Source organism: Nocardioides ginsengisoli (assembly GCF_039537225.1).
Taxonomy (GTDB): Bacteria; Actinomycetota; Actinomycetes; order Propionibacteriales; family Nocardioidaceae; genus Nocardioides; species Nocardioides ginsengisoli.
The window spans coordinates 1-56,323 of the sequence record NZ_BAABAC010000031.1 but is presented as its reverse complement, the minus strand read 5'-3'; the positions used below and the strand labels follow the sequence as shown (position 1 = coordinate 56,323).

Genomic DNA, 56,323 nt, shown 5'->3' with positions numbered 1-56,323 from the left:
GGCTGGCACTGGGGCGGCCGCTGGCACGGACCGATCGACTATCAGCACTTCTCGGCGGTGCAGGAATAGCCCCGGCAGCGGGAGGCGGTCAGGCGACCACCCCCGCCCGGGTGCTGACCGGCAGCCGCTCGAACCCGCGCAGCACCCGGGTGCCGCGGCGTTCGGGACGACCGGCGACGTGCAGGTCGGGGAAGCGCTCGTAGAGGGCCCGGAGCGCGACCGCCGTCTCGAGCCGGGCCAGGCTGGCGCCGAGGCAGTAGTGGACGCCTGCGGAGAACGCGATGTGCTGGTCGGCGTTGGCGCGGGTGACGTCGAAGGTCGCCGGCTCGGCGAAGACCTGCGGGTCGCGATTGGCGCCGCCGAGGTAGAGCAGGATCCCGTGGCCCGGCTCGAAGCGCTTGCCGGCGACCTCGGTCGCGCGCAGCGCGATGCGGAGGGTGAGCTGCACCGGCGACTGGTGGCGCAGCACCTCGTCGACGGCGTTGGGCCAGGCGTCGGGGTTGTCGCGCAGCCAGCGGAGCTGGTCGGGGTGGCCGTCGAGCATGGCGACGGCGTTGCCGATCAGGTTGACGGTGGTCTCGAAGCCGGCGGCGAGGACCAGCAGCCCGACCTGGTGCAGCTCGACCGGGGAGAGCCGGTCGGGACCGTCGAGCAGGACCAGCTGGCTGATCAGGTCGTCGCCCGGGTCGGCGGAGATGCGCTCGACATGGCCTCGGAACCAGGTGTGCATCTCGCGCAGCGCCGTCTCGGCCCGCCGGAACTGCCGCCAGGACAGACCCGGGTCGAGGGTCACCGCGGCCTCGTTGCCGAGGGCGAGCAGCCGCCCGCGGTCGGCCTCGGGGACGCCGAGCAGGTCGGCGATGACGGCGACCGGCAGCAGCGAGGCGTAGCGGTCGACCAGGTCGAAGTCGTCGACGCCCGCGAGGTCGTCGAGCAGCGTGGTGGCCACCTCGTCGACCCGGTCGCCCATCCGGCCGACCTTGCGCGCGGTGAACGCGCGGGCGACCTGCTTGCGGTAGCGGGTGTGCAGCGGCGGGTCGACGGCCAGCATGGACGGCGGGTCGACCGGGCCGAGCGTGTCGGGGTCGATCACCTTGTGGTGCAGCCACCGCAGCGGCCCGGGCAGCTCGCCCTGACCGCCCGCGGTGCCGAAGGCGTCGCTGCGCAGCACCTCGTTGCACACCGCGTGGTCGACGCTGGCGGAGATCAGGCCGTTGGCCGAGATCGGGCCGCGACCGCGCAGCTCCTCGTAGGCCGGGAACGGGTCGAGGCGCAGGGCCGGGTCCATCACCATCCGGCTGATCAGGTCGCCCTTGCGCGCGCCGCGCTGGATCATCGTGCGCTGCAGCCCGTGGGCCAGCGCCCACGCGGTGAAGGAGCGAGGGAGGTCGACGGCACGAGCCAGATCAGGCGACCGCATGCGTCGTACCCAACTCGTCGCGGCCGCCCTTGTCCAGCGCCTCGTCGTCGAGCACCCGCAGCACCCCGCGCGCACGCTCGGCCAAGCGGCGGCGCTGCTCCTCGAGGACCCGCTCGGGCAGGTGCGTGTCGAGCTGGGCGCTGACGGCGAGCCGCCAGCGGTAGCGCAGCGCGGCCCTCAGGCCCTCGCGGTCGCCGAAGATCGCGGCGAGCTCGTCGTCCCACGGCAGCACGGGGTCGGCGGCGGCCCACAGCTGCTCCTCCACCGCGCGGAGGGCCTGCCAGCGGCGGTGCGTCTCGGTCCAGGTCATGCGTCGAACCTACGAGGCCGGGGCGGTCGCGGACATCGGCCGACGGCAGGCACTTGCCGACCGTCGGCCTCCTCCCAGGGGAGGAGACGCGGCACCTTCCCCGGCGGGATGACCTACGCCGCACCCGTCCCTACGCTGGGGGCCATGTTGCGCTGGCTCCGTGCGCAGATCGAGGACAACCTCGACGCACGCCACATCCTCTGCCCCTGGTGGGTGCCCGTGGTGTGCACCACCGGGCAGGTGGTGTCGGTGCTCGGCGCGCTGTGGTTCCGCGACGCGCTCTGGCCGCTCGATCCGCTGGCGCTGTGCCTGGTGCTGGTGCTCGTGTCGCCGGTCCTCGCGTTCGCCGTCGACCGGTGGCTGCCGTGGTGGCTCGACATCGCGGGGGCGCTCGTCGCGGCGGTGCTGCTGATGCTGCACCCTCCCGACGGCGTGGTCGACCTCGCGCCCGCGCTGCTCGCACTGGTCACCGCTGAGATCACCGCTCGCGACGGGCTGCGCCAGGGCGCGATCGTCGGCATCGTCAGCCAGGCGATCGTGGCCGGCGCCGCGCTCGGGCCGGGCGTCGCCGGCATGCCGGTCCACGTCCTCGAGATCATGCTCGGCTTCCTGGTCGGCGCGATGCTGCTGTGGCAGATGCGGGCGCTGGCGGCCGAGCGCGAGGCACGCACGCGCGCGTGGGAGCAGGCGACCACGGCCGAGCGGCAGCGGATCACCCGCGAGGTCCACGACCTGGTCGCCCACTCGCTGAGCGTCACCCTGCTCCAGATCACCGGTGTGCGGCACGGCCTCGACTACGTCCGCGAGGCCGACGGCGCCGAGGAGCGGGAGCAGTCGATCGACGACATCGACGCCGCGCTCGCGTCCGCCGAGCAGGTCGGCCGCAAGGCGATGACCGACATCCGGATGGTGATGAGCGACCTGGCCGGCGGGCGCTCCGAGCGCCACACGCTGCCGCAGGCCAGCGACATCGCCGGCCTGGTCCGCGAGTTGCAGGGCGCCGGCATGGCCATCGAGTACCTGGAGGCCGGCGACCTCACCACCGTCCCCCACGCCGAGGGCCTCGGGCTCTACCGGATCGCGCAGGAGTCGCTCGCCAACGCCGCGAAGTACGCCGGCAAGCAGGTGCCGGTCCACGTCCGGCTGACCGTCAACGGCGCCTCCACCCGGCTCACCGTGTCGAACGCGCTGCCCGCCACCGGACGCGCCCGCCCCGACGGGCTCAACCTCGGGATGGCCGGCATGGAGGCCCGGGCGGCCCAGCTCGGCGCCCGGTTCAACGCCGGCCAGTACGGCGGCGCCTGGGTGGTCGACGTCCACCTGCGGCCACACTCGCGCCGCGCCAAGCCGCCCTACCCGCTCACCATCGAGATCCCGAGGCTCGCATGAGCGACGGGGCGATCAGGGTCGTGCTCGTCGACGACCAGGAGCTGGTCCGCTCCGGGCTGCGCCGCATCCTGCGTCGGCGCGACGGCTTCGAGATCGTCGCCGAGTGCGCCGACGGGAGCGAGGTCCCCGCCACGCTCGACCAGCTCGGCGACGGCGGCGTCGATCTGGTCGTGATGGACCTGCGGATGCGCGTCGTCGACGGCATCACCGCGACCCGGGCCATCGTCGACGCAGCCGGGCCGCCGGTGCTCGTGCTGACGACCTTCGACGACGACGAGATGCTGTCCGGGGCGCTGCGCGCGGGCGCGGCCGGGTTCCTGCTCAAGGACTCCTCCGCCGACGACCTGATCCGCGCGGCGCACACCGTCGCCGGGGGCGACAGCTGGCTCGATCCGGCGGTGACCGGCCGCGTCCTCGACCGGTTCCGCACCTTCGCGCCCGCGCCGGCGACCACGGCCGAGGCGACGTCCTCGCTGACCTCGCGCGAGCTGGAGGTCCTGCGCGCGATGGCGCTGGGCCGCAGCAACGGCGAGATCGCGGGCGAGCTGGTGATCTCCGAGCTGACCGTCAAGAGCCACGTCGGCCGGATCTTCACCAAGCTCGGCCTGCGGGACCGACCGGCCGCGATCGTGTTCGCCTACGACCACGGCCTGGTCGCTCCCGGTCGGTCCTAGGAGGCCGACGCCCCGTCGACGCCGTCGAGCGCCGGCGGGACGACGCCGTCCGCGGCCTTGCCCACCGACCGCTTGATCAGCGACTCGAGGTCGAGACCGGTCGAGGTCTTCAGCATCTGCAGCGTCTGGGTGACGTTGTCGGTGACCTGCTTGGGCAGCGCGCCCGCGCCGTCGGTCGAGAGCACGGTGAGCTGGTCGATCGCGGCGATCGGCGCGGCGACCTCGCGGGCGACCTGCGGCAGCACCTCGATGAGCATCTGCAGCACCGCGGCGTCGTTGTAGTGCGCGAACGCCTCGGCGCGCTTGTCCATCGCCTCCGCCTCGGCCTGGCCGACGGCGAGGGTCGCGGCGGCCTGCGCCTCACCCTCGGCCCGGGTGGCCTCGGCCTCCGCGACACGGCGGGCCTTCTCGGCCTCACCGCGCTTGGCGCCCTCGATCGCCTCGGCCTCGGCGAGCGCGGCACGGCGGGACTTCTCCGCCTCACCGGTCAGCCGGGCCTCCTCGGCCTTCGCCTCCGCCGCCGCGATGGTCGCGGCCTTGCGCGCCTCGGCCGCCGCGATCTCCGACGTACGACGGGCCTCGGCCTCCTGCTCGACCCGGTAGCGCTCGGCGTCGGCCGGCTTGCGGACCTGGGTCTCGAGCTGGCGCTCGGTCAGCGCGGCCTGCTGGACGGCGACCTTCTCCTGCTCGGCGAGGATCGCCTGGTCCCGCTCGGCCTGGGCCAGCGGGCCGGACGCGGCGGCCTGGGCGGAGGCGGCGTCGGTCTCCGCCTTGATCTCGGCCTGCTTGAGCGCGAGCTGGCGCTGGGCGATCGCGATCTCCTCCTCGGCCTTGATCCGCGCCTGCTCGGCCGCGCGGCGGGCCTCGGCCTCGGCGATGGAGGCGGCCTGCTGGATCCGGGCGGCCTCGGGACGGCCGAGGTCGGCGAGGTAGGTGCCGTCGTCGGTGACGTCCTGGATCTGGAAGGCGTCGAGGATCAGGCCCTGGCCGGTCAGCGACGCCTCGGACTCGTCGGCGACGCGCTGCGCGAAGGCCGCGCGGTCACGGATGATCTGCTCGACGGTCAGGCCGCCGACGATGGAGCGCAGCGCACCGGCGAGCACCTCCTGCGTGAACGGCTCGATGTCGGCCTGCTGCGACAGGAAGCGCTGCGCGCCGAGGCGGATCTGGTCGGCGTTGCCGCCGACCTTCACGATCGCGACGCCGTCGAGGTTGAGCTTGATGCCCTGCCCGGACACGGCGCCGCGGATCTGCACCGAGATCCGGCGGCTGGAGAGGTCCATGGTGGCGAGCTTCTGGACGAACGGGACGACGAAGACGCCACCGCCGAGCACGACCTTCTGGCCGGAGAGGTCGGTGGTCAGCTCACCGGTCTCGGGGTTGATCACCGCCTTGCCCTTGCGCCCGGTGACGATGAAGGCCTGGTTGGGGCCGGCGACCTTGTAGCGGCTGGTGACGAGCAGCACCAGCAAGATGATGAGGACGACGATGCCGACGATCGGCACCAGGACGGCGGTGTTCATCGCGTTCCGTTCTTCGGAGGGGTGGAGGAGGAGAGAGCTGGGCGATCAGGGCTGCCAGACCTGGGCGACGCTCACCGCGGTCGGCGAGAGCACGCCGGTGACGTTGACCTGGGTGCCGGCGGCGATCGGCTGGTGGGCGGTGGCGTTGAGCCGCATGCTGTGGCCGCCGACGACCACGCGCACGACGCCGTACCCCTCGCCGGGGATGTCGGTCACCACCTGCGCGACCTGACCGACGCTGTGGGTGATCGAGAGCGTGCCGTCGCTCGGCCCGTTCTTGACCAGCCGGGTCAGCCACCAGGCGAACCAGCCGACCACGAGGCCCGCGCCCGCGCCGATCACGACCGAGGCCGGCACCGGCAGGCCCGCGTCGTCGGAGATCGCCCCGGCGAAGCCGAAGGCGGAGACGAAGCCACCGATCGCGGCGGTCGAGATCCAGTCGGCCTCGAGGGCCTGGAAGGGACCGTCCAGCAGGTCCCCGGCCACCAGGGACAGGGCGAGGACGGCGAGTCCGGCGATGCCGAGGACGAGGAAGACGGTCACGTGAGCTCCGGGGAAGGGGGGCGGGTCACGAGATCGTATCCGGCGAGCCCTCTCTCAAACCGCGGCTGATCGGCGGGTGCAGGAATCCCCGCTTCAGCGGGGATTCCTGCGTTTCCTGCCCGTTGCAACCGTCAGGAAGCACCAGCAAAGGCCAGGAGGTCCCACGTGACGGCCGTCACAAAGTTGCACTTCCTTGTAAAGGAGTGCAAAGATGCACTCTATGCCGGAGGTGTGCACGAACCGTCGCGAGGCGAAGCGCCACCAGACCGCGCTGCGCCTGCAGCAGTGCGCGCTGCAGCTGACCCTCGACAAGGGCTTCGACGGCTGGACCATCGACGATCTGGCCGTGGCCGCGGAGGTCTCCCGCCGCACCGTCTTCAACTACTTCGACGGCAAGGCGGACGTCGTCCTCGGGCCCGGCATCGAGGTCGATCCCGCCACGGTCGACGCCTTCGTCGCCGGCGGCCCGACCGGGCGGCTCTTCGACGACCTGCTCGTCCTGGCCCACGAGGCGACGCGCGACCGGGCCGACGAGGGGCTGATCAACTCGCTGCGGCAGGCGGTCGTCTCCGACAGCCGGCTGCTCGCGCTGGTCCACGAGCGGCTCGAGACGGCGGCCGACGGGTTCGCCGAGTGCGTGCGGCAGCGGGAGGGCGACGACTTCCCGCCGCAGCGCGCGCGGCTGCTGCTCAAGCTGCTGCTCACCTTCTTCGACAACGCGCTCGACCGCACCGCCGAAGACCCGGGCCGGACCTTCACCGAGCACTTCGACGCGGCGGTCGCCGACGCGCGCACCGCTCTCGCCTGACCCTCTCTGTTCCACCCTTCCCCCCACCACGATCACACCAGGAGCCCCACCCATGGCCCGCCTGCTCTACCGCCTCGGCAAGAACGCCTACCGGCGTTGGCCGTTCTTCATCGCCGGATGGCTGCTGCTCGCCGTCGTCGTCGGCAGCCTCGCAGCCGCCTTCTCCAAACCGATGACCGACGCCTTCTCGATCCCGGGCATCCCGTCCGAGAAGGCCGCCGACATCCAGAAGGAGCTCTTCCCGCAGATCCGGGACGTCTTCGACGACGCGACCGTGAGCATCGTGGTCGCCGCGCCGAAGGGTCACACGCTCGCCGAGCCGGCCTACCAGACCGCGATCCAGGGGCTCATCGACGACGTCCCCTCGCTGCCGCAGGCGAGCAAGGACCCGGCCGACGCGCACAACGGCGGCCTGCGCGCGCCCGCGGCGGCGGCCGAGGGCACCCCGAAGTCGTTCTCGACACTGTCGGACGACGGCCGGGTCGGCATCCTGTCCTTCCAGTGGGACGTCAAGACGCCCGCCGACCTGAGGAAGACCTCGGTCGAGAAGCTCGAGGGCCTCCTCGACCAGACCGCCGACGACTCCGGTCTCCAGGTCGAGGCCAACGGTCCCGGCATGGCGGTCATGGAGCCGCCGGGCGGCTCGTCCGAGCTGATCGGTCTCGCCGTCGCGCTCGTCGTCCTGCTGCTCACCTTCGGCTCGCTGATCGCCGCCGGCATGCCGCTCATCAACGCGATGTTCGGCGTCGGGCTCGGCATGAGCGGCATCACCGCGATGACCGCGGTCATGGACATCGGCTCCAGCACGCCGATGCTGGCGACGATGATCGGCCTCGCGGTCGGCATCGACTACACCCTGTTCATCCTGGCCCGCTACCGCACCGAGCTGCACCACACCGACGACCGCGCGCACGCCGCCGGCATCGCCGTCGGTACGGCGGGCTCCGCCGTCGTCTTCGCCGGCCTCACCGTCCTCATCGCGCTGTCCGCGCTCGCCGTCGTCCGGATCCCGTTCCTGACCGCGATGGGCCTCGCGGCCGCGGCGACCGTGTTCGTCTCGGTGATGGTCGCGCTGACCCTGCTGCCGGCACTGCTCGGCATGACCAAGTCGTGGGCCTTCCGCGGGGTCGTCCGCAAGTACGCCCCGAAGCGCGACGAGCACGGCCGGGTGCACAACAACGGCGTCCGCTGGGCCCACCTGCTCGCCAAGGCGCCGGTCGCCTGGGCGCTCGGCGTCGTCATCCTGCTGGGCGCGCTGGCCGCGCCGATCACGCAGATGTACCTCGCGTTCCCGACCGACAGCACAGCTCCGACCGACACCACGCAGCGCAAGGCGTCCGACCTCATCGACGAGGCCTTCGGCCCGGGTCGCCAGGGTCCGCTGATGGTCGTCGTCGACGCCCGCAAGCTGACCACCGGCGACGAGCGACAGGCGGCCTACGACCGGATCGTCGACTGGGCCAAGGGTCAGGACGACGTCGCGAGCGCCGACCTGCTCGCGACCAACGCCGCGCCCGACGTCAAGGAGCCCGGCACCGGCGCGATGATCCAGATCACGCCGTCCTCCGGCCCCGACGACCCGGCGACGCTCGACCTGCTCGAGGCGCTGCGGGCCGGCCAGTCCGGCATCGAGAAGCAGACCGACACCGTCGTCGGCGTGACCGGCCTGACCGCGATCACCACCGACGTGTCCGACCGCCTCAACGGCGCGCTGCCGATCTACCTGGCCGTCGTCATCGGCCTGGCGTTCGTGCTGCTGGTGCTGGTGTTCCGCTCGATCCTGGTGCCGTTGACCGCCACCCTGGGCTTCCTGCTCTCGGTGCTGGCGACGCTGGGCGCGACGGTCGCGATCTTCCAGGAGGGCGCGCTCGGGATCTTCGAGGGCCAGCCGATCGTGAGCTTCATGCCGATCTTCCTGATCGGCGTGGTGTTCGGCCTCGCGATGGACTACCAGGTCTTCCTGGTGACCCGGATGCGCGAGGCGCACGTCCACGGGCTGCCGATGCACGAGGCCGTCGCCGACGGCTTCCGCAACAGCGCCCGCGTCGTCACCGCGGCCGCCTCGATCATGATCGCAGTGTTCTCCGGCTTCATCCTGCAGGACCAGGCGGTGGTGAAGTCGATGGGCTTCGCCCTGGCCGTGTCGATCGTCTTCGACGCCTTCGTGGTCCGGATGGTGCTCATCCCGTCGGTGCTCTACCTGCTCGGCGAGAAGGCCTGGTGGCTGCCGAGGTGGCTCGACCGGATCCTGCCGAACGTCGACGTCGAGGGTGAGTCGCTGGAGCGCGACTCGGCGCCCGTCCACGTGGGCGAGATCGAGGAGGACAAGGAGCTCGTCGGCGTCTGACCCGCCCGGAGCGAACACGAAGGGGCCGTCCCAGCAGGGACGGCCCCTTCGTCGTTGGTCCGAGGGCTACATATCAGCCGAGCGCCTTCTCGATGTCGTCGGAGATCTTCTCGGGCTCGGTCGTCGGCGCGTAGCGGTCGATGACCTGGCCGTCGCGGCCGAGCAGGAACTTCGTGAAGTTCCACTTGATCGCGCCGCCGATGAGGCCGCGCTTCTCGTCCTTGAGCCACTCGAAGAGCGGGTGGGTGTCCTTGCCGTTGACGTCGATCTTGGCGAACATCGGGAAGCTGACGCCGTAGTTGCGCTGGCAGAAGTCGGCGATCTCGTCCTCGGTGCCGGGCTCCTGGTGCGCGAACTGGTCGCAGGGGAAGCCGAGGATGGTGAAGCCGCGGTCGGCGTAGCTGTCGTAGAGCTCCTGCAGGCCCTGGTACTGGGGCGTGAGGCCGCACTTGGAGGCGGTGTTGACGACGAGGACCACCGAGCCGTCGTACGACGACAGGTCGATGTCCTTGCCCTCGATCGACGTGGCGGAGAAGTCGGAGAGGCTGGTCACCGCTCCAGTGTGGCAGGTTCACCAGAAGCACGTCGGCGACGTTGCCCCCAGAGCAGCAAGCCGATGAGGACGACGATCGCGTCGACGACGCCGATGACGACGCCGATGACGACATAGCCGAGGGAGCCCGTCCGCTCGCCGTCGACCTGCTGGGCCGACGGCCGGTCGGGCAGCACCCGAACCCCGATCCGCCGCGACTCCCCTGCCCGCTCGTAGGTCGCCCGGTCGACCTCGGCCGGCCAGGTGGTGCGCGCCGGGTCGATCTCCTCCGGCAGCCGGAAGCGGACGACGTAGAGCGGGTCGGACTTCGCCCGCAGCACGTCGGTCGCGGTCACGTCGGCGGTGACGTGCCGACCGTCCTGGGCGAGCCGGTGGCGCTGCCAGGCCTGGTGCAGGAACGGCAGGTTGACCACGACCGCGAGGAGCACCAGCACCGCGACGGTGCCGCGCCCACCGCGCACGTCAGTGGCGCTCGGCGCCGCTGGGACCCGACGGCGCCAGGCCGGGCCACGGCACGCCCCAGGCGCCGTACGCCGTCTCGGCCAGGGGGCGCCGGTACCGCTCGCGGTGGTCGCGCTCGGCGTCGCGCTCGGACACCTCGGCCGGGTTGCCGCGAACGCCGACCGCGATGCCGGCGAGCAGCCGCGCGGAGTCGGGGATCCCGAGGCCCGCGGCGACCGCGTCGTGGTCGAATCCGCCGAACTGGTGGGCGTGCAGGCCCATCGCCTGCGCCTGCAGGGTGAGGTGGGCCGACGCCTGGCCGACGTCGTGGGTCGGGATCAGGACGTCGCTCAGCTCGACGCCGTCCTGGCCGAGCTCGACCACCGACAAGAACACCACCGACGCGCGCGGCACCCAGCCGGAGTTGCCGCGGCTCAGGTGCGGGACCAGGACCTGGTGCTGCGCGCTGCCACGCGGCGCCACGACGTACCGCCAGGGCTGACGGTTGCCCGAGCTCGGGGCCCACTGCGCGGCCTCGAGCAGCCGGGTGATCTGGTCGTCGCTCAGCTCGTGGGCGGCGTCGAAGACGCTGGGGCTCCAGCGGGAGCGGAGGGGCTCGGCGATGTCGACCGGGTTCATGGGTCGAGTATCCCGCGCCCCCGGGGTCAGCCGGCCCAGCGCACCGTCCCGGTCAGCCGGACCGCGGAGACCGCCGACTGCATCGGCAGGTCGAGCGTGACCTCGCCGTCGCCGACCTCGATCCACGCGGCCCCGGCGGTGAGGTCGGGGTACCAGGTGGTGTCGCTCGCCTCGACGGCCGGCGCGAGGTAGATGTCGAGCACCTCCCACCAGCCGAGCTCGCCGGCCTCGCCGCGGCGCATCAGGTCGACCAGGTCGTAGCGGCCCGGCCCCGCATAGGCCGGTACGGCGAGCGAGAGCTCGGTGAGCGTGGTCGAGCCGAACGGCACCGGGTCGGTGGACTCGACGCGGACCAGCAGCCAGTCCAGTGGCGCCGGGCCGTCGTCGTACGACGGGCCGCCGGGGCGCTCGTCGACGGTCACCGGCAGCGCGCGGTCGAGGGTGCCCTCCTCGCCGCCGGTCAGCCGGAGCCGGACCTGGCCGGTCGCCTGCATGGCCAGCCGCTCGCGGCGCTCGGTCTCGGCCTGCACCTGCGCCGCGGCGGCGCGCTCGGTCGTGGCCTGCTCGTAGGCCTGCAGCTCGACCCGCTTCTGGTCCGCCCACTCGAGGCCGGCCTTGGCCGCCTTGGCGAGGTCCTTCCATCCCATTCGCGGCACCCTAGGCGGAGATGCTGCTGCGCAGCGGCAGATTCGACGAAGAATCCCCTCAGGAGGTGCCGGCGGGCGCAAGGTCCACCGAGTCGAGCGGGACGACCGGGAACATCGCGGGCTCGTCCTCCGGCGTCAGCGCGGTCGGGCCGTAGACCCAGTCGGTGTAGGTGTGGTCGTGGGTCGCGCGGGCCCGCAGCAGGTGGTTGCGCTGCTCGCGCGCGAGGCCGTCGAGGTGCCACAGCCTCCCCCACGCGCGGGCGGTGAGGACGACGCGCCGGCAGTGCTCGGGACGGACCGCCTCGTAGGCGGCGAGGGCGCCGGCCCAGTCGACCGCGCCGTCCGGTCCGGTACGACGCGCGACGTGCTCGGCGAGCACCCAGCCGTCCTCGATCGCCATGATCGCGCCCTGCGCCAGGTACTGCAGCGGCGGATGGGCGGCGTCGCCGAGCAGCACGATCCGGCCGTGCACCCATCGGTCGATCGGGTCGCGGTCGTACATCGGCCACCAGCGGTCGCGCCACATCAGCGGCACGCCCGCCCGGACGGCGTCGCAGGTGGCGGCGAAGGCGGCGTCCAGCTCCTCCGGACCGCCCCATTCGTCGGCGCCGTCGAGCGCGCTGGGGGACTCGAACACCGCGACCTGGTTGAGGATCTCGCCACCGCGCAGGCCGTAGTGGACGAAGTGGCAGCCGGGGCCGACGTAGACGGCGACCTCGGAGAGGTCGACCGCGCGGGCCGCGTCGACCTGCTCGATCGGGACCGCGGCGCGGTAGGCGACGTACGCCGAGCTGACCGGCTGGTCGCCGATCAGCTGATGCCGGGCGACGGAGTGCAGGCCGTCGGCGGCGATGACGACGGGCGCCTCCTCGACCCGGCCGTCGGCCAACTCGACGCGCGCCCCCGTGCCGGTGCCGGTGTCGGCGTAGCGGACGACCCGCTGGCTGGTGCGCAGGTCGACGCCCGCCCGCCGGCAGGCGCGCAGCAGCAGGCCGTGCAGGTCGCTGCGGTGGATGACCAGGTAGGGGAAGCCGTAGGTCCGCTCGAGGTCGACCAGGTCGAGCCGGGTGAGCTCGGCGCCGTCGACGGCGTCCCGCATCACCATGCTCGCCGGCAGCACACCGAGGGACTTGGCCTCGTCGAGAAGGCCGTAGTGGTCGAGGATCCGCGTGCAGTTGGGGGCGAGCTGGATGCCCGCGCCGACCTCCCCGAACTCCGGCGCCTGCTCGAGGACCCGCACCCGCAGGCCCTTCCGGGTCAACGCGTACGCCGTGCTCAGGCCGCCGATGCCGCCGCCCACGATCAGCACGTCGGGACTCACGTCGGGGCTCACAGCCAAGCTCCGATCTCGGGAGCGTCGGCCAGCGCGTGCGGCCGGCCGGTCAGCCAGGCGACCTGCTCGGCGAGCGGGCCGTCGACGTCCGGGACGTCACCGCGCTGGGCGCGGACGTCGGCCGCGAGCGCCGCCAGGAAGTCGTCGGGCAGGTCCGCGAAGCCGACGCCGGCATCGAGGTCGACCGCGTGCACGCAGACCTCCCGGGCGCGCAGCCACGGGATCTCGGTCGCGGGCACCTGCCGCCCCTGGGCAGTGGTCACCGGGTGCGACCACTGCTCGTCGGTGAGCGCGGCCGTCGCGGCGGCGAGCCGCTCGGCGGAGGCCTGCAGCCAGACGGCGAGTCCGTCGGCGGGCAGCGCCGCCCCGCGCTCGATGCCGGCCGCGCGGTCCTCGGGCGAGGCGTACATCGGCCGCTCCTCGCCGGTCGCAGCCCAGTGCACCAGGTTGCCGAGCGCGTCGGCGTTGGCGGCGACGTGGGCGACGAGCTGGCGGCGGGACCAGTCCGGGAGGGCGCTGGGGCCGTCGATGTCCGTGGTCCGCACGGCGTCGAGGAAGAGGCGGGTGCCGAGATCGCTCCAGCGGCGCGCGTCGGCCGGCGTCCGGGCACTCACTGCTTCACCACCCGGTTGACGCACGCGCCGATGCCGTCGATCGCGGTGACCACGGTCTCTCCGCCGACCAGGCAGACCTTCGGGTCGCGCGCGTGGCCGACGCCCGCGGGCGTGCCGGTGGCGATCAGGTCGCCGGGGTTGAGCCGGATGATCGTCGAGACGTACTGCACCAGCGCGACCGGGTCGAAGAGCAGCGTCCCGGTGTCGTCGGACTGCATGACCTCGCCGTCGACCGTGGTCGACACCCGGAGCGCCGGACGGACGCCGCCCAGCTCGTCGGGGGTCACCAGGTAGGGACCGACCGGGGTGGAGGAGTCCCAGATCTTGCCCTGGGTCCACTCGATGGTGCGGAACTGCCAGTCGCGCACGGACACGTCGTTCATCACCGTGAACCCGGCGATCGCGGCCTCCGCCTCGGCCTCGGTGGCGCGCCGGACCTGCTGGCCGATGACGACGACGAGCTCGACCTCCCAGTCGAGGGCGTCGGTCTCGGCAGGCTTGACGATGTCGTCGTGGGCGCCGATGAGGGTGTCGGCGAACTTCGGGAAGAGCGTCGGATAGGCCGGCAGCTCGCGACCCATCTCCTTGATGTGGTCGGTGTAGTTGTGGCCGACGCAGACGATCTTCGACGGGTTCGGGACGACGGGCGCGAAGTCGGCGTCCGCGGCGGGGTAGGTGGGCGCGGCCGCGGGCGCCGCGGGCGAGCCGGCGGCGAGGTAGGCGCCGAGGTCGTCGTAGCCGAGGTCGACGAGGCGGTCGCCGTCCTGCTGGACGGCGCGGGTCCCGGCGGGGGTGCGGAGGGTGGCGAGCTTCATCGGGTGACTTCCTGTCGGTTGAGCCGAAGCGCCTCGAAGACGGGCGCGTCGGAGAAGCGGAAGAGGTCGAGGCTGTGCGCGTCGGAGTCGGTGGCGCCGGCCTCGGAGCGGGCGGAGAAGGCCTCCCAGGACGGGACGACGAACAGGTCGCCGCGGGTGACCGTCCACGAGTGGTCGCCGACGGTGACCGTGCCGGACCCGTCGAAGACCTGGTAGACCGACGAGCCGGTCTCTCGGACCGGCGCGGTCTCGGCGCCGCGGACGACGCGGTGCATCTCGGCGCGGATCGTCGGCAGGACGTCGGCGCCGGTCGCGGGGTTCGCGAACCGGACGGCTGCATGCCCCGGCTCGACCGTGCCGCCGAAGCCCTCGGCCTCGATGGCGAGCTGGTCGGCGAGCGCGCGGTCGGTGAACTCCCACTTGTAGGAGAGCAGCGGCGAGCCGGGCATCGTGGGCGTCGCGGAGAGCGGGCGCAGGCCGGGGTGGCCCCAGAGCCGCTCGGAGCGGGAGCGGTCGGGCGTCGTCCGCTCGGCGTCGGAGATCGCGTCGCGGCCGAACTCGAAGAACTGCGCCTCGGTGACGTACTGGAAGGGGATGTCGAGCCCGTCGATCCAGGCCATCGGCTCGGACGTCGCGTTGTGGTGGGCGTGCCAGTTCCAGCCCGCCTGGGGCAGGAAGTCGCCGCGCCGCATCGGCACCGGGTCGCCGCCGACCACGGTCCACACGCCCTCTCCTTCGACGACGAAGCGGAAGGCGTGCTGGGTGTGCCGGTGCTCGGGGGCGTCCTCGCCGGGCATCAGGTACTGGATCGCCGCCCACAGCGTCGGCGTCGCGAACGATCGCCCGCCCAGGCTCGGGTTGGCGAGCGCGATCGCGCGCCGCTCGCCGCCGCGACCCACCGGCACGATCTCGCCGGCCCGCGCCGCGAGCGATCGCAGCGCCTCCCACCGCCAGCAATGCGGCACCGCGCGGCTGCGCGGGTGCGCGGGCATCAGGTCGCCGATCTCGGTCCAGAGCGGGACGAGCAGCTCCTGCTCGAAGCCGCGGTAGAGCTGCTCCAGAGCGGGCGTCACGTCCGGCTGGTCGGGTGCGGAGACCGCCTGCAGCCGGACCGGGTTGTCGGTGGAGGTCATGTCGTCGAGGATGGGCCTTGGCCCGCTGTACAGAAAATGACATTCTGAACGCCAGAATGCCGAGAGGAGGGCTCGCCGTGAGGAACCGGCCGTCGTACGCGATCGAATCGGTCGACAACGCGCTGCTGCTCGCCCAGCTGCTGCTGCTCGAGGGGCCGATGCGGGTCACCGACGCATCCGCGCGCCTCGGTGTGTCGCCGTCGACCGCGCACCGGCTGCTCGCGATGCTCGTCTACCGCGACTTCGCCGAGCAGGACGCCGACAAGCGCTACCGCGCGGGCCCGCTGCTGCGGGGGTCCACGTCGACCGCCGTACCGCTGTCGGGGCTGCGGGAGACCGCCGTACCGCACCTGCAGCGGCTGGTCGACCGCACCGACGAGTCGGCCAACCTGCTGGTGCTGACCGGGGCGGAGGCGCGGTTCGTGCACACCGTCGAGTGCACCCAGCCCCTGCGGGTCGGCGACCGGACCGGCAAGGCGCTGCCCGCGCACCTCAGCAGCGGCGGCAAGGCGATGCTCTCGATCCTGGACGACGACGCGCTCGCCGCCGCGCTCGCCGACCTCGACCCCGCCGAGCGCACGAAGGTACGGCGCTCGCTGCGCGCCGTACGGCAGAACGGCTTCGCGCTCAACAACGAGCAGACCGAGACCGGCCTGTCCGCCATCGGCGTCCCTGTGCGTCTGGCCGACGGGATGGTCGCGGCGATCTCGCTGGCGATGCCGACGGCGCGGTTCTCGCGGGACCGGGTGCCGGGGTGGGTGCACGAGCTGCACGGGTGTGCGCGGGCGATCGAGAAGGCGTTGGGATGACCGGACTGCACAGCTTCCATCTCGCCGAACTGCCGCCGCACGTCACCACGCGCGCGCTGGCCCGGCCGCCGGCGGCGGCCCGCGGGCTGCGGCACGCGGAGTGCATGGCGATGATGCGACTGGGCGCGCCGACCGTGTCGGCCGAACGCCTGCAGCTGCGCCGGATCGCGGTCTTCGCGGCCTGGGAGGACGCCGCGGCGCTCGACCGCTTCCTCGACGCCGACCCGCTCGGCCGTCGGCTGGCGGAGGGCTGGCACGTGCGGCTGCAGTACCTGCGGCGGTACGGCGAGGTCGCCGCGCTCGCCCCGCTCCCCCAGCGCGCCGGCGACTGGGACCCCGACGAGCCGATCGTCGCGGTCACCCTCGCCCGGCTGCGCCTGCCCGAGCTGCCGCGCTTCCTGCGGTGGGGCAAGCCGGTCGAGCGGCTGGTCGCGGGTCACCCGGCGGCGGTGTTCTCGACCGCCGCGATGCGCCCGCCGCGGACCTTCTCGACGTTCTCGATCTGGCGCAGCGTCCGCGAGATGACGTCGATGGTCCACGGCCGCGACCCGGCGGTCGCCGAGGCGCCGTCCCATGCGGTGGCGATGACCGAGCAGCGCCGCCGCGACTTCCATCACGAGTCGGCGTTCATGCGCTTCCGACCGCTGTCAGAGCACGGCGTCTGGCAGGGGCGTCGCCTGCTCCCCTGAGCCCTCCTCGATCGCGGCCGGCCGGGTCGGCCCGGTCGGAGCGGTCGGGCGGACGACCACGACCGACAGCACCGCCGCGATCGCGCACAGCCCGGCGCCCGCCCACCAGGCGTAGGTGTAGGTGCCGAAGGAGTCGCGGATGACGCCCGCGCCCAGCGCCGCGGCCGCCGCGCCGAGCTGGTGGGCGGCGAACACCCAGCCGAAGACGATGGTGCCCCGCTCGCCGAAGATCTCGCGGCACAGCGTGGCCGTCGGCGGCACCGTCGCGACCCAGTCCAGGCCGTAGATGACGATGAACAGCACCATGCTCGGGTGCACCGTCGCCGCGAGCAGGCTCGGCAGCAGGAGCAGGCCGACGCCGCGGAAGAGGTAGTAGGCGACGAGCAGCAGCCGTGGGTCGACCTTGTCGGTGAGCCAGCCGGACGCGATGGTGCCGACGATGTCGAAGACACCGACCGCGGCGAGCAGGCCGGCGGCCGTCGTACTGGACATGCCGTGGTCGTGGGCCGAGGGGATGAAGTGGATGCCGATCAGCCCGTTGGTGGTCGCGCCGCAGATCGCGAAGGCGATCGCGAGGGCCCAGAAGGCCTGCTGCCGGACGGCGTAGCCGAGGCCCTCGAGCGCGCGCCGGGTGGCGCCGCCGGCGACGCGCAGGGGCGGCGTCCAGTCGGCGGGGGCGCCGTAGGGCGCGACGCCGCGATCCTCCGGGTGGTCGCGGACGACCAGCCACACGACGGGGACGACGACCAGCGCCGCCGCCGCGACCACGAGCGAGGCCGGCCGCCAGCCGGCGTGGTCGGCGAGCGCCGCGACGACCGGCAGGAAGATCAGCTGCCCCGTCGCCGAGCCCGCGGTGAGGATGCCCATGACCAGCCCGCGGCGGTGCTCGAACCAGCGGTTGGCGACGGTCGCCGCGAGCACGAGCGCCATCGACCCGGTGCCGAGCCCGATCAGCACGCCCCAGCACAGCAGCAGCTGCCAGGACGCGGTCATGAAGACGCTGCCGCCGGCGCCGAGCGCGACGAGGGCGAGCGCGGCGGCGACCACCCGCCGTACGCCGAAGCGGTCCATCAGCGCCGCGGCGAAGGGCGCGGTCAGCCCGAACAGGAGCAGGTTGATGCTCACCGCCAGCGACATCACGCTCGTCGACCAGCCGAACTCGTCGTGCAGCGGCACCATGAGCGCGCCCGGCGCGGCCCGGAAGCCCGCGGCGCCGATCAGCGCGAGGAAGACGACCGCAGCGACCGCCCAGGCCGGATGCAGTCTGACTTTCTTGAACGAAGTCACGGGCGGTACGCTAGCACGCATGGCCCTGCGCTCGGACTGGTCGACGGAGCTCTGCCCCGTCCGCCGCTCCCTCGACGTCCTCGGCGACCCCTGGGTCCTGCTGATCGTGCGCGACGTCCTGCACGGCAACGGCCGCTTCGAGCAGCTCCGCGACAACCTCGGCATCTCCGAGGCCGTGCTCAGCCGCCGCCTGCGCACCATGCGCGAGGCCGGCCTGCTCACCACCGCCGACTACGAGCGCGACGGCCGGACCCGCCAGAAGTACGTCGCCACCGAGGCCGCCGCCGACCTGCTCCCCCTGCTCCAGCAGCTCGCCATCTGGGGCGAGCGACACACCGCCGAGCCCGAGGGCGGCGCCCACATGGCGCTCGTCCACGAGACCTGCGGCGCGGAGACGACGCGGGCCGAGACCTGCTCGGCGTGCGGCGAGCCGCTGCGCCCGGAGGACATGACGTGGGTCAAGCCGTGGCTCGGGACGGCGCACCGGCTGCGGGCACCCGGCGACTGAGCACGCCCTGGCTCAGGCCGCGGGATCGTGCGCGACCCGGGCGACGTGCAGGCGGGCGTGCGCGATCGCCTCCGGTGTGGTCGCGAACAGGTGCCGCTCGTGCGCCAGCTGCTGGTCGACGCCCAGCCGGCGCAGGACGGCGAGGTGCTCGGGCCGGATTCCGGAGAGCAGCACGGTGATGCCGCGCCGCTCGAGTCGCCCGATCGTGTCGGCGAGCACGTGCGCGCCCGTCGCGTCGACCGCCGTCAGCCGCGACATCCGCAGCACGACGACGCGGACCCGCCTCACCTCGGAGAGCTCGAGCAGGAAGTCGTGCGCGGCGGCGAAGAACAGCGGTCCGTCCAGCCGGTAGGCGACGATCTGCTCGTCGAGCAGCCGCCGCTCCTCGTCGTGGTGGTCGCTCTCGTCGAGCGGCACCTCCTGCAGCCGCGCGGTGGTCGCGGTCTGGCGCAGCGCGAAGAAGCCGGCCGCGACGAGCCCGATGATCACCGCGAGCACCAGGTCGAGGGCGACCGTCGCGGTCGCCGTGATCAGCAGCGTCGCCGCGTCGCCGCGGGTCGCACGCAGCAGCGGGGTCAGGCTGGAGACGCGGACCATCTGCACGGCCGTCGCGATGAGGACGCCCGCGAGCGCCGCTAGCGGGATGTGGCCGACCCACCGGGCGGCGACGAGGACCACGGCCAGCAGCAGGACGGCGTGGGTGAGCGCCGCGAGCCGCGACCCGGCGCCGGAGCGGACGTTGACCGCCGTGCGGGCGATGGCCGCGGTGGCGGGGATCCCGCCGAACAGCGGGCTGACGATATTGGCGAGCCCCTGGCCCAGGAGCTCACGGTCGGGGTCGTGGCGCTGCCCGACGCTCATCGCGTCGGCGACCGTGGCCGACAGCAGGCTCTCCAGCGCGCCCAGCGCGGCCACCGCGACCGCGGCGATCAGCAGCGTGTCGAGGTCGCCCCAGGGCACCGACGGCAGGTGCGGCGCGGGCAGCCCGGACGGGATCGCGCCGATCGTGCGCAGGGGCGCCCGACCGCCCGAGGCGAGCAGCTCGTTGGCCGCGGTAGCCAGGCCGACGAGCAGCAGCGCGGCCGGGAACCCTGCCCGGACCCGCGCCGACACGACGATGAGCGCGGCGACGCCGAACGCGGTCGCGGGCGCGCCCCACGCCGGAGCGTCGGCCCACGCCCGGAGCGCGTCACCGGCGAGCACCAGGACCTTCTCGGCATGGACGTCGACGCCGAGCGCGGCGGGCAGCTGCTGGAGCCCGATGATGACCGCGATGCCGAGGGTGAAGCCCTCGATGACGGACACCGGCACGTAGCGGATCGCCCGACCGGCGCCGGTCACCGCCAGCACCAGCAGCAGCACGCCCGCGAGCAGCCCGACGACGAGCACCCCGTCGACGCCGTGCGCGGCGACGATCGGGATCAGGACGACGGTCATCGCGCCGGTCGGACCACTCACCTGGACGTGGCTGCCGCCGAAGACCGCGGCGACGGCGCCCGCGACGATCGCGGTCACGATGCCGGCGCCCGCGCCGACGCCCGAGCTGACGCCGAAGCCCAGCGCCAGCGGCAGGGCGACGAGCGCGACCATCACGCCCGCGGCGAGGTCGCGGCGCAGGCTCGCCTGCGCCCAGTCCGCGCGCCGCGGCGCCAGCCGGCCGACGCGCGCTGCCAGCGAGCCCGTCATCCGCGCACGGGAACCATCAGCTCGTCCTCGAAGTCACTGCGCGACTCGGCGAGCCCGACCAGGATCCGGCGGGCCGACAGCAGGAGGTCGCGGACCTCGGGGACGCTGATCGAGTAGACCACCTCGCTGCCCTCGCGGCGCGAGACGACGAGCGCCGTACGACGGAGCACGGCCAGCTGCTGCGACAGGTTGCTGGGCTCGATCGCGATCTGCTCGAGCAGCTCGTGCACGGCGTGGTCGCGCTCGGCGAGCAGCTCGAGGATCCGGATCCGCGCGGGGTGACCGAGCGTGCGGAAGAACTCGGCCTTGGTCTGGTAGAGCGGAACACCCATCGCCGACCTCCCTGTCATCGTCCAGCCACCGGTGGCGCTACGATAGCACTACTTGAAGAAGTCTTCATATGGTGATTCATTGAAGGCGGGGGAAGGGAAGCGGATGGCCAACGAGGTCGATGACCCCATCGAGACCGTCGCGGCGGCACAGCTCGAGCCGGGCGACGTCGTCCAGCTCCCCGGCTACGGCGCCGATCGCGGATCCAGGTGATCCGCGCGGCGGTCCCCGGCGTGCTGTGGCTGTGGATCGTCGACGCACGCACCGGCGAGCAGCGCCGCGGCCACGTCGCCCTGCCCCTGCACCAGCAGGTCGGCCGACACGCACGCGCCACCGCCTCGGACGCGCGGCGCCCGGACGACGCCTGAGCCGTCGCCCGCCTCAGGCGACCGGCAGCGGCGACACCGGCTTCGTCGTACCGAACGCGAAGGTCGTCTCGATCGACGCCAGCGACGGGATGGTCCGCAGCCGGTCGCGGACGAACACCTCGTAGGCGGCGAAGGACGCGACCACGACCTTGACCAGGTAGTCGGCGTCACCGGCGAGGAGGTAGGCCTCGACGATCTCGGGGACCTCGCGCAGCTCGCGCTCGACGGCCGCGACCGTGTCCTGCGCGTGCGAGGACAAGGTGAGCCGAACCAGGGCGGTGATGCTCAGCCCGACCGCCTCGGGGGAGACGACGGCGCGGTAGCCGGTGATCACGCCGGCCTGCTCGAGCGCGCGGACCCGGCGCAGGCAGGGGGACGGCGAGAGGCCGACGCGGTCGGCGAGCTCCTGGTTGGTGAGGCGTCCGTCGAGCTGCAGCTCGAGCAGGATGTGCTTGTCGATGTCATCGAGGGTCACCACGGGGCAGATTCTGCTACCAACGGGCCTCTGCGTGGCAGTTTTGGCAATCGGCTGCCCTATCGTTTTCCCTATCGTTGCTCGCAGAGTCGGATCTGCGAGAGGAACTGCTGTGCGGGATGGGCGTGACGTCCAGGGCTATGGCGCGCTGGCGGCGACGGTGCTGCTGTGGTCGTCGTTCGCGCTGTCGTCGCGGGCGATCGGGACGTCGAGCCTGACCGAGGCGGACGCGGCGCTGGTGCGGTTCGCCGTACCGCTGCTCGTGCTGGCGCCCCTGCTCCCCCGGACCCTGCGCGCCCTGGTCCGCGAGCGGACGGCGACCGTCGCCCTGGTGCTCGTCGGCGGCCTGCCCCACTACCTGCTCTTCGCACTCGGCGCCCGCCTCACCACCGCCGGCCTGACCGGCCTGCTCGTGCCCGGCACGGTGCCGCTGTTCGTGACACTCCTGCTGCTCGGCCGCCAGCCGGTCCCGCCGCGCCGGGTGGCCGCGCTCGCCGCGATCGTCGCGGGCGTGGCCGCGAGCGCGACCATGATCGACGCAGGCGCGAGCGCCGCCGGCATCGCCGTCCTCCTGCTCGCCGGCGCGGCCTGGGCCGTCTACACCCTCGGCCTCCAGCGGACCTGGCTCCAGCCGCTCGAGATCGCCGTCACCGTCGCCGCCGTCTCCACCCTCGGCGCCCTCACCGCCGCCCTCACCGGCGCGATGCCCTCGCACCTGCTCACCGGCGCCGTCCGCCCGGGCGACCTGCTCGGCTTCGCACTCCTCCAGGGCATCGGCACCGGTCTGCTCTCCACCCTCTGCTACGCGTACGCCGTCCGCCGCCTCGGCAGCAGCATCGCCGCCGTCGGCGGCGCGCTGAGCCCGGTGGTCACCGCGCTCGTCGCGATCCCGCTGTTCGGGGAGGCGCTGGGGCTGGGGCTGACCGTCGCGCTGGTGCTGGTGGTGGCGGGGGTGTACGTGTTCAACACGGCGCCGCGGAAGTCGAGGAGGGCGCGGCGAACGCCGGGGTTCTCGGGCGAGCTGGTGGGGGCCTGACGCCATTCAGCATCCGGCCAACCACGAGCCACAGACGGCGCTGGGGTCTCCGTCGGCCGAACGCCGGCAGCGCTCCCTCCTACTTCGGCACCTGAGCCTCACTCCCCGGAGCTACGCGACTGCTCCCCTCGAGGGACCGGGTTCCAATGCTGACCCGACTGCCGCGCCCCCAGCTCGCGCTGGCTCAACCCATCCAGCATCGCCGCGGCTTCGGACCGCTCCAGACCCAAGATGTTGCGAAAATCAGCGTCGTCCATGGAGATCCCGTCGATGACATGGGAGAGAGCCAAATAGACGAAGATGTACTCGTGGCGAGCCAGCTCAAGCTCGACGCCGTCCTTCGAGAAATGCGCCTTCATGGCCCCATTACCGTCCTCCCCATTTCCTTGGCTACGGCTCGATCGAAGTTGTTTGGCCTGTAGAACGAACCGGGGACGCCCTTGTTTGGGCCCCGGAAGATGATCGCCGAGTTCTCGTAGTCGATCCAGAACCGGGTGCCGTCGTCTCGCAGATAGCCCTTGCTGGCATTCATCACCGCGTCGATGCGGTCGCCCATATCGTCGATCGACTTGAAACCAAGTTCCGCCTTGTGCTTTTCGTACGCGTTCATCGCGATGTCCCACGCGTCATCTGAGCAATCGTTGTGGACGAGCACTGCGTCATTGCCGACGTGGTAGGTATGTACGCCCTCAATCGACAGGTTATAGGCAGGCGCGATCCGTCCGGTGCCAGACCGGAATCCTGACACCTGGAACAGGCGACCGCCGTCTCCCAGTACGACCTTCTCCTGCCCAAGGTCCTCGGCCCGCTCAAACCGGTGGTCCGTGACCGACCAGAACGGGTGATCCTCAGTCGTGCGGATGACGCTGTCCTCAAGAACCAGGTCATGAAGTTCATCCCGGTGCACCCAGACGTGCGTCACGTTCCGGGTAACGCGGTCGCCCCCCTCGGGATCCGTGGCGACAACCTTGTCCCCGACCTCAATCTCTCGGATCGGCTTCTTAGTGCCGTCCGCCATCAGCACAAGTGTCTCGCCAGCGAACGATCGAAGACAGCTCCGAGCCAGGCTGCGTCCCGCGTCGGCGGCTCGTTCGGCGTTGACGAGTTTGTCACCATCGTGCCAAGCGTCAGCGACCTTGCCCGCCTTGGCGCCCTTCAACGGCGGGAAGAATGTGCCAACGAGGCTAACCGTCTCGAGCCCGCACCCCGTCCATGACCTGTTGCTGCCGAAGCACTGGCCCGGATCGGGCACGAAGACGGCCTTGGCAAGCCGCAGGATGAGGGGCAACCCCTTCTCCGTGTAGTGATCGTTCAGGTAGGACCGGATGACCTCGCCGACATCGACCGTGACACCGTCGACCACGACCATCTGGTCGTCACGATGGCCAGCTCCACGGGCTTTGACAACTGCCATCGCGTCGTCGTAGTCGGTCCTCGACGCATTCGAGACCGTGCCGTTGGTCGCCACCTTCGCAGTGGACGCGTAAACAGCCTTCTTCGTCGCGTAAGGAACCGGCACGCCCCCCGAGCCGTTGCTCGATGCCATGCAGGTTCCTTCCCGCACGCAGGTGGGAGCAGTGCCCGTCGGGTCCGAGTACGTGATCGGGTTGTTGTTGCCGTAGTTGTAGCCGTTCGCCTGGATGGGATCGCCGAAGTCAAGCAGCGGATCCACCGCGGTGAACGGGCCGACGGCAAGGACAACGTCATCGCAGCAGGGCAGGAGATCGTGCTGCCATCGGGCATCGTCACCGACCACGTCGATCTCCTCGTCGGTGCCTCGTGTGGGTCGGTCGGCGCCTTCCCCAATCGAGCATTCGACGTGCGGCAGGACGCCGGGGGCTCGGTCCTCGTGCAGAACTACGGCATGCCGTTCACCGTCGCCGACTGGCGCGCGGCAGACGACTCGTTCGATCCCGCCGAGCCGACGGTCACCGTCAGCCGGCTGGTCAGCGGCTCGCCGGCGACCGCCGTCAGCGGAGCAGCCAAGCTCTACGTCGTGGAGCTCGACATCCTCGGTACACGCAAGACGGCCCCCCTGACGAGCGTCACCCTGCCCTCGACGGGAGCAAGCCTCACCACCGTCTCCGGCTGCGACCGGCCTCGCCTCCACGTCTTCGCGATCACCACTCGCAACGACAGCTGAGCCGAGGTCCCTCGACCGGGATGGGGCAGACCACGCCCCATCCCGGCCTCCATCCGCCGCCCGCGTCACGCCCGCTCGTCCGGCCGTCTAGGTTGGACGCGTGCCCAGGTCCTTCATCGCCGACCCCCACTCCCACGCCCGTCCCAACGAGGTGGTCGTCCGCCACCTCACGCTCGACCTCGACGTCGACTTCGACAGCCACCGCCTGACCGGGCGGGCGACGTACGACCTCGAGCACCGCGACCAGCAGGCGACGCGGCTGGTCCTCGACACCTGGCAGCTCGACGTGGTCGCGGTGGGTGACGTCGACGGCAACGACCTGCCGTTCTCGCTCGGAACGCACGACCCCGTGCTGGGCAGTGCGCTGACCATCGAGGTCGGGGCTCTCGACCGCGTGGTGGTCCAGTACGCGACCAGCCCGGAGGCGCGGGCGGTGCAGTGGCTGGAGCCGGAGCAGACGGCGTCGGGCAAGCCGTTCCTGTTCACGCAGTCGCAGCCGATCCTGGCGCGCACCTGGATCCCGTGCCAGGACAGCCCCGGCATCCGGGTCACCTACGACGCCGCGGTCCGCGTGCCGAGCGACCTGCTGGCGCTGATGAGCGCCGAGAACCCGACCGAGCGATCGACCGACGGCCGCTACGAGTTCTCGATGCCGCAGCCGGTGCCGTCGTACCTGATCGCGCTCGCGGTCGGCGACCTCGAGTTCCGCGAGCTCGGCGCGCGCAGCGGCGTCTACGCCGAGGCGTCGGTCGTCGAGGGCGCGGCCTGGGAGTTCGCCGACACCGAGGCCATGATCGAGGCGGCCGAGCGGCTGTACGGCCCCTACCGGTGGGGCCGCTACGACATCCTGGTGCTCCCGCCGAGCTTCCCGTACGGCGGCATGGAGAACCCCCGCCTCACCTTCGCGACGCCGACCATCCTCGCCGGCGACCGCTCGCTGGTGACGCTCATCGCCCACGAGCTCGCGCACTCCTGGTCCGGCAACCTGGTCACCAACGCGACCTGGAACGACATCTGGCTCAACGAGGGCTTCACCGTCTACTTCGAGACCCGCATCGACGAGGAGGTGTACGGCGCCCCGTACACCACCATGCTGCTCCGGCTCGGCCGCCAGGACCTCGAGCGCGCGGTCGCCGACGAGACGCCGCGCGACACCTGGCTCGAGCTCGACCTGGCCGGCCGCGACCCCGACGAGGGCCCGACCAAGATCCCCTACGAGAAGGGCTCGCTCTTCCTGCGGCTGATCGAGGAGACCGTCGGCCGCGAGCGCTTCGACGCCTTCCTGCGCGACTACTTCGACCGCTTCGCCTTCGAGTCGATGGACACCGCGACCTTCCTCAAGCACCTCTCCGACGAGCTGCTCGACCCTGCCGGCGTCAGCGCCGACGACCTCCAGCTCGAGGCGTGGGTGCACGGGCCGGGTGTGCCGAGCAACGCCCCCGACTACGCCGCCGACGCCTTCGACCGGGTCGACGAGCAGGTCGCCGCACTGCTGGGCGGCGCCGACGTCGCGACCCTCGACACCGACGGTTGGGTGAGCCACCAGTGGGTCCACTTCGTGCGCGCGCTGCCGGTCGACGTGGGCGCGGCGACGCTGCGGGCGGTCGACGGGCGGTTCGGGTTCAGCGCGAGCGGCAACATCGAGATCGCCACGGCGTGGCTCGAGCTCGCGGTCGCGTCCGGCTACGTCTTCGAGGAGCCGGACGTCGACCGGGCGCTCGCCGACTTCCTCCACCGGCACGGCCGGGCGCTCTACATCCGCCGCGTCTACACCCGGCTGGCCGCGAGCGAGCGGGGACTCGAGCGTGCGCGCGAGATCTACGCGACCGCGCGGCCGACGTACCACTCGGTGTCGCAGGCGGTCATCGACCGCACCCTCACCCCTTGAGCGACGGGTCCCACCGGTTGGCGATGAGCTTGAAGCTGGGGGTGTCGTCGAGCGAGGTCATCGCCTCGTAGATCCGCTCGTAGCGGGTCGCGGCGATCCGCCAGACGCCGTCCGGGTCGCGGCGGTAGCTGTCGACGTAGTAGCCGCCGCCGCGGATCTGGACCTTGAAGTCCGGCACGATCACGGTGTCCTCGAACGCCCACGAGCCGGTCGCGGTGTCGCCGGCGACGTCGATCTCCGGGTGGTTGGCGATGTGGATCGTGACGATCCCGGGGCCGAGGTTGCCGGCCATGTAGTCGACGACGGCGGCACGGCTGTCGAAGTGCAGGGGCTCCTTCATCGCCTGGGTGCCGTAGCGGGCGCTGACGTCCTCGGTGAGGCAGTCGGCGTACTCGTCCCACAGCTTGAGGTCGAGGGTGCGGAAGTAGCGGTGCTTGAGGCGCTTGATCTCCTCGATCGCGGCAAGTTCCATGCGCAGCAGAGTAGAACGTGTTCTAGCCCTGGTCGAGAGGCGATTGCGGCGCGGCCGCCTCGACCCGGCCCGCCAGCTCGGTGCCGGCCGCGGTGAGCACCAGGCTCTGCGCCTGGGTGTCGAAGAGGTAGGCGTAGGCGAGGCCGTGCGCGAGCAGGTGCCGCTGGACGGCGGCGGTCCAGCTGTCGCCCGGGCCCGACGGGCGGATCGCGCCCACCTTGGCCAGCGCCTCCAGGCTGTCGGCCAGCTGCGCCTTGGCGCGGATCGGCAGCAGCGGCGCCGCGACGAGCAGGGCGACGGCGAACAGCAGGGCCGTCACCACGATCGCCCACAGCACCCACGTCGACGGGACCGGGTGTCCGTCGTGGCGCAGGTCGAGCCGCCACGGCATCGCGACCAGCAGCGTCGCGGCCGCGATGATCGCGAAGCCCGCCGCGTAGATCAGCGCCCACCCGCAGGCGACACCGGCGGGATGGGTCACCCGGATCCGCAGCCACGCCGCGGGCTGGCCGCCGCTCGCGGGCCGCAGGTAGCGCACCTGCAGGGACGTCGCCTGCCCGTTGACGTACCAGACCAGCCAGGCGATCACCCCCGCCAGGACGACGCCGAGCACGATGTCGAGCCACGCCGGCGGCCACCCGAGATCGTCGAGCCGGTCGCTGATCCAGCCCCATTCGCCCCGGACGACGGCGCCCACGAGGACGAGCGCGACCACGACCGCGACCGCCGTCCACACGAGGGTCTTGTGGTCCTCGTAGACCGCCGTCGGCGTCCGGACCACGCCCGGCAGCGAGCCGAGCAGGACGGCGCCGACGATCAGCGCCCCGATCAGCAGCAGTGTCCGCGGGACGTCGGACGGCTCATGCCCGTCGGCCGCGCCGCCCTGCCGGACCACCTCCGCGTAGACCAGCAGCGGAATGACCGGCGAGGTCATCACCAGGCTGTGCAGCAGCGATCCGGTCCGCAGCGCGGCGTACCCGGCGGCGGCGAGGGCCGCGCCGGCCCCGGCGACGCCGACCCACTGCGGCGTGGCGCCGCTGAGCAGCGAGAGGCCGAGCATGGCGACGCCGAGCGCGAGCCCGACGATCGCCAGCGAGCGACCGACCCGTGAGCCGCCGGTCAGCCCGCGGGCCAGCCAGTAGGGCACCAGCGCGATGCCGCGCGCGGTCCGGGTGAACGGCCGCAGCGCCGTGATGCCGAGCTTGGGACTGTCGAGGACGGTGATCCCCACGGCCGCGGCGGTGACGCCGGTGCGGATCATCAGGTCGCTGTCGAGCTCCTGGTCGAGCGGCTCGCGGCCCACCCCGGCGCGGTCGAACGCCCGCAGCGCGCGCAGCCCGATCCGCCGGCGCTGCAGGACGGCGGCCTGGTCGGCCGGATGCATCGGGAGCTCCTTGAGCGCCTCGAGCAGCAGCTCGTTCTCGTCGACGAACCTCATGCCCGCCGAGCCCTGGGTCGCGCCCTCGCGCAGGTCGGCGTCGACGGCGAGCGCGAGCGCCGGCAGCTCCTCGGTCGCGGCGTCGGCCTGGATGGCCCACGCGAACAGGTCCGCCAGCCGGGGCAGGGACGGCGGCAGGCTGCTCGTGTCGGTGTTGAAGACGTACTTCTCCAGCTCGACGACCACGTCCTTGACCAGCTTGGGGAAGCCGTCGTCGACAGGAGCGGTGCCGAAGAGCGCGGCGACCAGCTCGTCGGCGTACCGCTGGGCCTGGCCGTGCGGGTCGGCGGACGGCGGCTCGGTCGTGCGCCGCAGCCGGGCCGGGTCGAGGACGGCGCGGCACAGCATGGTCGCCGCGTCGAGCCGCCCCCAGGTCCAGTCGTTGATCCGCCACGACTCCTTGAGGAATCCGGCGAACCGGCCGAGCCGGTTGCCGCCGAGCTTGTCGGCGCCGAGCCGGGTCACCGTCGCGAACCGGTTGTCGGTCTGCAGGCTGATCTGGGCGAGGTCGACCGGCTGGCCGACGCCGCGGTCGGGGGCGTTGCTCAGGCAGGACGTCACCACGTTGAGCTCGAGCAGCCGCGTCTTCAGCGTGGCCGGGTCGGCGCCGGCGAGCAGCTCGGACCAGGCGCGCAGCAGCTGGCGCTCGTCCGGGTCGGGCGGCAGCTGCGCGACCGCGCCGACGACGGGCGCGATGCGGACCAGCGCCGCGACGACGTCGTCGACCGCCTGGTGCACCTCCGCGCCGGCAGCGCCGGGGATCCCGTCGTTGAGCGCCTTCATCAGCTCGGCGAGCGCGGCGTCGTCCGGCTTCGTGGCGAGCAGCGGGAGGACGTCGCCGGGGAGCAGGTCGGGCCCGGCGACATAGGCACGGCGGTAGCGGGTGAGCCGGAGCTCCCAGTAGGCCTGGTCGGGCGGTACGTCGCGCAGCAGCGGGTGGTCCCACACCGCGTCGAAGCGGGTCCGGTCGGCGCTGAGCGTCGCCCGCGCCAGGCTCACCTGCTCGCGCGCGGCGTTGACGTCGTCCTGGTGGACGGCGGTGGTCGACAGCGTGTCCTGCTGGGCGGGGGTGACCGCCGGGGTGGTCACCAGGCAGGCGGTGACCCGGCGGATCAGGTCGAGCGCGTCGTCGGCGATCTGCTGGGCGGTGGTGACACCCCACATCCAGCCGGCCGGCGGCTCGGTGGTGCGCCAGGTGCTGTCGTCGGGGAGGTACGGCAGCCGCGGGGTCGCGTCACCGGCGTCGATCGCGCGCTGCGCCGCCTCGACCGCGCGCAGCCCCCGCTCGTACGACCAGCCGGCCACCGGCTGCGTGCGGGAGGCGAGATCGCGCGCGGCCCGGCGGATCCGGAGGTCGCGGTAGTAGTCGAAGAGCTGGTCGTGCAGCGTCTCGATGGACGCCGCCAGCGACCCGGTCGCGCTCTGCTTGCGCAGGCTGCGCAGGACGTCGGCCCGCCCCGCGCGGCGCTCCGCGGCCTCGCGGTTGTGGGTCTCGACGTGCTCGACATGGGTGCGGCCGGCCTCGCTGCGCATCGCCCCGAGGATCCCGACCATGGTGTCGCTGATCGTCGGCATCGCGCCGCTGCGGTCGCCGGGGACCGGGTGGTCCTCGGGCGCGTGCGGATAGACGAGCAGCATCACCCGGCGGACCGCGCTCTTCGCCGGCAGCAGGTCGATCCGCTCCAGCGCCGGCACGGTCGGGGTGTTGACCAGGACGCCGCCGTCGACGGCGAAGCGGGACTGGTCGCTCTTGGTGCTGCCCGGGTCGCGCCAGCTGGCGACATGGCCGAGGTCGACCCGGTCGGCCGGATCGTCGTCGGCCGCGTCGGCGGTGGGGTCGGGCTGCGCGTCGACGGGGATGTACGACGGCTCGAAGGCCACCGGGAAGCCGGCGGAGCTGCGCGCGGCGAGCGCCATCCGCCGTACGGTCGTGGCGATGGCGTCGTCGCCGAAGTCGTCGACGTCCTCGGACTCGAGGTGCTGGAAGTGCAGGATCCCCGCATGGACGTCCTGCGGGAGCGTCTGTCCGAGCGAGTCGCTGACGACCGTGCGCGCGCCGTTGAGCAGGGTCGTCGTGATGGACAGGTCGACCGGCCGGTCGGTCGCGCTGCGCGGCTCGTAGCCGACCGTGAGCGCGCCGAGCGCCTGCTCGAGCTTGGGCAGGAAGTACTCGTCGCCCTTGAGCAGCGAGCTCGGCGCGCCGACGAAGGGCGTGCGCAGCAGCGCCTCCATCCGCCCGTGCGACGCCCAGAGCTGGCGCAGCACGGACAGGTCGGCGTGCGGGTTGACCTGGGCGAGCGCGAGCGCGGCTCCGTTGATGCCGCCGGCCGACGTCCCGGTGATGACGTCGGCGCGGGCCCGCGACCCGACCCGGCGCAGCAGCTCGTCGTACACGCCGGCGCGGCGGGTCAGCCGGTCGATCTCGAGCGCCACCCCGCCGATCCAGACGGCGAGGCTGACCCCGCCGTTCATCACGACGGCGAAGCGGATCTCCTCGACGGCGTCCGCATCGGCCTGTGCGACCGGATCGATCTCAGCCATGCCCCCACCGCCTCACGATCGTGTGGCGGACATGCTTCTCCTGCGCGGTCGAAGCGGTAAGGCCCGAAAGGACTACGTCGCCGACGACGGTCTCCGCGGCGGCTGACCCTAGGCTGTTCCCGTGCTGTACGAGGTCCTCCACACCGTCGTCCCGCCCCTTGCCCGCGCCGTGTGGCGGCCGACGATCGAGGGCATCGAGAACGTCCCGCCGACGGGCCCGGTCCTGCTCGCGAGCAACCACCTCAGCTTCGCCGACAGCGTGGTCATCCCGATCGTGGCGCCGCGCAAGGTGGTCTTCTTGGCGAAGGCGGAGTACTTCACCGGCAGCGGCATCCGCGGCCGGCTCAGCAAGGCGTGGTTCGAGGGCCTCGGCATGGTGCCGGTCGACCGCAACGACACCCGCGCCGCGCTCAACTCGCTCGACGTCGCGCTCGAGGTCCTCGGCCGCGGCGACGCCTTCGGCATCTACCCGGAGGGCACCCGCTCGCGCGACGGACGCCTCTACCGCGGCCGCACCGGCGTCGCCCAGCTCGCGCTGACGGCCGCCGTGCCCGTCGTACCGGTGGGGCTGATCGGCACCGACCACCTCCAGCCCGTCGACGCCAACGTCCCGCGGCTGGCCAAGGTGACGGTGCGGTTCGGCAAGCCGATCGACTTCACCGGGCGCTTCGAGGGCGTCGCTCCCGGGCGGGCTCGACGCGAGGCGACCGACGAGATCATGACGGCGATCCAGGCGCTGAGCGGGCAGGAGCCGGCGGGCGTCTACAACGACCGACCGATCGAGGCCTGAGGGATCCGGAAGGGTTCCGCCGCGCCAGAACGGGGAACGTGGCCCCCGTGCTGACCCCTCGCCGCACTCTCGGAGTCGCCGTCGTCGTGCTCATCGCCCTCGTGGCCGGGCTCGGCTGGTGGCTCGGCAGCCGCGACCCGTCGTACGCCGACCGCGACTGGTCGGCGATGGAGCCCGTCGCCGCCGCCGTCCCCCCGGTGCGGACGCCCGACCCGGCCGTGACCCGCGACAGCCTGGCCGCGCTCGACGCCTGTGCCGTCGGCGCGGCCGGCGAGCCCGGCGCCACGCGCATCGACGGCGGACCCGGCACCTGCACGGTGCACCGCTCCGACGGCACCGTCGTGGTGTCCACATCGGTCGCCTACCGCCTCGACGAGAGTCACGGGATGCAGGCGATCAACGCGCTCGACAGTCGCGACCGCGTCGAGCACTCCGGGGTCGCGATGTGGGTCGGCCCCGGTCCGGTCAGCGCGGGCCTGACGGTCAGCGGCGCCACGTGCGCCGTCGTCGTGCCGGCGAGCCTCGACCTGGCGCTGGCGATCGTCGCCGACTCCGCCGACTGCACCGCGGCCGAGGCGAGCGCCGAGGCCGCCCTGGCCGACCTCGACGCGGTCACCGCGACGCGCCCGCTGCCGCCCGCGTGCGACCTGCTGGCCGCCGTGGCCCCGACCGAGGTCCTCAGCCAGGACGTCGCCACGTGCGCCGGCGGCGACCTCACCCTCACGCTCGGGGCAGCCCCCCTCGACGAGGCGCGTCTCCTCGGCCGCCCGACGCGGCTGGGCGGCGCCGACGCGCGCGAGGCGGACGACGGCCGCGCGTGTGCCTACGAGTGGCCGGTCGGCAGGGACGCCACGGGCGGACCGGTGCGCGCGCTCCTGCGCGGCGGCCCCTGCGCGCGGCTGCGCCCCCTCGCGACCCGGGCCGTCGCCGCCGTCGCGACGATGTCGGCCTCGACCGTCACCGCGCCCGTTTTCTACGGCGCCGACGAGCCGGATCCCGGCGGCGTGGGCGGCTGCGCCGAGCTCGGCGACCAGCTGTCCTGGTTGTGCGCCCCGGCCCGGACCCGCTCACTCCCCGACGACCCGGTCGATGCGATCCGGTCCGGCGAGGCCGACCCGGACGCGCTCTGCACCGCCGCCCTGAGGTCCGCGAAGGCCGCCGGCCGGACGATGGTCGCCGTCACGACGGCCCCCACCCTGCTCGACGACGCCGCCCGCCTGTCGTACGACGGGCCGCGGGTGTGCACCCTGCTCGAGCCCACGGACGGGCCCGGCGACCGCGACACGACGACGATCATCGTCACCGCCTCCCGCGACCGCCTCGAGACCGTGGGCAACACGGCCGTCGCCGGCCATCCGGCGTACCACTCGAAGCAGGCGAGCACCTGGGAGATCGCCCTCACCTCGCCCGACGAGCGCGGATACCTCCGGGTCCGGGTGATCCGGAGCGACACCCGAGGCGACCGGACCGAGCCGGCCTGGGCGCAGGCCTATGTGGGCGACCTCGTCGAGCGGCTCTGGTCGTAGCTCAGGACAGCACGAGCACCAGCGACCCGAGCCCGACCAGCGCGCCCAGGCCCGCCGTGAGCGCGGGCAGGTGCCCGTCGAGGTCGGCGCGCAGCGCGCCACCGCCCTGGCGCGAGCGCGGGTGGCGCCGGGCCACGACGTACAGGACGACGAGCGCCGCCGCCACGCCTGCGACGGCGACGACCAGCGCGGTCGCGACGTGACCGGCGACCAGCACCCGGACGTCGAGGAACAGCAGGCCCAGCAGCGAAAGCACGCTGCGCGACCAGGCGAGGCGGGTGCGCTCGGCCTGGGCGCCGCGATCGGTGCTGGTCACCGCGCCCCCACCGTCAGGACGACGAGCACCACGCCCGCCGCGCCGACGAGCACCGCGAGGACCAGTCCGGCGGGCAGGCCCGGCAGCGGACGAGCCTCGCGCAGCGCCCGCTCGTTGGCCATCCAGCGCGCCCAGGCGAGGGCGCAGCCGACGACGCCGGTGAGCACGAGCGCGGCGGCGAGCCAGCGGCGCGGCGACTCGGGGAGCGAGCTGGCGAGGGAGTCGAGGGCGACGCCGGCGGCCATGACGGCGAGGGCGGTGCGGATCCAGGCGAGGAAGGTGCGCTCGTTGGCGAAGGTGAAGCGCGGGTCGGGCTCGTCGCCGAGCTCGTAGACGCGACGGGGGCGGCGAGCGCTCACGGCTCCTCGCCCTCGGCGCCGAAGGGGGCCATCTCGACGGCCAGGTCGACGAAGGCGCGGGCGGCCGGGGAGAGCGGGCCCTCGCGGCGCACGATGCCGATCTCGTGGGCGACGACGGGGGTCGTGCCGACGACGTGGGCGCCGAGCTCGGCGGCCTCCTGCGCCATGTGCCGCGGCAGAAGCGAGGCGCCGACACCGGCCGCGACGAGCTTGGGGATCGTGGCCCGGTAGATGGTCTCGACCGCGATGCGGGGCTCGGCGACGTTGGCGATGGCGAGCGCCTCCTCGAGCCGCTTGCGCGACGCCGTACCGGGCGGGGTGGCGATCAGGGGCAGCTCGCCGAGCACCGACAGCTCGACCGGGCCGGGGCCGGGGTCGGGGCTGTCGGGGGGCAGCACCAGGTAGAACACCTGCTGGCCGAGCGCGATCGCCTGCAGCCCGGCGGTCGCGGCCGGCAGCCGGACGACGCCGATCTCGCACTGGCCGCCGCCGACGATCGCCGCGGCGCCGCCGGGCACGTCGCAGTCGGTGATCCGGACCGTGATGCCCGGGTAGAGCTGGCTGAACCGGCCCAGCAGCGCGGTCAGCGGATGGGCGGCGACGGTCGGCGTCGAGGCGATGTCGAGCGTGCCGTCGTAGCCGCCGCGGACCTTGGCGACCGCGGCCCGCGCGACCGCATGGTCGCGCAGCACCTGGCGGGCCGGCGCGAGCAGCGCCTCGCCGGCGGCGGTGAGCTTGACCTTGCGGCCGAGCCGGTGGAAGAGGGTGACCCCGAGGTCCTTCTCGAGCGCGGCGATCGCCTGCGAGAGGGACGGCTGGGTGACGTGGACGGCCTCCGAGGCCCGTCCGAAGCCGCCGTTGTCGACGACTGCCACGAAGTACTCGAGCTGTCGGCGTTCCATGAAGCGCACTGTAGGCCCGATGGATAGGAGTTGGCTATCGAAGTTCGCGCCGCTCTCCCCGGCAAGGGTTCACCATCGCAGGCCCTGGCCCCGCCGCTGAGCGCAGTACCGCTGACTTCCATAGGCATCACCTATCGTTTGGGTACGAAGTTTCCATTAGACGACCTCCCGTGTCCCGCAGCACTCTGGTGTGACCTCGGATACACCCCGACCGGCCCGACCAGCGCCGGCACACCCTCTGGGAGGACCCATGAAGACCCTGCGCACAGGGCTCGTCGCCGCCACCGCCTCGCTCGCCGTGCTCCTCGCCGGCTGCGGCGGCGGAGGGAGCGCCGCGGACCGCAAGACCGAGGACGGGCTCAAGGTCGTGACCGTCGCCTACACCCCCATCTACTCCGTCGGAGCGATCAAGCTCGGCATGGACCAGGGCTTCTTCGAGAAGCAGGGCCTGCGCGTCGAGCTCAAGCAGGTCGCCAACCCGCCGAGCGGCATCGCCGCCGTGGCCGGCGACCAGGTCGACTTCAACTACGCGCCGTCCATCCCGTTCGTCAACGCCATCGCCAACGGCGTCAAGCTCGAGATCGTCGGCGCCGCCGACGGCTACGACGAGGGCACCAAGGCCGCCGTGGCCAAGGACCCGTCGCTCGCCCTGCAGCACGACGACAGCGGCGTCGTCGCCGCCCCCGGCTCGGACATCCACCGCGCGGCCGACCTCCAGGGCAAGACCGTGTCGGTCCCGGCCCGCGGCGCCCAGCTCGAGGTGACCATCGCCGCGGCCGTCGCCGCCGACGGCGGCGACCCGTCGAAGATCCACTGGATCACGCTCGACTTCCCCAGCGCCGTCAGCTCGCTCAAGTCCGGTCGCGTCGACGCCGCCGGACTCGTCGTCCCCTTCATCTCCCAGGCCGAGAAGGGCGGCGGCAAGCTCGTCCTCTCCCCCGGCCTGCAGTTCTTCGACGACGGCGCGGTCGGCCTCTGGATCACGTCCGCCGCCCTCACCCAGAAGGACCCGAAGGTCGTGACCGCCTTCCAGACCGCGATCCAGCAGAGCAACGAGTACGCCGAGGCGCACATCACCGACGCCCAGAAGGCCGCGGCCACCGTCCTCAAGACCGACCTGGCGACCGTCGAGGCGGGCTCCAAGCCGGCCTTCCCGGCCACCGTCGACCCCGCCGACGTCCAGTCGGTGATCGAGCGGATGAAGCAGCTCGGCTACCTCAAGAAGGACGTCGACGCCGCCTCCCTCGTCTACGGCAACTGAGGCGACGACGATGCCCACCCTCCGTCCCGGCACCGTACGGCGCTACGCCGTCGGCGCGGCCAGCATCGGGGTCACCGCACTGCTCTGGCAGTGGGCGGTCACCGGTCCGCTCGCCGACAAGCCGTTCGCGACGGTGCCCGAGATCCTCGGCCGGCTCCGCGACTTCGCGGGCGACCCGCTCTTCTGGTCCTCGCTCGGCGAGACCTTCCGGGTGGCGACGATCGGCCTGGTCATCTCCGTGGTGCTGGGCGTGGCGGCGGGACTCATGGTCGGGCAGTCCGACCTCGCCTACCGCAGCACCCGGGTCCTCGTGGAGTTCCTCAAGCCGATCCCGCCGATCGTGATCCTGCCGCTGCTGGTGCTGGTGCTCGGACCGACGGGCGACATGGGCATCTTCCTCGTCGCCTTCGGCGGGGTGTTCCCGCTGATCACCCAGACCGCGCACGGCGTCCACGACGTCGACCCGGTCGCCGCCGAGACGGCCCGCTCGTTCCGCCTCACCCGGTGGCAGCGGATCCGCACCCTGGTCGCGCCGACAGCCCTTCCCTTCGTCGCGACCGGGGTCCGGATCAGCGCCAGCGCCGCGCTCGTCATCGCGCTCGTCTCCGAGATCATCGGCGGCGCCCCGGGCCTCGGCAAGGACCTGGTCCTCGCCCAGACCACCGGCGACTACCCCGCGATCTACGCGCTGGTGGCGACCTTCGGCGTCCTCGGCGTGCTCGTCAACGCGGTGCTCGCCGCGATCGAGCGGCGCGCCCTGTTCTGGCATCCCTCGGTCCGATCGGAGGTGACGGCATGACCCGCCGACTCACGCTGGTGGCCCTCGAGCTGTGGCTGCCCGTCGTCGCCGTGCTCGCCTGGTGGCTGTGGTCCGCGACGGCCGCCGAGGCCTTCTTCCCGCCGCTGCGCGAGATCCTCGAGCGGTTCCGCGAGATGTGGCTCTTCGACAAGTTCGTCAGCGACGTCGTCCCGAGCCTGCGCAATATGGCGATCGGCTTCGGTCTCGCCAGCATCCTCGGCATCGCGATCGGCATGGTGCTGGCCCGGGTGCGGCTGCTGCGCGAGGCCTTCGAGCCGCTCATGCACTTCGTCCGGGCGACCCCGGGTGTGGCGCTGGTGCCGATCTTCATCCTGATCCTCGGCTTCGGCTCGAGCATGAAGATCTCGATCATCGCGACCGCGGCGATCTTCCCGACGATCATCGCGACCATGGACGGCGTCCGCAGCGCCGACCCCGTGCTCCTCGACATCTCCCGCGCCTACCAGCTCTCCCGGCGCCAGCGGGTCACGAAGGTGCTGCTCCCGTCGGCCGGCCCGCAGATCTTCGCCGGGCTCCAGGTCAGTCTCCAGGTGGCCTTCGTGGTGATGATCGCCAGCGAGATGCTCGGCTCCACGCAGGGCATCGGGGCGCTCACGCTCCTCGCCCAGCAGAGCTTCGCGGTGACGGACATGTGGTCCGGGATCGTGCTGCTCGGTCTTCTCGGCTATCTCGTCAACCTGCTCTTCCTCCTCGTCCGCAGCCGCGTGCTGCACTGGTACGACGGCGCCCGAAAGGCGGCAAAAGAATGACCACGACCACCCTCGAGTCAGGAGCTCCGACGATGAGCGAACGCCAGGTCCGGCTCTCGATCGACGGCCTCCACAAGGGGTACGGCGTCGGCGCCGCCCGCAAGGAGGTCATCTCCGACCTCACCTTCGACGTCCACGCGGGCGAGTTCGTCTGCATCGTCGGCCCCTCGGGCGCCGGCAAGACCACCCTGCTGAAGTGCCTGACCGGACTCCACCCGGCCAGCGCGGGCGCCGTCCGCCTCGACAGCAAGGTGGTCGACGGACCGCCGCGTCAGATGGCGCTGGTGCTGCAGGAGTACACCCGCTCGCTGATGCCGTGGCTGACGGTGGAGAAGAACGTCCGGCTGCCGCTGGCCAACCTCAAGCTGAGCAAGGCCGAGCGCGAGCAGCGGATCACCGACGCGCTGCGCGAGGTCGGCCTGTCCGACGTCCGCACCAGCTATCCGTGGCAGCTCTCCGGCGGCATGCAGCAGCGCGTCGCCATCGCCCGCGCGCTCGCCTATCGCCCCGAGGTGCTGGTCATGGACGAGCCCTTCGCGTCGGTCGACGCGCAGACCCGCGCCGACCTCGAGGACCTGATGCTCAAGGTGCGCCAGGACTTCGGCATCACCATCGTGCTCGTCACCCACGACATCGACGAGGCGGTCTACCTGTCCGACCGGGTGGTCGTCCTGACCAAGGGCCCCTGCACGGTCGACGAGATCATCCCGGTCGAGCTGCCTTTCCCGCGCGACCAGATCGAGACCAAGTCCGACCCCCGCTTCGTCGACCTCCGCGCGCGCGTCTTCTCCCGGATCAAGGCCTCCGCGTGAGCGGTGTCCGCTGTGTCGTGGTCCTGGTCGCCGACCAGCTGCGCGCCGACCATCTCGGCTTCGGCGGCGGCCAGGTGCCGACGCCCCATCTCGACGCGCTCGCCGCGAGCGGCACCGTCTTCGACCAGGCGTACGTCGCCAACCCGACCTGCATGCCCAACCGGGCGACCATCGCCACCGGGCGGTGGCCGTCGACCCACGGCACCCGCACCAACGGCGTCACCCTCGACTGGGACGCCCAGACGTTCATGCGGGCCATGCAGCGCTCCGGCTGGAGCACCGCCGCGGTCGGCAAGCTGCACTTCCAGACCATGGGCTGGCCCTACGAGGACGACCAGCTCGCCGACATGGCCCGGCACGCGCCCGAGCTGGTCGACGCCTCGCTGACCGACGCCGTCGTCCGGCGCCGGACGCCGGGGTGGGACCGCTGGGAGGACTTCACCCAGCACCGGGCCGGCCACCTCGAGCTGCCGCCCGACTACTACGGCTTCGACACCGTCGACCTGGTGATCGGCCACGGCGACGCGCCGGGCGGCCACTACGCCCACTGGGCCCGTGCGCGCGGCCTCGACCCCGACACGGTGCGGATCATGGGCGAGGCCCTGGTCGGCTACCCCGGCTGGGACCAGGTGTACCAGTCGGAGGTGCCCGTCGAGCTGCACCCGACCAGCTATGTCACCGAGCGGGCACTCGACCGCCTCGAGCAGCTCGCCGCGGGCGACGCGCCGTTCTGCCTCTTCGTCTCCTACCCCGACCCGCACCACCCGTTCGCGCCGCCGGGCGACTACTGGCACCGGGTCGACCCGGCGGCCGTCGAGCTGCCGGCGACCTTCTTCGACCGCCACGACCGCTCCCCCGAGCACGTACGACGCATCGTCGCCGACCGCGGCCGGCCCGCGGCCGACCCGACCATGACCTGGTCGCCGACCGAGGACCAGTACCGGCACGCGCTCGCCGCCGAGCTCGGCCTGGTGTCGCTGCTCGACGACAGCATCGGCCGGATCCTCGGGCGTCTCGACGCGCTCGGCGCCGCCGACGACACCGCGGTGGTGTTCACCGCCGACCACGGCGACCTGTTCGGCGACCACGGGTTGATGCTCAAGCACTTCGTGCACTACCAGGGCGTCACCCGGGTGCCGCTGATCGTGCGTGCGCCGGACGGCGACACCGGACGGTCGTCGGCGCTGGTCAGCAGCGCGGACATCGCCCCGACCCTGCTCGACCTGGGCGGCGTGCCGTCGTACCGGGGGATCCAGGGCACCAGCCTGCGGCCGGTCGTCGAAGGCCGCGCGTCCGCCGTACGGAGCCGGCTGCTGGTCGAGGAGGACCAGCCCTTCGGCCTGCCCGGCCTGCCCGGGCCGGTGCACATCCGGACGCTGCTGACCGAGGAGGCGCGGCTCACCGTCTACGGCGGCCACGACGTGCGCGAGCTCTACGACCTCGACGCCGACGCCGACGAGACCACCAATCTCGCCGACACCCTCGACGGCGGCGCGCTGCAGGCCCGGCTCACGGCCGAGCTGGCCGCGGAGCTGATCGGGCTCAGCGACACCGGGGTCCGGCCCGCCGCCTCCGCCTGACCCACCGACCCGAGGAGCACCATGCCTGCCGACCTGATCCTGCACTCCGGCACGGTCCTGACCGTCGACGCCGACTTCACGACGCATCAGGCGGTGGCGGTGCGGGGCGACCGGATCCTCGCGGTCGGCGACGATCGCACCATCCTCGACCTGGCCGGCCCCCACACCCGCATCGTCGACCTGGCGGGCGGCACGGTGCTCCCCGGCCTCAACGACTCGCACCTGCATCTGCAGTGGTGGGGCCTGGCGCGCGCGGAGGTCGACCTGTCGGCCGCGGGCTCCCTCGACGAGGCCCGCGAGCTCGTACGACGACACGCCGACGCGCAGCCCGAGGGCGCGTGGGTGCGGGGTCGGGGCTGGCACGAGCGGGTGCTGATGGGCGACCGAGCCGGCGGGCTGAGCGCGGCGATGTTCGATGACGTGTGCGGCGGACGGCCGATGTTCCTCGAGCACTTCAGCGCACACGGCGGGCTGCTCAACACCGCGGGCCTCCGCGCTGCCGGCATCACGTCCGCGACCGCGTCCCCTCCGGGCGGCGAGGTGGTGCGCGACCCGGCGACGGGCGAGCCGACCGGCGTCCTCAAGGAGGCCGCGCTGCAGCTGCTCGACGGCGTGCTGCCCGAGCCGACCGCGGCCGAGCGGCAGGACGCCGTCGTGGCGGCGATCGCCGAGCTCAATCGCCGCGGGATCACCAGCGTGACCGACCCGATCGTCACGCCGGAGATGCTGCGCGACTACGTCACGCTGCGCCGCGAGGGCCGGCTCAGCGCCCGGCTGACCACGCTCCTGCACTGGACCTGGCCGTCGGTGCAGACGCCGCTGGGCGTGCTCGAGGAGGCGATGACGTACGTCGGATCGACCACCGGCCTCGGCGACGACCTGCTGCGCATCGGTGGCTGCAAGCTGATCGCCGACGGCGTGGCCGCCCTCGGCACGGCCTGGATGTCGACGCCGTACCACCACGACGGCACGTGCGGCGCGCTCGTCACCGAGGGCGCCGACGACGAGGAGCGGGTCGCCGCCCTGCACGCGCTGGTACGGCTGCTGCACGAGCACCGCTTCCAGGTGCAGGTGCACGCCACCGGCGACCGCGCCTGCGACACCGCCGTCGAGGCGCTGGTCGCGGCGCTCACCGCGGACCCGTGGCCGGACGCCCGGCACGTGCTGATCCACGCCAACCTGCCGTCGTCCGAGACGGTGCAGGCGATGGCCGAGCACGGCATCCTCGCCAACGTCAACGCGCTGGTGAAGTGGCAGGCGGCCGCCGGCCTGGTCGGCATCATCGACGAGGACCGCTGGCACCGGATGATGCCCGCCCGTTCGATGGTCGAGGCAGGCGTCGTGGTCTGCGACGCGTCCGACGCCCCCATCACCGACCCGGACTGGCGGCTCGCGCTGCAGATGCTCGTCACCCGGGTCCCGCGCGGCAGCGACGTCGCCGCCGGCCCGGACGAGCGGCTCACCCGCGAGCAGGCGATCCGCGCCTGGACCGCCGCCCCCGCCTGGCAGGACCACGCCGAGCCCGACAAGGGCACCCTCGAGCCGGGGCGCTTCGCCGACCTGTGCGTCGTCGCCGAGGACCTGATGGCCGTGCCGGACGACGCGCTGCACGCGGTCACGCCGGTCCTGACGGTGCTCGGCGGGGAGATCGTGTTCGGGGCCTGAGCCGCGCGCGTGCGGACGCCGGCGGCACGCCCTCACTGCAGGGACGCGGCCAGCACCTCGCTCTGCTTGAGGACGTCGAGGATGAGCGAGCTCTCCATCGCCTCGACATGCTCGGTCCACTCGGCGCCGGTGAGCAGGTGCCGCAGGGCGTCCTTCGTCGGCAGCCGGACGTCGGCGATGATCTGGTGCTCGCCCATCACCATCGCGGCGTACCGGACATACGGGCTGGCGGTCAGGGCCCCGGCGACCGTCTCGACGGCGGGCGGCCGGATCCGCAGCCGCAGCAGCGCCGCGACCGGCAACCCGAGCACCCGCGGATCGACCACGGCGCGCAGGGTGACGATCCCGGTGGAGCGCAGCGCGTCGACCCGGCGCGCAGCCGTCTGCTCGGAGACGCCGGCCAGGCGGCCGAGCTCCTCGAAGGTGCGGCGGCCGTCCTCAGCCAGTCCGCGCAGGAGGGCGCGATCCTCGCGGTCCAGCCGGACCGGCTCACTGAACACCGGCCAGGTGGTGATCGGGTCGCCGACCCGCAGCGCCTCCGCCTCGGCCGGGGTCAGAATGCCCGGATCCCAGGTCGTGAGCGTCTGGATGTAGCGCAGCACCGGGGCGACCTCCAGCTCGGTCACCCCCGGCGTGGCACCCAGCTCGTGCAGGAACAGCTGGGCCTGGCGCCCCTCCGGACACCACATGTCGGCGAGGCACTGCGCTCGCCCGGAGACCACATAGGCCGTCACCGTCTCGGGACGCCGGGCGATCGTCGCTCCGGTCGCCCACACGACCGCGGGCGCGCAGGACAGGGTGACCACGAACGGGTCGCCTCGGCCGGTCCGATGCGGGTCGGCCAAGGCGTGGATGCCGACCGCGCCCGACTCGAGGAGCGCCGTACCCCGGCGGGTGACGGTGCGGTCGGGGACGTCGAGCGCGGCTGCGATCTTCCGCCACGGCGCGCGCCCGTCGATCATCAGGGCCGCGACGATGCGGCGGTCGAGCTCGGACGTCGCGGACGGCATCATTCGCCAAGCCTATGGCGAGATCCTCCATATCGACAGACTGCCTTGCCCAAGAGTTGTGACGAGCCGCACAGTTCAGGCGAATCCCTGGAATGGAATCGATCTGGAGGTCGCCCCATGAACGACATCATCCGCCGGACCGCACGCGAGGTGGTCGACCTGCTCCGCCGGGGCGAGGTGTCGACGCTCGAGCTGGTCAAGGAGCTCGAGGAGCATGTCGCCGACGCCGACGCCGAGGTGAACGCGCTGCCGATCCGGTTCTTCGACCAGGCCCGCACGCAGGCCGAGGCGCTGATGCGGGACTGCCCCGATCCCGCCGATCGCGGCCTGCTCGCCGGCCTGCCGGTGGCCGTCAAGGACTACAACGACGTCGCGGGCCAACGGACCACCTTCGGCTCGCCGATCTTCGCCGACACGGTGGCCGACACCTCGGACGCCATGGTCCGGGTCCTCGAGCAGAACGGGGCCATCGCCTACGCCAAGTCCAACGTGCCTGAGTTCGCCGGCGGCCACACCTACAACCCGGTCTTCGGCGCCAGCCGGAACCCCTGGGACCTGGGGCGTTCGGTCGGGGGCTCCTCCGGTGGCGCAGCCGCCTGCCTCGCCGCCGGATCGGCCTGGCTGGCCACCGGTAACGACCTCGGCGGCTCACTGCGCACGCCCGCCGGCTTCAACGGCATCGTCGGCGTGCGGCCGACCGCCGGCCGCGTGCCACGCCGCACGCCCGCCGTCCCGTTCGACACGCTGTGGGTCGAGGGGCCGATGGCGCGCAATGTCGCCGACGCGGCCCTGATGCTCGATGCCATGGTCGGCCACGACGACCACGACCCGCTGACGCGGCGGGAGCGGCCTGCGTCGTTCCTCGCCTCCCTCGACGAGTACGACGCGCCGGCCCGGGTCGCCTACTCGCCCGACCTCGGCGTCCTGCCCGTCGACCGCACCGTACGACGGGTCACCCGCGACGCGCTGGCCCACTTCACCGCCCTGGGTGCCGACGTCGTCGACGCCGAACCCGACTTCGGCGGCGCCTACGAGGCCTTCCAGATCCTGCGCGCCCACCTGATCGCCACCATGCACGCCAGCACGCTCGAACGGCACCGCGACCTCATCAAGCCCGACATCGTGTGGAACATCGAGAAGGGGCTGGCGCAGACCACCGCCGACGTGCAGTGGGCCGAGCGCGCCCGTGGGGCGCTCATCCATCGGGTCATGGACTTCTTCGACGACCACGACGTGCTGGTGGTGCCGAGCGCGCCGTTGCCGCCGTTCCCCGTCGAGTGGACCGCGCCCGAGGAGATCGACGGCGTGGCGCTCACGACCTATATCGACTGGATCGCGATCACCTTCTGCATCTCCCTCACCGGCTGCCCGGTGGTCGCGCTGCCCGCCGGGCTGGACGACGACGGCCTGCCGATCGGCGTCCAGCTCGTCGGTCGCCCGGGATCCGAGGCCCGGCTGCTCTCCTACGCCCAGCGCTTCGAGCAGGGCGTCGGCCTCGCCGCCCGGCTGCCGATCGTCCCCCGCCGTGCCGACGGAGCGGCCCGATGAGCCGGCGGGCGGCGACCGACGCCCGTGCCGTCACGGAGCAGGGCGGCGCCGGCCGTCAGGCTCGCGACGGCTTCTGGGCCCGGCTGGCGCTGCGCTTCGCGGACTTCGTCGAGAAGTGGTTCCCCGACGCCTTCGTGTTCGCCCTGGTCGCGGTCGCCGTGGCGGCCGTCGCCGCGCTGATCATGGGCGCGCCGGCCACCGCCGTCGCGGACTCCTTCAGCGCAGGCTTCTGGGACCTCATCCCCTTCACCATGCAGATGGCCCTGGTCGTCGTGACCGGGTACGTCGTGGCGACCTCGCCGCCCGCGAGCCGGGTGATCACGCGACTGGCCGCCCTGCCCCGGACCGGCCGGACAGCGGTCTCCTTCATCGCGACGATCAGCCTGGCGACGTCGCTGGTCAACTGGGGCTTCGGCCTGGTCTTCGCCGGACTGCTCGCCAAGGCGGTGGCCCGGCGCGAGGACATCACGGTCGACTACCGGGCCGCCGGCGCGGCGGCGTACCTCGGCATCGGCGGCATCTGGGCGCTCGGCATCAGCTCCTCGGCCGCCCAGCTCCAGGCCAACCCGACCAGCCTCACGCCCGAGCTGCTCTCGATCACCGGGGTGATCCCGTTCCGGGAGACGATCTTCCTGTGGCAGTCGCTGGTCCTGGCGGCGATCATCCTGGTCGTCAGCGTCACCATCGCCTTCCTCTCGGCACCCGGCGAACGCCATGCCGTCACCGCGCGAGAGCTCGGCGTCGACCTCACCGAGAAGACCGCCACGCGGCGCCGGCGCGAGCGGCCCGGTGACTGGCTGGAGTTCAGCCCGCTGCTGACGATCGTCGTGGCGCTGCTGGTCGCCGGCTGGCTGCTCCGCGAGTTCGCGAACGGCGACCCGATCGTCGTCATCTCCAACCTCAACACCTACAACCTGCTGTTCCTGGCCCTGGGCATGCTGCTCCACTGGCGCCCGCGCAGCTTCCTCGACGCCGTCTCCAACGCGGTGCCCGCGACGTCCGGGATCCTCATCCAGTTCCCGTTCTACGCCGGCATCGCCGCGATCCTCACCCGGGCGCAGTCGGGCGACGGCCACACCTTGGCGCACCTGATCTCGGAGGGGTTCGTCAACCTCTCCACCCCGGGCACCTTCGCCCTCGTCATCGGGATCTACTCGGCGACGCTCGGGTTCTTCATCCCGTCCGGAGGTGGCAAGTGGATCATCGAGGCGCCGTACGTGATGGACGCGTCGAACGCGATGCACTCGCACCTGGGCTGGACGGTGCAGATCTACAACGCCGCCGAGGCACTGCCCAACCTGGTCAACCCGTTCTGGATGCTGCCGCTCCTCGGCATCCTCGGGCTCCGGGCACGGCACCTCGTCGGGTTCACCTTCGTCCAGTTCCTGGTGCACCTTCCGCTGGTGCTCGGACTGCTGTGGCTCTTCGCCGGGACGCTCGACTACCACCCGCCGGTCCATCCCTGAGCCGGCTTTCCGGAGCAGGGGTCAGGCCTCCACCGTCTCGGCGTCGACGACCTCCACCGCCGCGAGCTCCGGGTGGTGGAGGTCGAACGCCGGCGACTCCGACCGGATCCGCGGGATGGTGTCGAAGTTGTGGCGTGGCGGCGGGCAGCTCGTGGCCCACTCCAGCGAGCGGCCCCAGCCCCACGGGTCGTCGACTCTGACCCGCGGCCCCCGGCGCGAGACGTAGATGTTGTAGAAGAACGGCAGCATCGACGAGGCGAGGATGAAGGCGCCGATCGTGGAGATCTGGTTGGCCGCCTCGAAGCCGTCGCCGGGCAGGTAGTCGGCGTAGCGACGCGGCATGCCCTCGATGCCCAGCCAGTGCTGGATCAAGAAGGTGGTGTGGAAGCCGATGAACAGCAGCCAGAAGTGGATCTTGCCGAGCCGCTCGTCGAGCATCCGGCCGGTCAGCTTGGGCCACCAGAAGTAGAAGCCGGCGAACATCGCGAACACGACCGTGCCGAACACCGTGTAGTGGAAGTGGGCCACCACGAAGTAGGAGTCGGAGACGTGGAAGTCGAGCGGCGGGCTGGCCAGGATGACGCCGGTCAGGCCGCCGAACAGGAAGGTCGTGAGGAACCCGATCGACCAGAGCATGGGGGTGTCCATGCTCACCGAGCCGCCCCACATCGTGCCTATCCAGTTGAAGAACTTCACGCCGGTCGGCACCGCGATCAGGAAGGTCATGCCGGAGAAGAACGGCAGGTTCACGGCACCGGTGACGAACATGTGGTGCGCCCAGACCGCGATCGAGAGGATCGCGATGCCGAGGGTCGCGCCGACCAGGCCGATGTAGCCGAAGATCGGCTTGCGGCTGAAGACCGGGAGGATCTCGGAGATGATGCCGAAGAACGGCAGCGCGATGATGTAGACCTCGGGGTGCCCGAAGAACCAGAACAGGTGCTGCCACTGGATCGCCCCGCCGTGTGAGGTGTCGAAGACGTGGGCGCCGATCTGGCGGTCGGCCTCGAGCGAGAGCAGCGCGCCGCCGAGGATCGGGAAGGCGATCAGCACCAGGATCGCGGTGACGAGCACGTTCCAGGTGAAGATCGGCATCCGGAACATGGTCATGCCCGGGGCGCGCATCGAGATGATCGTGGTGATGAAGTTGACCGCGCCGAGGATGGTGCCGATGCCCGCCATCCACAGGCCCATGATCCACAGGTCGCCGCCCACGCCGGGGCTGTTGACCGAGTCGGACAGCGGCGAGTAGGCGAACCAGCCGAAGGACGCCGCGCCCTGCGGCGTGAGGAAGCCGGCCCCGGCGATGAGCCCGCCGAAGAGATACAGCCAGTAGCTGAACATGTTGAGTCGCGGGAACGCGACGTCCGGCGCCCCGATCTGCAGCGGCATGATCGCGTTGCCGAACGCGAAGAACAGCGGCGTCGCGAACAGCAGCAGCATGATCGTCCCGTGCATCGTGAAGAGCTGGTTGTAGAGCTCCTCGTTGACGATCTGACTGCCCGGATAGGCCAGCTCGGCGCGCATGATCAGCGCCATGATCCCCGCGGCGACGAACCACGCCATCGCGGTGATGAAGTAGAGATTCCCGATCACCTTGTGGTCGGTCGTCGTCATGATCCTGACGAGCTGTCTCCCCAGCGGCTTGCGCGCCGTGGTCGCGGTGCTGCGTTCAGCGGTGATGGCCATGTGCGTCTCCACGAAACGATCGGGATGTCGCCGGTCCGGCCCTTCAGGGTACCCCGGCGGCGGGGGCTCACCCTCGTCCGAATTCGGGGTATCTCGGCTGCGATCGCGTACGCCGGGTACCGGACGCGGATGGCTGAGCAAGGTGGCGACCGACTCGTGGCGGACCTCGTCGTCGAGCGCCTGCGGGCCTGGGGCGTGCCCCGGGTCTTCGGGTACTCCGGCGACGGCATCAACGGCCTGATGGGAGCGCTGCGGCGCGCCGGCGGCGACCCCGCCTTCGTTCAGGCGCGCCACGAGGAGAACGCCGCGCTGATGGCGACCGGCCACGCCAAGTACACCGGCGGCGTCGGGGTGGTCGTCACCACCCAGGGCCCGGGCGCCGTCCACACCCTCAACGGGCTGTACGACGCCAAGCTCGACCACCAGCCGGTCGTCGCGATCGTCGGGCAGCAGCCGACGACCGCGCTCGGGTCGGAGTACCAGCAGGAGATCGACCTGACCACGCTGTTCAAGGACGTCGCCGCGCAGTACGTCCAGGCGGTGCTGGCGCCCGAGCAGGCCGGGATGGTCCTCGACCGGGCGTTCCGCACCGCCCTGGCCACCCGCTCGCCGTGCGTCGTCGTCCTCCCCCACGACGTGCAGGTCGAGCCGGCACCCGCGGTGCCGCCGCACGAGCACGGCGTCGTCCCGACGGCGCCGCAGTGGCGCCCGCCGCGCGTCGTCCCCGCGGACGACGACCTCGCCGAGGCGGCCGCCGTCCTCGACGCGGGCGAGCGGGTCGCCGTCCTCGTCGGCCAGGGCGCGCGAGACGCCGGCGACCTGGTGCGGTCGGTGGCCGAGCGGCTCGGCGCCGGCGTGGCCACCAGCCTGCTCGGCAAGCCGTGGTGGGACGAGACGCTGCCGTTCAGCTGCGGCGTGATGGGCCATCTCGGCACCACCGCGTCCGCATGGCTGATGGAGCACTGCGACACGCTGCTGATGATCGGCACCAACGACCCCTGGACCGAGTTCTACCCCGCCCCCGGCCAGGCGCGAGCGGTGCAGATCGACCTCGACGGGCGGCATCTCGGCAACCGCTACCCGGTGGAGGTCGGCCTCGTCGGCGACGCCGCGGAGACCCTCACGGCCCTGCTGCCGATGCTCGGCGAGAGGTCCGACCGGAGCTGGCGCACCCAGGTCGTCGGCCAGGTCGAGCGGTGGCGCCGCATCGCCGAGGAGCGCGCCGACGCCGCGGCCGCGCCCCTCAACCCCGAGTACGTCGTCCGCGCCCTCGCGCCGCGGCTGCCGGCCGACGCGCAGGTCAGCGTCGACGTCGGCTCGGTCGTCTACTGGTACGCCCGCCACCTGACCCTCCCGCCCGGCGTGCCGGCCCACCTCTCCTCGACGCTCGCCTCGATGGGCTCCGGCCTGCCCTACGCCCTCGCCGCCAAGCTCGCCGCCCCCGACCGGCCCGTGGTGACGCTGGTCGGCGACGGCGCGATGCAGATGAACGGGATCGCCGAGCTGGTGACCGTGGCGTCCCGCTGGCGGGACTGGGCCGACCCGCGCCTCGTCGTGCTGGTGCTCCACAACGGCGACCTGGCCGAGGTGACGTGGGAGCAGCGCGAGACCGAGGGCGACCCGCGCTACGACGTCAGCCAGTCGCTGCCCGACTTCCCCTATGCCGGGTACGCCGACCTGCTCGGCCTCACCGGGATCCGCGTCGAGGCCGGCGACGACGTCGGCGCCGCATGGGACCGGGCGCTCGCCGCCGACCGGCCCGTCGTCCTGGAGGCGGTGGTCGACCCCGACGTGCCGCTGCTGCCGCCGTTCCCGGTGGGCGAGGCCAAGCTCGACAGCTTCCACCGCGCCCTCGACCAGGAGGACGACGGCGCGCGGGCCCGCGCCCTCCTGGACCGGCAGGCGGCGCAGGAGTCAGGCTGACCCGGGCGGCCGACCGTCGTCGGCGTCCGGCCCCGCCGCAGCTGCGGGAACGACGGCGACGACCTCGATCTCGACGAGCAGGTCCGGTCCGGCAAGAGCCGTGACGCCGACGTGGGTGCGCGCCGGACGGTGGTCGCCGAAGTACTCACGGTAGGCGCGGTTGACGTCGCCCTGACGGGTCATGTCGGTGTTGTAGACGACCACCTTGACGACGTCCTCCCGCGTGCAGCCGGCGGCCCGCAGGACGTGGTCGACGTTGCTCAGGCAGGCCCGCGCCTGCTCCAGCATCCCCACGGCCGCGGCAGGCGCCGGGTCGCGCTCGGCGAGGTCGGGGTAGGTCTGGCCCGACGAGTGGAGGAAGGGCTCCTGGGCGATGACGCCTCCCGCGAACGGCGGCCGCGTGTACCCGGTCGCCGCGACGAGCGAGGGCGGCCAGTCGGCATCGACGTCGGGCCCGAGGATCCGGATGCGAGGCCGGTCGCCGACCGGCGCGTCCGGCGCGGGCATCAGGCGTGTCCTCCCGTCGGCTCGAGGGGCGCGGACCTCTCGGCGACGCCCGGCCGACTCGTCCGGCTGGTGCGGACGAGGGCGCCGTAGATCAGCGCGCCCGCCAGGATCCCGACGGGATAGGCGAGGTCGGCGCCGTCGAGGAGGTGCCGGGAGATGCTGCCGCACAGCACCGCGAGGGGCGAGCCGGAGTCGGCGAGCTGAGCGCCGGCCGTCGTACTGGAGAACGGCAGCGCGACCAGGTAGCCGAGGACGAGAGCCAGCGCTCCCGCCCGGGAGCGGCTCCGCCACGCGGAGACGGACGCGTCGGTCGGCGCCGGCGCGGACCGGCGGCGCAGCCACACCACGCCCCACACCCCGACGAACGGCCCGACCCAGTAGGTCGACATCAGCAGCACGTTGGAGAAGGTGTCGGTCAGCTCGCCGCTCACCAGGTAGATGGTCAGGGCGAAGGCGAAGAGCGCGACACCGGCGGTGACGAGCGGGCGGGGCAGCGTGATGCCCACGCCCATCAGCTGCAGGCCGGCCGAGTACTGCGCCACGGCGGCGTTGGCGGCGACCCCGACGAACATCGCGACCATGACCAGTGCGCCTCCGACGCTGCCGCCCATGAGGTCGTAGAGCGCGGCCATGGCGTCGCTGCCGTCGAGGTAGCGGGCGGCGGCCAGGCCCAGCGACTCCATCCAGACGCAGGCCAGGGTGATGCCCAGATAGGTCGCCCAGAACAGACCCGTGGACGACGTCGTCGCCGGCAGGTAGCGGCTGTAGTCCGGGGCGTTGTGCGCCCAGCCGAAGGCGAAGCCGAACGTGATCGCGGTCAGGAGGAGGAAGGATCCCCAGGTCCCTCCGGTGCCGGCGATCGCACCGGGGTCGATGCCCTTGGCGACGACGACGACCGAGACCGTCAGGAATCCGCAGGCGCCGAGGATCGCGCTCCACCGCTCGAACCGGTGCAGCATCTCGTAGCCGAGGACACTCACCGCCGCCTCGACCAGGAAGACCAGCAGGATGCCCGCGCCCTGGGGAAGCCCGAACGCGGCGCGCAGGGCCTGCCCGCCGAAGACCGCCCCGAGGGCGATGAAGGAGACGCTGGTCAGCGCGGCGAGGAGGCCGACCAGCCAGGTGGAGCCCCCGAACAGGCCCCGGGCCTGGCCGAGCGTCGGGGTGCCGGTGCGCGGGCCGGACAGGCACAGCGCGGCCGGGCCGAGTGCGCCGAGAAGGTTGCCGAGGACGATGGCCGCCAGGGAGGCGCCGAAGCCGAGCCCGAACTGGGGGCCGAGGACGCCGAGGAACACGGCGGAGGGGACGAGCTGCGCGGCGAACCACAGCACGCCCACCTGGCGAGCGGTGCCGTGCCGGTCGTGGTGCGCGATCGGCTCGAGGCCGGCCCATTCGATCGCGTCCCTGCCGCGGTCGCGGATCGGGTTGTCAGAGAGGTTCATTTCTTCGGACTCGATTCATCTCATTGGTGCTCGGGACGTGCGGGTGGACGGGTCCGAGATCGAGAAGCCGCCGTCCGGACCGAGGACCGCACAGGTGGGCGGTCCCGGTCATCGGCGCGGGAGGGTGCGCGCTCTGCGGTCAGCGCCGGCCGCGGAAGCTGTCGAGGATCTCGCTGCCGGTCATGACGGCGACGTCGTCGTGGGCCTTGATGTGGGCCAGCGCCTCGTCGAAGTACCTCAGGCGATGCGGGACGCCCATGATGTAGGGGTGGACGACGAGCGCCATCACCCTGGTGGCGTCCTCGGAGTCGAGGTAGAGCTGGTCGAACTGGTCGATCGCGCGCTGCCGGTACTCGCTCGCCTGGTGGTGCTGGATGAGCATCATCGCGACGTCATTGCACTCCTGCGTGTAGGGAATGCTCACGATCGGCTCGCCCTTGGTCCGCAGCACGACCGGCTGGTCGTCGAGGACCCAGTCGCAGACGTAGTCGAAGCCGGCGGCGGCGAGGAGGTCCGGGGTGTCCCAGGTCTCGGTGAGGCCCGGCCCCAGCCAACCCCGGGGCGCGGTGCCCGTCGCCAGCCGGATCGCCTCGACCGTCCGGTCGATGTCGACGGCCTCGTCGGGGACCTTCTGCATGTTCTTCTGGCCGAAGCCGTGCCCGATGAACTCCCAACCGCGGTCGAGGGCGGCCCGGGTGATCTCGGGGTAGGTCGTCACCGCCTGGCCGTTGATCGCCAGCGCCGCGGTGATGCCGTGCTTGTCGAGCACCTTCAGCATCCGCCAGAACGCCACCCGGTTGCCGTACTCGTGCCAGCACCAGTTGGGGATGTCGGGTGTCGGCACACCGCCCGCCGGGGGCGTGAGGACGGTGCGCGGCATCGGCTCCGTCTCCGACCACTCCTCGACGTTGACGATCACCCACACCGCCATCCGCTTGCCGTCCGGCAGGGTCCAGGCGGGTCGCTGGGTGATCGGCGAGTAGTCGATCCGCTCGGTCGGCCTCATCGGCGGGCTCCCTCGGTGATGGTGGTGGAGAGTCCGGCCAGGCCGTCGATCTCGACGTCGATCACGTCGCCCGGCTCGACGGTCCCCACGCCCGCCGGCGTACCGGTGTAGACGAGGTCGCCGGGCTCCAGGCGGTACTGCCGTGAGAGCTGCACGAGGACCTCGGGGACGTTCCAGATCATCAGGTCGGTCGAGGTCTGCTGCCGGACGTCGCCGTTGACCAGGAGCCGCAGCCGGGCGCTGCGGGGGTGCCCGGCGTCCGCGACCTTGGTGATGTCGCCGCAGGGCGCGGAGTGGTCGAACGACTTCCCGGCCTCCCAGGGGCGCATCTGCTCCCGGCACTCGCGCTGTCGGTCGCGCCGGGTCATGTCGATGCCGGCGGCGTAGCCGAAGACCGCGTCGAGGGCGTCGAGCGTCGACGCCTCGCTGAGCGGCTTGCCCAGCGCGACGACGAGCTCGCCCTCGAACTCCAGCGCCTCGGTCGCGGGCGGGTAGGGCACCTCGCCCTGGTCGGGTACGACGGCGTCCGTCGGCTTCTGGAAGAAGAACGGGTCGTCGCGCTCGTCGCCCTCCTTCATCTCCCGGATGTGGTCGACGTAGTTGCGTCCGACGCAGTAGATGCGCCGTACGTAGAAGGGGTCGTCGTCGCCGATGACCCGGAGCTGGGCGGCGTTGGACTGGGGGCCGGTCATGGGGGTGGTCCTTTCGGTCGGATCTGCAGTGGTGTCGTGGGGCGGGCAGGGTCGGGGCGCGCCGCACGTGTCTAGGTCACGGTCGTCGGCCAGACGCCGTCCTCCTGGGCACGCCGGATCAGCCGGTCGCGCCGGCGTGCTCCCTCGTCGACGGCGTGGCGCGCGGACTCCTGCACCAGGCGGCCGTCGCTCTTGAGCACGCGACCGTCGGCGATCACCGTGTCGACGTCGCGGGTGTGGCCGTTGAACACGATCCCTTCGATCGGCTCGCCGGCGGGGAGCCGGTTGACGCTCGGGCCGAGCAGGACGAGGTCGGCCTTGCGGCCCACCGCGAGCGATCCGGCGACCCGGTCGAGCCCGAGGTCGGCCGCCGCCACCGTGGTGGCCATCGCGAGGGCCTGCTCCGCCGTCACCGATCCGGCGCCGGCGCGGGCGGCCTCGACCGAGAGCACGGTCCGCATCTGCCCGACGGGGTCCGCCGCCGTCGGCATCGCCAGCGTGTCGACGGACAGCGAGACCGGGACGCCGGCGCGCAGGAAGTCGGCGATCGGCGGGAAGCCCATCGTCTGCATCTCGGTCACCGGGCTGACGGACACGCGGGTGCCGGTCCGCGCCAGCGCCGCGACGTCGTCCTCGCTCGCGTGCACGGCGTGCACGATCTGGACGTCGGGACCGAGGAGACCCTCGTCCTCGAGGAGGGTGAGGTTGCACGACGCGCAGCCGGGCTCGCGCATGCAGCGGTCGCAGTGCATCGTGATCGGGAGCCCGAGCTCGCGGGCCGCGGCCCATTCCCGCCGGAAGACGGCGGGCGGGCTGCGATGGGGCCCGCGGAGCGCCACGCCGAACGAGATGCGCTCGTCGCGTCGCTCGGGCGACCAGCGCACGATCATGTCCCGCAGTCCGTCGAGGTCCATCAGCTCCTCGGCCGGCAGCGAGTCGCGCGGCCCGAAGGAGAACCGGCCCCGCAGACCCGAGTCCAGATGGGCCTGGAGGTTCGCGTCGACGTCCTCGCCACCGCGGACGTTGTGGTCCCAGTTGTGGACGGCGGTGTAGCCGCTCAGCACGGCCTCGGCGAGCGCGAAGCGCGCCGACCAGTAGAAGTCGTCGGTCTCCAGGTACGGCGCGAACGCCCGCTTCACGCTGAAGTAGTCGCACCCCGGCGTGGAGTGCACGGTGCCGCGCATCAGCGAGTTCCAGAGGTGCCAGTGCGTGTCGACGAAGCCCGGGACGACGACCCAACCGGCGGCGTCGAGGGCCCGGGTGCCGCGCGGCACGACGAGATCCTTGCCGATCCCCTTGATGACGCCGTCGCCGACGTGGACGTCCACCGCGGTGAGGGTGCCGAGCTCGGCGGTCATGGTGACCACGTCGGCGCGGCGGATGACCAGCTCCTCGCGATCGGGCAGGTCGTGGGTGTTCTGCATGACGGGTGGACCCCTTAGTTGGCTCGGAGGAGGAGGGTGACGCTGATGGTGATGCCGAAGGCGACGACGAGGAGGCGCAGCACGTCGGGGTTGAGCCGGCGGGCGCACCGAGCTCCCGCCACGCCGCCCACCAGCGAGCTCACGGACAGGATGAGGGCGGCCGGCCAGGCGATGTCGGCGAAGGCCGCGAACCATGCCGTCGACACGGCGCCGACGGCCAGCGACAGCACCGCCTTGAGCGCGTTGAGCCGGTGGGTGTCCTCCGCCCGGAAGAGCCCGAGCGCCGCCAGCATCAAGATGCCCAGGCCGGCCGCGAAGTAGCCGCCGTACACTCCGACGACGAGCTGCGCGGCGATCGCGGCCCGTCCCGGCCCGGCCGACTCCCGGCCCGCCGGGCCCAGCCGCCGTACCAGCGCCGGCTGGACGGCGAGCAGCAGGGCCGCGGCCAGCACCAGCCAGGGCGACAGGCTGCGGAACAGCGACGCGGGCGTGACGAGAAGCAGCGCCGAACCCGCCACCGCGCCGACGACGGACGCCACGGTCATCACCAGCGCCGTCCGCCTCTGCCCGCGCAGCTCGTCGCGGTAGCCGAGGCAGCCGCCGAAGTAGCCCGGGACGGTCGCCGCCGTGTTGGTCACGTTCGCCGTCACCGGCGCCATGCCGGTTGCCAGCAGGGCCGGGAACGAGATCAGCGAGCCGCCGCCCGCCACCGCGTTCACCGCCCCGGCCGCGCCGCCTGCGGTGACCAGCAGGAGCAGCTCGCTCGCCTGCGTCGTGAAGTGCACACCCCAACAATGCATGCATTGCATGCAAACGTCAACGGTTCTGCATGCTCTGCATGCATTGGGTACCTTGGGCAGGTGACCGAGACGCAGAAGGCACGCCCCGCCAGCGCCGCGACCGTGTACGCCGTGCTGCGCAGCCGGTTCAGCGACGCCCACTACGCCGCCGGCGACAAGCTCACCGAGCAGGCGATCGCCGCGGAGCTCAACGTTTCCCGCACCCCCGTCCGGGAGGCGATCGGCCGGCTGCTCGCCGACGGCCTGGTCACCCCCGCCGCCCGCGGCGTCGTCGTCGCCGCGCTCGACGCCAAGGAGAGCCGCGACCTCTTCGCGGTGCGCGGCGCACTCGAAGGACTCGCCGCCGCGACCGCGGCGGAGCGTCAGCGGGCCGGCCTGCTGGCGCCCGTCGTCCTCGTCCAGCTGCGCGACGCCTCCGACGCGGTGCGCGCCGCGGCCGCCCAGGGCAGGCGGCGCGATGCGGCACGCGCCAACTCACACCTGCACATGGAGATCGCCCGGGCCGCCGACAACCAGCTCCTCCTCGAGGCGCTGACCCGGGTCTGGGACCGGATCGCCGTCGCCACCGTCACCCACCTCGACGACGACGCCTGGCTGGCCCAGATCGCAGAACAGCACGACGAGGTCGTCGATGCCATCGACGCGGGGGACGCCGATGCCGCCCGCGCGGCGATGACGCGCCACATCGCCGACGCGGCGAACACCCACCGCTGAGCACCTGCCGAGCGGACCCGGGCCGCCAGGCGGCGCGAGAACGACGAAGGCCCCGGTGGAATCCACCAGGGGCCTTCGCTTCTGTGAGCGTTTCAGATCTGCAGGTCAGCGGCCGGGTTCTGATGTGGCTCCTGCGGTTCACTGTTCGGGGCTCCTGCGATTCATTTGTGCTGGTCAGCGCCGGTTTTGCTCGTCCGGTGGCTTAGCTGGGTGGACGTGTGGTGGGCGTTTGAGGGTGGGGTGGCCGGTTTGATGTTTTGGGCGTTTCGGCTGGGAGATTGAAGCGCCCCAGGTTTGATGCCGCATCCTTTTGAGTCCGAGAGGATGGCAGCATGCCGAAGAAGATCGATCCCGCGGTCAAGGAGCGGTGCGTGCGGCAGGTGCTGGAGCACTTGCCGGAGTACCCGTCGCTGACCGCGGCCGCCGAGTCCGTCGCTCGTCGCGAGGGTCTTGGCAAGGAGAC

At 72.4% G+C, this 56,323-nt stretch carries 55 protein-coding genes (1 of these 55 cut by a window edge); 24 read left to right on the top strand and 31 right to left on the bottom strand.

The window, feature by feature from the left end:
* Positions 1 to 69, top strand: part of the annotated coding region (locus AB4880_RS17125; protein WP_367920436.1) for a M15 family metallopeptidase (this coding region is incomplete at its 5' end). Its footprint begins 630 nt before the window's first position; 69 of its 699 annotated nt are in view.
* A gap of 19 nt (positions 70 to 88) precedes the next feature.
* Here AB4880_RS17125 and AB4880_RS17120 read toward each other — a convergent pair.
* On the bottom strand, positions 89 to 1,420 hold the full coding sequence (locus AB4880_RS17120) for a cytochrome P450 (RefSeq protein WP_367920435.1): 1,332 nt from the start codon (positions 1,418 to 1,420) through the stop codon (positions 89 to 91).
* Positions 1,407 to 1,730, bottom strand: coding sequence for a hypothetical protein (locus AB4880_RS17115; RefSeq protein WP_367920434.1), 324 nt, complete (start codon positions 1,728 to 1,730; stop codon positions 1,407 to 1,409). Before AB4880_RS17115 ends, AB4880_RS17120 begins: the two co-directional genes overlap by 14 nt.
* Positions 1,731 to 1,874: 144 nt before the next feature.
* Here AB4880_RS17115 and AB4880_RS17110 point away from each other — a divergent pair, with 144 nt between their 5' ends.
* Both AB4880_RS17110 and AB4880_RS17105 read left to right on the top strand, forming a co-directional pair.
* On the top strand, positions 1,875 to 3,119 hold the full coding sequence (locus AB4880_RS17110; RefSeq protein ID WP_367920433.1) for a sensor histidine kinase: 1,245 nt from the start codon (positions 1,875 to 1,877) through the stop codon (positions 3,117 to 3,119).
* Entirely contained in the window at positions 3,116 to 3,793 is a 678-nt protein-coding gene (locus AB4880_RS17105) for a response regulator transcription factor (RefSeq protein ID WP_367920432.1), read from the top strand. The genes AB4880_RS17110 and AB4880_RS17105 overlap by 4 nt, the downstream gene beginning before the upstream one ends.
* Here the strand turns inward: AB4880_RS17105 and AB4880_RS17100 are convergent.
* Complete coding sequence (locus AB4880_RS17100) at positions 3,790 to 5,316, bottom strand: flotillin family protein (RefSeq protein ID WP_367920431.1); 1,527 nt, start codon at positions 5,314 to 5,316, stop codon at positions 3,790 to 3,792. The two genes, AB4880_RS17105 and AB4880_RS17100, sit on opposite strands and share 4 nt — an antisense overlap.
* Before the next feature lie 45 nt (positions 5,317 to 5,361).
* Entirely contained in the window at positions 5,362 to 5,859 is a 498-nt protein-coding gene (locus AB4880_RS17095) for an NfeD C-terminal domain-containing protein (RefSeq protein ID WP_367920430.1), read from the bottom strand.
* A 211-nt stretch (positions 5,860 to 6,070) separates the two neighbouring features.
* Between AB4880_RS17095 and AB4880_RS17090 the strand changes: the two genes are divergently transcribed.
* A complete protein-coding gene (locus AB4880_RS17090) occupies positions 6,071 to 6,667 on the top strand; it encodes a TetR/AcrR family transcriptional regulator (protein ID WP_367920429.1) in 597 nt (198 codons plus the stop codon).
* Positions 6,668 to 6,719: 52 nt separating this feature from the next.
* On the top strand, positions 6,720 to 9,014 hold the full coding sequence (locus AB4880_RS17085; RefSeq protein ID WP_367920428.1) for an MMPL family transporter: 2,295 nt from the start codon (positions 6,720 to 6,722) through the stop codon (positions 9,012 to 9,014).
* Between the two features lie 73 nt (positions 9,015 to 9,087).
* On the opposite strand, the gene AB4880_RS17080 is transcribed toward AB4880_RS17085, so the two are convergent.
* From AB4880_RS17080 to AB4880_RS17045, 8 genes are read right to left on the bottom strand one after another with little or no spacing between them, the layout of a single operon-like run.
* The gene (locus AB4880_RS17080; protein ID WP_367920427.1) at positions 9,088 to 9,567 is read right to left on the bottom strand and encodes a glutathione peroxidase; all 480 of its coding nucleotides are present in this window, start codon (positions 9,565 to 9,567) and stop codon (positions 9,088 to 9,090) included.
* Positions 9,564 to 10,028, bottom strand: coding sequence for a DUF3592 domain-containing protein (locus tag AB4880_RS17075; RefSeq protein WP_367920426.1), 465 nt, complete (start codon positions 10,026 to 10,028; stop codon positions 9,564 to 9,566). The genes AB4880_RS17080 and AB4880_RS17075 overlap by 4 nt, the downstream gene beginning before the upstream one ends.
* A 1-nt stretch (position 10,029) precedes the next feature.
* Positions 10,030 to 10,647, bottom strand: a complete 618-nt coding sequence (locus AB4880_RS17070) for a nitroreductase family protein (RefSeq protein ID WP_367920425.1) — start codon at positions 10,645 to 10,647, stop codon at positions 10,030 to 10,032.
* Positions 10,648 to 10,673: 26 nt separating this feature from the next.
* Entirely contained in the window at positions 10,674 to 11,294 is a 621-nt protein-coding gene (locus AB4880_RS17065) for a hypothetical protein (RefSeq protein ID WP_367920424.1), read from the bottom strand.
* Between the two features lie 58 nt (positions 11,295 to 11,352).
* On the bottom strand, positions 11,353 to 12,627 hold the full coding sequence (locus AB4880_RS17060) for an FAD-dependent oxidoreductase (protein ID WP_367920423.1): 1,275 nt from the start codon (positions 12,625 to 12,627) through the stop codon (positions 11,353 to 11,355).
* Entirely contained in the window at positions 12,624 to 13,241 is a 618-nt protein-coding gene (locus tag AB4880_RS17055) for a maleylpyruvate isomerase family mycothiol-dependent enzyme (RefSeq protein ID WP_367920422.1), read from the bottom strand. The genes AB4880_RS17060 and AB4880_RS17055 overlap by 4 nt, the downstream gene beginning before the upstream one ends.
* On the bottom strand, positions 13,238 to 14,056 hold the full coding sequence (locus AB4880_RS17050) for a fumarylacetoacetate hydrolase family protein (protein WP_367920421.1): 819 nt from the start codon (positions 14,054 to 14,056) through the stop codon (positions 13,238 to 13,240). The genes AB4880_RS17055 and AB4880_RS17050 overlap by 4 nt, the downstream gene beginning before the upstream one ends.
* On the bottom strand, positions 14,053 to 15,189 hold the full coding sequence (locus AB4880_RS17045) for a cupin domain-containing protein (protein WP_367920420.1): 1,137 nt from the start codon (positions 15,187 to 15,189) through the stop codon (positions 14,053 to 14,055). The genes AB4880_RS17050 and AB4880_RS17045 overlap by 4 nt, the downstream gene beginning before the upstream one ends.
* Before the next feature lie 77 nt (positions 15,190 to 15,266).
* On the opposite strand from AB4880_RS17045, the gene AB4880_RS17040 reads away from it, so the two are divergent.
* Positions 15,267 to 15,998: an IclR family transcriptional regulator gene (locus AB4880_RS17040; RefSeq protein ID WP_367920419.1), complete on the top strand. Its 732-nt coding sequence runs from the start codon at positions 15,267 to 15,269 to the stop codon at positions 15,996 to 15,998.
* Positions 15,995 to 16,687, top strand: coding sequence for a hypothetical protein (locus AB4880_RS17035; protein ID WP_367920418.1), 693 nt, complete (start codon positions 15,995 to 15,997; stop codon positions 16,685 to 16,687). Before AB4880_RS17040 ends, AB4880_RS17035 begins: the two co-directional genes overlap by 4 nt.
* Here AB4880_RS17035 and AB4880_RS17030 read toward each other — a convergent pair.
* Positions 16,646 to 17,974, bottom strand: a complete 1,329-nt coding sequence (locus AB4880_RS17030) for an MFS transporter (protein WP_367920417.1) — start codon at positions 17,972 to 17,974, stop codon at positions 16,646 to 16,648. The two genes, AB4880_RS17035 and AB4880_RS17030, sit on opposite strands and share 42 nt — an antisense overlap.
* A gap of 19 nt (positions 17,975 to 17,993) precedes the next feature.
* On the opposite strand from AB4880_RS17030, the gene AB4880_RS17025 reads away from it, so the two are divergent.
* Entirely contained in the window at positions 17,994 to 18,482 is a 489-nt protein-coding gene (locus AB4880_RS17025; RefSeq protein ID WP_367920416.1) for a winged helix-turn-helix transcriptional regulator, read from the top strand.
* Between the two features lie 12 nt (positions 18,483 to 18,494).
* Here AB4880_RS17025 and AB4880_RS17020 read toward each other — a convergent pair whose 3' ends face one another.
* Positions 18,495 to 20,168, bottom strand: coding sequence for a SulP family inorganic anion transporter (locus AB4880_RS17020; protein ID WP_367920415.1), 1,674 nt, complete (start codon positions 20,166 to 20,168; stop codon positions 18,495 to 18,497).
* A complete protein-coding gene (locus tag AB4880_RS17015) occupies positions 20,165 to 20,500 on the bottom strand; it encodes an ArsR/SmtB family transcription factor (RefSeq protein WP_367920414.1) in 336 nt (111 codons plus the stop codon). The genes AB4880_RS17020 and AB4880_RS17015 overlap by 4 nt, the downstream gene beginning before the upstream one ends.
* 207 nt (positions 20,501 to 20,707) lie before the next feature.
* Here AB4880_RS17015 and AB4880_RS17010 point away from each other — a divergent pair, with 207 nt between their 5' ends.
* Positions 20,708 to 20,866: a hypothetical protein gene (locus AB4880_RS17010; RefSeq protein ID WP_367920413.1), complete on the top strand. Its 159-nt coding sequence runs from the start codon at positions 20,708 to 20,710 to the stop codon at positions 20,864 to 20,866.
* Positions 20,867 to 20,879: 13 nt separating this feature from the next.
* Here the strand turns inward: AB4880_RS17010 and AB4880_RS17005 are convergent, their stop codons facing one another.
* Positions 20,880 to 21,344 (bottom strand): Lrp/AsnC family transcriptional regulator, encoded by a 465-nt coding sequence (locus tag AB4880_RS17005; RefSeq protein WP_367920412.1) that lies wholly within the window; start codon positions 21,342 to 21,344, stop codon positions 20,880 to 20,882.
* Between the two features lie 109 nt (positions 21,345 to 21,453).
* Between AB4880_RS17005 and AB4880_RS17000 the strand changes: the two genes are divergently transcribed.
* A complete protein-coding gene (locus AB4880_RS17000; protein WP_367920411.1) occupies positions 21,454 to 22,377 on the top strand; it encodes a DMT family transporter in 924 nt (307 codons plus the stop codon).
* 98 nt (positions 22,378 to 22,475) lie between these two features.
* Here AB4880_RS17000 and AB4880_RS16995 read toward each other — a convergent pair whose 3' ends face one another.
* Positions 22,476 to 22,736 (bottom strand): hypothetical protein, encoded by a 261-nt coding sequence (locus tag AB4880_RS16995; RefSeq protein WP_367920410.1) that lies wholly within the window; start codon positions 22,734 to 22,736, stop codon positions 22,476 to 22,478.
* The gene (locus tag AB4880_RS16990) at positions 22,733 to 24,133 is read right to left on the bottom strand and encodes a Hint domain-containing protein (protein ID WP_367920409.1); all 1,401 of its coding nucleotides are present in this window, start codon (positions 24,131 to 24,133) and stop codon (positions 22,733 to 22,735) included. Before AB4880_RS16990 ends, AB4880_RS16995 begins: the two co-directional genes overlap by 4 nt.
* Before the next feature lie 63 nt (positions 24,134 to 24,196).
* Here AB4880_RS16990 and AB4880_RS16985 point away from each other — a divergent pair, with 63 nt between their 5' ends.
* The gene (locus tag AB4880_RS16985) at positions 24,197 to 24,520 is read left to right on the top strand and encodes a hypothetical protein (protein WP_367920408.1); all 324 of its coding nucleotides are present in this window, start codon (positions 24,197 to 24,199) and stop codon (positions 24,518 to 24,520) included.
* A gap of 100 nt (positions 24,521 to 24,620) precedes the next feature.
* Entirely contained in the window at positions 24,621 to 26,408 is a 1,788-nt protein-coding gene (locus AB4880_RS16980) for a M1 family metallopeptidase (RefSeq protein WP_367920407.1), read from the top strand.
* Here AB4880_RS16980 and AB4880_RS16975 read toward each other — a convergent pair.
* Together AB4880_RS16975 and AB4880_RS16970 are read right to left on the bottom strand one after the other, a co-directional pair.
* Positions 26,398 to 26,880, bottom strand: coding sequence for a nuclear transport factor 2 family protein (locus AB4880_RS16975; RefSeq protein ID WP_367920406.1), 483 nt, complete (start codon positions 26,878 to 26,880; stop codon positions 26,398 to 26,400). The two genes, AB4880_RS16980 and AB4880_RS16975, sit on opposite strands and share 11 nt — an antisense overlap.
* Before the next feature lie 22 nt (positions 26,881 to 26,902).
* On the bottom strand, positions 26,903 to 30,859 hold the full coding sequence (locus AB4880_RS16970) for a patatin-like protein (RefSeq protein WP_367920405.1): 3,957 nt from the start codon (positions 30,857 to 30,859) through the stop codon (positions 26,903 to 26,905).
* Between the two features lie 121 nt (positions 30,860 to 30,980).
* Between AB4880_RS16970 and AB4880_RS16965 the strand changes: the two genes are divergently transcribed.
* Together AB4880_RS16965 and AB4880_RS16960 are read left to right on the top strand one after the other, a co-directional pair.
* Positions 30,981 to 31,649 (top strand): lysophospholipid acyltransferase family protein, encoded by a 669-nt coding sequence (locus AB4880_RS16965; protein WP_367920404.1) that lies wholly within the window; start codon positions 30,981 to 30,983, stop codon positions 31,647 to 31,649.
* 47 nt (positions 31,650 to 31,696) lie between these two features.
* Positions 31,697 to 33,175, top strand: a complete 1,479-nt coding sequence (locus tag AB4880_RS16960) for a hypothetical protein (protein ID WP_367920403.1) — start codon at positions 31,697 to 31,699, stop codon at positions 33,173 to 33,175.
* A gap of 1 nt (position 33,176) precedes the next feature.
* Here AB4880_RS16960 and AB4880_RS16955 read toward each other — a convergent pair whose 3' ends face one another.
* The 3 genes from AB4880_RS16955 to AB4880_RS16945 are packed head-to-tail and all read right to left on the bottom strand — an operon-like array spanning position 33,177 to position 34,752.
* Positions 33,177 to 33,491 (bottom strand): DUF202 domain-containing protein, encoded by a 315-nt coding sequence (locus tag AB4880_RS16955; RefSeq protein WP_367920402.1) that lies wholly within the window; start codon positions 33,489 to 33,491, stop codon positions 33,177 to 33,179.
* Positions 33,488 to 33,850: a YidH family protein gene (locus AB4880_RS16950; RefSeq protein WP_367920401.1), complete on the bottom strand. Its 363-nt coding sequence runs from the start codon at positions 33,848 to 33,850 to the stop codon at positions 33,488 to 33,490. The genes AB4880_RS16955 and AB4880_RS16950 overlap by 4 nt, the downstream gene beginning before the upstream one ends.
* Positions 33,847 to 34,752: a LysR family transcriptional regulator gene (locus AB4880_RS16945; RefSeq protein WP_367920400.1), complete on the bottom strand. Its 906-nt coding sequence runs from the start codon at positions 34,750 to 34,752 to the stop codon at positions 33,847 to 33,849. The genes AB4880_RS16950 and AB4880_RS16945 overlap by 4 nt, the downstream gene beginning before the upstream one ends.
* A 250-nt stretch (positions 34,753 to 35,002) precedes the next feature.
* On the opposite strand from AB4880_RS16945, the gene AB4880_RS16940 reads away from it, so the two are divergent.
* From AB4880_RS16940 to AB4880_RS16915, 6 genes are read left to right on the top strand one after another with little or no spacing between them, the layout of a single operon-like run.
* Positions 35,003 to 36,013, top strand: coding sequence for an ABC transporter substrate-binding protein (locus AB4880_RS16940; RefSeq protein ID WP_367920399.1), 1,011 nt, complete (start codon positions 35,003 to 35,005; stop codon positions 36,011 to 36,013).
* 10 nt (positions 36,014 to 36,023) lie between these two features.
* Positions 36,024 to 36,812, top strand: coding sequence for an ABC transporter permease (locus AB4880_RS16935; protein ID WP_367920398.1), 789 nt, complete (start codon positions 36,024 to 36,026; stop codon positions 36,810 to 36,812).
* On the top strand, positions 36,809 to 37,582 hold the full coding sequence (locus tag AB4880_RS16930; RefSeq protein WP_367920397.1) for an ABC transporter permease: 774 nt from the start codon (positions 36,809 to 36,811) through the stop codon (positions 37,580 to 37,582). Before AB4880_RS16935 ends, AB4880_RS16930 begins: the two co-directional genes overlap by 4 nt.
* A gap of 32 nt (positions 37,583 to 37,614) precedes the next feature.
* Positions 37,615 to 38,394, top strand: coding sequence for an ABC transporter ATP-binding protein (locus AB4880_RS16925; protein ID WP_367920396.1), 780 nt, complete (start codon positions 37,615 to 37,617; stop codon positions 38,392 to 38,394).
* A complete protein-coding gene (locus AB4880_RS16920) occupies positions 38,391 to 39,974 on the top strand; it encodes a sulfatase family protein (protein ID WP_367920395.1) in 1,584 nt (527 codons plus the stop codon). Before AB4880_RS16925 ends, AB4880_RS16920 begins: the two co-directional genes overlap by 4 nt.
* Positions 39,975 to 39,995: 21 nt before the next feature.
* Complete coding sequence (locus AB4880_RS16915; protein WP_367920394.1) at positions 39,996 to 41,639, top strand: amidohydrolase; 1,644 nt, start codon at positions 39,996 to 39,998, stop codon at positions 41,637 to 41,639.
* A gap of 32 nt (positions 41,640 to 41,671) precedes the next feature.
* On the opposite strand, the gene AB4880_RS16910 is transcribed toward AB4880_RS16915, so the two are convergent.
* Positions 41,672 to 42,652, bottom strand: coding sequence for an Lrp/AsnC family transcriptional regulator (locus AB4880_RS16910; RefSeq protein ID WP_367920393.1), 981 nt, complete (start codon positions 42,650 to 42,652; stop codon positions 41,672 to 41,674).
* Positions 42,653 to 42,766: 114 nt separating this feature from the next.
* On the opposite strand from AB4880_RS16910, the gene AB4880_RS16905 reads away from it, so the two are divergent.
* Positions 42,767 to 44,197, top strand: coding sequence for an amidase (locus tag AB4880_RS16905; protein ID WP_367920392.1), 1,431 nt, complete (start codon positions 42,767 to 42,769; stop codon positions 44,195 to 44,197).
* Positions 44,194 to 45,663, top strand: a complete 1,470-nt coding sequence (locus AB4880_RS16900; protein ID WP_367920391.1) for a short-chain fatty acid transporter — start codon at positions 44,194 to 44,196, stop codon at positions 45,661 to 45,663. Before AB4880_RS16905 ends, AB4880_RS16900 begins: the two co-directional genes overlap by 4 nt.
* Before the next feature lie 21 nt (positions 45,664 to 45,684).
* On the opposite strand, the gene ctaD is transcribed toward AB4880_RS16900, so the two are convergent.
* Complete coding sequence (gene ctaD / locus AB4880_RS16895) at positions 45,685 to 47,352, bottom strand: aa3-type cytochrome oxidase subunit I (RefSeq protein ID WP_367920390.1); 1,668 nt, start codon at positions 47,350 to 47,352, stop codon at positions 45,685 to 45,687.
* Positions 47,353 to 47,481: 129 nt separating this feature from the next.
* On the opposite strand from ctaD, the gene AB4880_RS16890 reads away from it, so the two are divergent.
* Positions 47,482 to 49,275: a thiamine pyrophosphate-requiring protein gene (locus AB4880_RS16890; protein WP_367920389.1), complete on the top strand. Its 1,794-nt coding sequence runs from the start codon at positions 47,482 to 47,484 to the stop codon at positions 49,273 to 49,275.
* Here the strand turns inward: AB4880_RS16890 and AB4880_RS16885 are convergent.
* The 6 genes from AB4880_RS16885 to AB4880_RS16860 form a co-directional block, all read right to left on the bottom strand.
* The gene (locus AB4880_RS16885; protein WP_367920388.1) at positions 49,267 to 49,782 is read right to left on the bottom strand and encodes a RidA family protein; all 516 of its coding nucleotides are present in this window, start codon (positions 49,780 to 49,782) and stop codon (positions 49,267 to 49,269) included. The genes AB4880_RS16890 and AB4880_RS16885 overlap by 9 nt on opposite strands.
* On the bottom strand, positions 49,782 to 51,224 hold the full coding sequence (locus AB4880_RS16880; RefSeq protein WP_367920387.1) for a purine-cytosine permease family protein: 1,443 nt from the start codon (positions 51,222 to 51,224) through the stop codon (positions 49,782 to 49,784). The genes AB4880_RS16885 and AB4880_RS16880 overlap by 1 nt, the downstream gene beginning before the upstream one ends.
* Positions 51,225 to 51,363: 139 nt before the next feature.
* Entirely contained in the window at positions 51,364 to 52,230 is an 867-nt protein-coding gene (locus AB4880_RS16875) for a polysaccharide deacetylase family protein (protein ID WP_367920386.1), read from the bottom strand.
* Complete coding sequence (locus AB4880_RS16870) at positions 52,227 to 52,922, bottom strand: fumarylacetoacetate hydrolase family protein (protein ID WP_367920385.1); 696 nt, start codon at positions 52,920 to 52,922, stop codon at positions 52,227 to 52,229. Before AB4880_RS16870 ends, AB4880_RS16875 begins: the two co-directional genes overlap by 4 nt.
* A 71-nt stretch (positions 52,923 to 52,993) precedes the next feature.
* Positions 52,994 to 54,346, bottom strand: a complete 1,353-nt coding sequence (locus AB4880_RS16865; protein ID WP_367920384.1) for an amidohydrolase family protein — start codon at positions 54,344 to 54,346, stop codon at positions 52,994 to 52,996.
* Positions 54,347 to 54,360: 14 nt separating this feature from the next.
* Positions 54,361 to 55,131 carry a sulfite exporter TauE/SafE family protein gene (locus AB4880_RS16860; protein ID WP_367920383.1) on the bottom strand — a complete coding sequence of 257 codons (771 nt, stop codon included), beginning with the start codon at positions 55,129 to 55,131 and terminating at the stop codon, positions 54,361 to 54,363.
* A gap of 75 nt (positions 55,132 to 55,206) precedes the next feature.
* Here AB4880_RS16860 and AB4880_RS16855 point away from each other — a divergent pair, with 75 nt between their 5' ends.
* Positions 55,207 to 55,860 (top strand): GntR family transcriptional regulator, encoded by a 654-nt coding sequence (locus AB4880_RS16855; RefSeq protein WP_367920382.1) that lies wholly within the window; start codon positions 55,207 to 55,209, stop codon positions 55,858 to 55,860.
* The last annotated feature ends 463 nt before the right edge of the window (positions 55,861 to 56,323 follow it).

Coding starts and splice junctions, on each gene's coding strand:
- AB4880_RS17035 (WP_367920418.1), top strand. CDS start 15,995: ATGACCGGACTGCACAGCTTCCATCTCGCCGAACTGCCGCCGCACGTC.
- AB4880_RS16970 (WP_367920405.1), bottom strand. CDS start 30,859: ATGGCTGAGATCGATCCGGTCGCACAGGCCGATGCGGACGCCGTCGAG.
- ctaD (WP_367920390.1), bottom strand. CDS start 47,352: ATGGCCATCACCGCTGAACGCAGCACCGCGACCACGGCGCGCAAGCCG.
- AB4880_RS16870 (WP_367920385.1), bottom strand. CDS start 52,922: ATGACCGGCCCCCAGTCCAACGCCGCCCAGCTCCGGGTCATCGGCGAC.
- AB4880_RS16905 (WP_367920392.1), top strand. CDS start 42,767: ATGAACGACATCATCCGCCGGACCGCACGCGAGGTGGTCGACCTGCTC.
- AB4880_RS16885 (WP_367920388.1), bottom strand. CDS start 49,782: ATGCCCGCGCCGGACGCGCCGGTCGGCGACCGGCCTCGCATCCGGATC.
- AB4880_RS17110 (WP_367920433.1), top strand. CDS start 1,875: ATGTTGCGCTGGCTCCGTGCGCAGATCGAGGACAACCTCGACGCACGC.
- AB4880_RS17020 (WP_367920415.1), bottom strand. CDS start 20,168: ATGACGGGCTCGCTGGCAGCGCGCGTCGGCCGGCTGGCGCCGCGGCGC.
- AB4880_RS16925 (WP_367920396.1), top strand. CDS start 37,615: ATGAGCGAACGCCAGGTCCGGCTCTCGATCGACGGCCTCCACAAGGGG.
- AB4880_RS16945 (WP_367920400.1), bottom strand. CDS start 34,752: ATGGAACGCCGACAGCTCGAGTACTTCGTGGCAGTCGTCGACAACGGC.
- AB4880_RS17115 (WP_367920434.1), bottom strand. CDS start 1,730: ATGACCTGGACCGAGACGCACCGCCGCTGGCAGGCCCTCCGCGCGGTG.
- AB4880_RS16935 (WP_367920398.1), top strand. CDS start 36,024: ATGCCCACCCTCCGTCCCGGCACCGTACGGCGCTACGCCGTCGGCGCG.
- AB4880_RS17090 (WP_367920429.1), top strand. CDS start 6,071: ATGCACTCTATGCCGGAGGTGTGCACGAACCGTCGCGAGGCGAAGCGC.
- AB4880_RS16890 (WP_367920389.1), top strand. CDS start 47,482: ATGGCTGAGCAAGGTGGCGACCGACTCGTGGCGGACCTCGTCGTCGAG.
- AB4880_RS16915 (WP_367920394.1), top strand. CDS start 39,996: ATGCCTGCCGACCTGATCCTGCACTCCGGCACGGTCCTGACCGTCGAC.
- AB4880_RS16940 (WP_367920399.1), top strand. CDS start 35,003: ATGAAGACCCTGCGCACAGGGCTCGTCGCCGCCACCGCCTCGCTCGCC.
- AB4880_RS16995 (WP_367920410.1), bottom strand. CDS start 22,736: ATGAAGGCGCATTTCTCGAAGGACGGCGTCGAGCTTGAGCTGGCTCGC.
- AB4880_RS17105 (WP_367920432.1), top strand. CDS start 3,116: ATGAGCGACGGGGCGATCAGGGTCGTGCTCGTCGACGACCAGGAGCTG.
- AB4880_RS17100 (WP_367920431.1), bottom strand. CDS start 5,316: ATGAACACCGCCGTCCTGGTGCCGATCGTCGGCATCGTCGTCCTCATC.
- AB4880_RS17065 (WP_367920424.1), bottom strand. CDS start 11,294: ATGGGATGGAAGGACCTCGCCAAGGCGGCCAAGGCCGGCCTCGAGTGG.
- AB4880_RS16900 (WP_367920391.1), top strand. CDS start 44,194: ATGAGCCGGCGGGCGGCGACCGACGCCCGTGCCGTCACGGAGCAGGGC.
- AB4880_RS16875 (WP_367920386.1), bottom strand. CDS start 52,230: ATGAGGCCGACCGAGCGGATCGACTACTCGCCGATCACCCAGCGACCC.
- AB4880_RS17070 (WP_367920425.1), bottom strand. CDS start 10,647: ATGAACCCGGTCGACATCGCCGAGCCCCTCCGCTCCCGCTGGAGCCCC.
- AB4880_RS16910 (WP_367920393.1), bottom strand. CDS start 42,652: ATGATGCCGTCCGCGACGTCCGAGCTCGACCGCCGCATCGTCGCGGCC.
- AB4880_RS16880 (WP_367920387.1), bottom strand. CDS start 51,224: ATGAACCTCTCTGACAACCCGATCCGCGACCGCGGCAGGGACGCGATC.
- AB4880_RS17085 (WP_367920428.1), top strand. CDS start 6,720: ATGGCCCGCCTGCTCTACCGCCTCGGCAAGAACGCCTACCGGCGTTGG.
- AB4880_RS17045 (WP_367920420.1), bottom strand. CDS start 15,189: ATGACCTCCACCGACAACCCGGTCCGGCTGCAGGCGGTCTCCGCACCC.
- AB4880_RS17050 (WP_367920421.1), bottom strand. CDS start 14,056: ATGAAGCTCGCCACCCTCCGCACCCCCGCCGGGACCCGCGCCGTCCAG.
- AB4880_RS16930 (WP_367920397.1), top strand. CDS start 36,809: ATGACCCGCCGACTCACGCTGGTGGCCCTCGAGCTGTGGCTGCCCGTC.
- AB4880_RS17120 (WP_367920435.1), bottom strand. CDS start 1,420: ATGCGGTCGCCTGATCTGGCTCGTGCCGTCGACCTCCCTCGCTCCTTC.
- AB4880_RS17015 (WP_367920414.1), bottom strand. CDS start 20,500: ATGGGTGTTCCGCTCTACCAGACCAAGGCCGAGTTCTTCCGCACGCTC.
- AB4880_RS16865 (WP_367920384.1), bottom strand. CDS start 54,346: ATGCAGAACACCCACGACCTGCCCGATCGCGAGGAGCTGGTCATCCGC.
- AB4880_RS17025 (WP_367920416.1), top strand. CDS start 17,994: ATGGCCCTGCGCTCGGACTGGTCGACGGAGCTCTGCCCCGTCCGCCGC.
- AB4880_RS16975 (WP_367920406.1), bottom strand. CDS start 26,880: ATGGAACTTGCCGCGATCGAGGAGATCAAGCGCCTCAAGCACCGCTAC.